Annotated in this window: 31 protein-coding genes (1 of these 31 running past the window's edge); 21 read left to right on the forward strand and 10 right to left on the reverse strand. The window is 72.6% G+C overall.

Translation table 11 applies throughout. The features are described 5' to 3' along the window. On the reverse strand, positions 1–2,423 hold the 5' portion of the coding sequence (gene valS, locus B1H55_RS02890) for a valine--tRNA ligase (protein ID WP_077239927.1). It extends 382 nt beyond the left edge of the window; the window shows 2,423 of its 2,805 coding nt (coding positions 1–2,423); the start codon lies at positions 2,421–2,423; the stop codon falls past the left edge of the window. Positions 2,424–2,688: 265 nt separating this feature from the next. On the opposite strand from valS, the gene arc reads away from it, so the two are divergent. From arc to B1H55_RS02910, 4 genes are read left to right on the forward strand one after another with little or no spacing between them, the layout of a single operon-like run. Continuing rightward, positions 2,689–4,248 carry a proteasome ATPase gene (gene arc, locus B1H55_RS02895; RefSeq protein ID WP_077239928.1) on the forward strand — a complete coding sequence of 520 codons (1,560 nt, stop codon included), beginning with the start codon at positions 2,689–2,691 and terminating at the stop codon, positions 4,246–4,248. Beyond that, positions 4,245–5,972 carry a proteasome accessory factor PafA2 family protein gene (locus B1H55_RS02900; RefSeq protein ID WP_231952577.1) on the forward strand — a complete coding sequence of 576 codons (1,728 nt, stop codon included), beginning with the start codon at positions 4,245–4,247 and terminating at the stop codon, positions 5,970–5,972. Before arc ends, B1H55_RS02900 begins: the two co-directional genes overlap by 4 nt. A gap of 25 nt (positions 5,973–5,997) precedes the next feature. Then, the gene (locus B1H55_RS02905) at positions 5,998–6,186 is read left to right on the forward strand and encodes a ubiquitin-like protein Pup (RefSeq protein WP_073451217.1); all 189 of its coding nucleotides are present in this window, start codon (positions 5,998–6,000) and stop codon (positions 6,184–6,186) included. After that, a complete protein-coding gene (locus tag B1H55_RS02910) occupies positions 6,183–7,685 on the forward strand; it encodes a proteasome accessory factor PafA2 family protein (protein WP_080461562.1) in 1,503 nt (500 codons plus the stop codon). The genes B1H55_RS02905 and B1H55_RS02910 overlap by 4 nt, the downstream gene beginning before the upstream one ends. Positions 7,686–7,726: 41 nt before the next feature. Here the strand turns inward: B1H55_RS02910 and proC are convergent, their stop codons facing one another. Continuing rightward, complete coding sequence (gene proC, locus B1H55_RS02915; RefSeq protein ID WP_077239929.1) at positions 7,727–8,551, reverse strand: pyrroline-5-carboxylate reductase; 825 nt, start codon at positions 8,549–8,551, stop codon at positions 7,727–7,729. Between the two features lie 114 nt (positions 8,552–8,665). On the opposite strand from proC, the gene B1H55_RS02920 reads away from it, so the two are divergent. Further along, a complete protein-coding gene (locus B1H55_RS02920; protein ID WP_077239930.1) occupies positions 8,666–9,478 on the forward strand; it encodes an SDR family NAD(P)-dependent oxidoreductase in 813 nt (270 codons plus the stop codon). A 227-nt stretch (positions 9,479–9,705) separates the two neighbouring features. Here the strand turns inward: B1H55_RS02920 and B1H55_RS02925 are convergent, their stop codons facing one another. From B1H55_RS02925 to B1H55_RS02955, 7 genes are all read right to left on the reverse strand, one after another. After that, entirely contained in the window at positions 9,706–10,431 is a 726-nt protein-coding gene (locus B1H55_RS02925; protein WP_073451220.1) for a sirohydrochlorin chelatase, read from the reverse strand. Continuing rightward, positions 10,428–11,414, reverse strand: coding sequence for a sulfite exporter TauE/SafE family protein (locus B1H55_RS02930; RefSeq protein WP_077239931.1), 987 nt, complete (start codon positions 11,412–11,414; stop codon positions 10,428–10,430). Before B1H55_RS02930 ends, B1H55_RS02925 begins: the two co-directional genes overlap by 4 nt. Before the next feature lie 62 nt (positions 11,415–11,476). Beyond that, on the reverse strand, positions 11,477–12,307 hold the full coding sequence (gene cobA / locus B1H55_RS02935) for a uroporphyrinogen-III C-methyltransferase (protein ID WP_080461566.1): 831 nt from the start codon (positions 12,305–12,307) through the stop codon (positions 11,477–11,479). Next, positions 12,304–13,659: a sulfate adenylyltransferase subunit 1 gene (locus B1H55_RS02940; RefSeq protein ID WP_080461563.1), complete on the reverse strand. Its 1,356-nt coding sequence runs from the start codon at positions 13,657–13,659 to the stop codon at positions 12,304–12,306. Before B1H55_RS02940 ends, cobA begins: the two co-directional genes overlap by 4 nt. A 55-nt stretch (positions 13,660–13,714) precedes the next feature. After that, a complete protein-coding gene (cysD, locus tag B1H55_RS02945; protein ID WP_073451224.1) occupies positions 13,715–14,662 on the reverse strand; it encodes a sulfate adenylyltransferase subunit CysD in 948 nt (315 codons plus the stop codon). Beyond that, the gene (locus tag B1H55_RS02950; protein ID WP_077239935.1) at positions 14,659–15,471 is read right to left on the reverse strand and encodes a phosphoadenylyl-sulfate reductase; all 813 of its coding nucleotides are present in this window, start codon (positions 15,469–15,471) and stop codon (positions 14,659–14,661) included. Before B1H55_RS02950 ends, cysD begins: the two co-directional genes overlap by 4 nt. Beyond that, positions 15,468–17,186, reverse strand: a complete 1,719-nt coding sequence (locus B1H55_RS02955; protein WP_073451225.1) for a nitrite/sulfite reductase — start codon at positions 17,184–17,186, stop codon at positions 15,468–15,470. Before B1H55_RS02955 ends, B1H55_RS02950 begins: the two co-directional genes overlap by 4 nt. Before the next feature lie 749 nt (positions 17,187–17,935). On the opposite strand from B1H55_RS02955, the gene ileS reads away from it, so the two are divergent. From ileS to ndk, 12 genes are all read left to right on the forward strand, one after another. Next, entirely contained in the window at positions 17,936–21,304 is a 3,369-nt protein-coding gene (gene ileS, locus B1H55_RS02965) for an isoleucine--tRNA ligase (RefSeq protein WP_073451226.1), read from the forward strand. A 443-nt stretch (positions 21,305–21,747) separates the two neighbouring features. Then, the gene (locus B1H55_RS02970; protein ID WP_077239936.1) at positions 21,748–22,617 is read left to right on the forward strand and encodes a glycosyltransferase family 2 protein; all 870 of its coding nucleotides are present in this window, start codon (positions 21,748–21,750) and stop codon (positions 22,615–22,617) included. Next, positions 22,617–23,783: a glycosyltransferase family 4 protein gene (locus tag B1H55_RS02975; RefSeq protein ID WP_143221346.1), complete on the forward strand. Its 1,167-nt coding sequence runs from the start codon at positions 22,617–22,619 to the stop codon at positions 23,781–23,783. Before B1H55_RS02970 ends, B1H55_RS02975 begins: the two co-directional genes overlap by 1 nt. A gap of 74 nt (positions 23,784–23,857) precedes the next feature. Next, positions 23,858–25,009, forward strand: coding sequence for a glycosyltransferase (locus B1H55_RS02980; RefSeq protein WP_073451228.1), 1,152 nt, complete (start codon positions 23,858–23,860; stop codon positions 25,007–25,009). After that, a complete protein-coding gene (locus B1H55_RS02985) occupies positions 24,993–26,330 on the forward strand; it encodes an O-antigen ligase family protein (protein ID WP_080461565.1) in 1,338 nt (445 codons plus the stop codon). The genes B1H55_RS02980 and B1H55_RS02985 overlap by 17 nt, the downstream gene beginning before the upstream one ends. Next, complete coding sequence (locus B1H55_RS02990) at positions 26,327–26,926, forward strand: acyltransferase (RefSeq protein WP_231952576.1); 600 nt, start codon at positions 26,327–26,329, stop codon at positions 26,924–26,926. The genes B1H55_RS02985 and B1H55_RS02990 overlap by 4 nt, the downstream gene beginning before the upstream one ends. Further along, entirely contained in the window at positions 26,923–28,401 is a 1,479-nt protein-coding gene (locus B1H55_RS02995) for a lipopolysaccharide biosynthesis protein (protein ID WP_073451230.1), read from the forward strand. Before B1H55_RS02990 ends, B1H55_RS02995 begins: the two co-directional genes overlap by 4 nt. A gap of 196 nt (positions 28,402–28,597) precedes the next feature. Next, the gene (locus tag B1H55_RS03000; RefSeq protein ID WP_073451231.1) at positions 28,598–30,061 is read left to right on the forward strand and encodes a tyrosine-protein kinase domain-containing protein; all 1,464 of its coding nucleotides are present in this window, start codon (positions 28,598–28,600) and stop codon (positions 30,059–30,061) included. After that, positions 30,058–31,527: a sugar transferase gene (locus tag B1H55_RS03005; RefSeq protein WP_073451232.1), complete on the forward strand. Its 1,470-nt coding sequence runs from the start codon at positions 30,058–30,060 to the stop codon at positions 31,525–31,527. Before B1H55_RS03000 ends, B1H55_RS03005 begins: the two co-directional genes overlap by 4 nt. A 181-nt stretch (positions 31,528–31,708) precedes the next feature. Next, on the forward strand, positions 31,709–33,031 hold the full coding sequence (locus B1H55_RS03010; RefSeq protein WP_073451233.1) for a UDP-glucose dehydrogenase family protein: 1,323 nt from the start codon (positions 31,709–31,711) through the stop codon (positions 33,029–33,031). 83 nt (positions 33,032–33,114) lie between these two features. Beyond that, positions 33,115–35,004 (forward strand): bifunctional folylpolyglutamate synthase/dihydrofolate synthase, encoded by a 1,890-nt coding sequence (locus B1H55_RS03015; protein ID WP_231952574.1) that lies wholly within the window; start codon positions 33,115–33,117, stop codon positions 35,002–35,004. A 121-nt stretch (positions 35,005–35,125) separates the two neighbouring features. Then, positions 35,126–35,557: a nucleoside-diphosphate kinase gene (gene ndk / locus B1H55_RS03020; RefSeq protein ID WP_077239940.1), complete on the forward strand. Its 432-nt coding sequence runs from the start codon at positions 35,126–35,128 to the stop codon at positions 35,555–35,557. An 80-nt stretch (positions 35,558–35,637) separates the two neighbouring features. On the opposite strand, the gene B1H55_RS03025 is transcribed toward ndk, so the two are convergent. Then, positions 35,638–37,119, reverse strand: a complete 1,482-nt coding sequence (locus B1H55_RS03025) for a L,D-transpeptidase (RefSeq protein ID WP_073451235.1) — start codon at positions 37,117–37,119, stop codon at positions 35,638–35,640. A gap of 337 nt (positions 37,120–37,456) precedes the next feature. On the opposite strand from B1H55_RS03025, the gene gatC reads away from it, so the two are divergent. The 4 genes from gatC (at position 37,457) to B1H55_RS03045 (ending at position 42,438) form a co-directional block, all read left to right on the forward strand. Then, positions 37,457–37,762 carry an Asp-tRNA(Asn)/Glu-tRNA(Gln) amidotransferase subunit GatC gene (gene gatC / locus B1H55_RS03030; protein WP_073451236.1) on the forward strand — a complete coding sequence of 102 codons (306 nt, stop codon included), beginning with the start codon at positions 37,457–37,459 and terminating at the stop codon, positions 37,760–37,762. Further along, complete coding sequence (gene gatA / locus B1H55_RS03035) at positions 37,759–39,303, forward strand: Asp-tRNA(Asn)/Glu-tRNA(Gln) amidotransferase subunit GatA (protein WP_073451237.1); 1,545 nt, start codon at positions 37,759–37,761, stop codon at positions 39,301–39,303. Before gatC ends, gatA begins: the two co-directional genes overlap by 4 nt. Then, positions 39,300–40,796 carry an Asp-tRNA(Asn)/Glu-tRNA(Gln) amidotransferase subunit GatB gene (gatB, locus tag B1H55_RS03040; RefSeq protein ID WP_073451238.1) on the forward strand — a complete coding sequence of 499 codons (1,497 nt, stop codon included), beginning with the start codon at positions 39,300–39,302 and terminating at the stop codon, positions 40,794–40,796. Before gatA ends, gatB begins: the two co-directional genes overlap by 4 nt. Before the next feature lie 256 nt (positions 40,797–41,052). Next, a complete protein-coding gene (locus tag B1H55_RS03045; protein ID WP_073451239.1) occupies positions 41,053–42,438 on the forward strand; it encodes an NAD-dependent malic enzyme in 1,386 nt (461 codons plus the stop codon). The last annotated feature ends 493 nt before the right edge of the window (positions 42,439–42,931 follow it).

Here is a 42,931-nt window from a genome sequence, read left to right on the forward strand (position 1 = left end):
TCCTCCGCGGCGAAGGGCAGGAAGGGCGCGAAGAGGCGCACGAAGGTGTCCACGGCGATGGCCAGGGCCGTGCGGGCGCTCGTGACGGCGGCCGGGTCGTGGGAGCCGCCCAGGTCGTTGGCGCGATCCTTGACGAGCTCGATGTAGTCGTCGCAGAAGGTCCAGAAGAAGGACTCCGCGGCCTCCAGGGCGCGGGCGTGCTCGAAGCGCTCGAAGGCGGCGGTCGCGGCGTCCACGACATCCGCCAGGGCCGCCAGGACCGCCCGGTCGATCGGCTCGGTGACGGCGGTGGCGTCCAGGCTCGGCGCGGGGGCGGCCGCGAGGGCCTCCTCATCGGCGTCCCAGGGCAGGCCCATGGACAGGGCGAACTTGGAGGCGTTGAGGAGCTTGATGGCCAGGCGGCGGCCGATCTTGATCTGCTGCTCCTCGAAGGCCGCGTCCAGGCCCAGGCGGGCCGAGGCCGCCCAATAGCGCACGGCGTCGGCCCCGAACCTCTCCAGCAGGCCCATGGGGGTCTCGGCGTTGCCCTTGGACTTGCTCATCTTCTTGTGGTCCGAGTCCAGGATCCATCCGGAGATGCCCGCGTGCCTCCAGGGCAGGGCGCCGAACTCCAGGTCCGCGCGTACCACGGAGGAGAACAGCCAGGTGCGGATGATGTCCTGGCCCTGGGGGCGCAGGTCCATGGGGTAGACGCGGTTGAAGAGGTCCTCGTCCGTCAGCCAGCCGGAGACCAGCTGGGGCGACAGGGAGGAGGTCGCCCAGGTGTCCATGATGTCGAGCTCGGCGGTGAAGCCGCCCGGCTGGTCGCGCTGATCCTCCGTGTAGCCGGCCGGGATATCCGAGGAGGGGTCGATCGGCAGCTCGGCCTCGGCGGGGGTCAGGACGCGGGTGTAGTCCACCTCGCCGTCGTCGTCGATCGCGTACCAGACGGGGAAGGGCACGCCGAAGAAGCGCTGGCGGGAGATGAGCCAGTCGTTGTTGAGGCCCTTGACCCAGTTCTCATAGCGCACCCGCATGAAATCGGGGTGGAAGTCCAGCTCGGCGCCGCGGGCGAGCAGGTCTGCGCGCAGGTCGGAGCCCGTGGCCGGGTTCGTCCAATCCTTCCCGCCGTTGCGCAGGTACCACTGGCGGGAGGTGACGATCTCCAGGGGCTTGTCACCCTTCTCGAAGAAGTTCGTCTGACGGGTGGTCGCGGTCGGCTTGCCGCGCATCTCGCCGCTGGCGGCCAGGGCGGCCACGACGGTCTCCCGCGCCGAGTAGGTGGTCTTGCCGGCCATGGCGGCGTAGGCCTCGCGGCCCGCCGGCGCGGTGATCCACTCGGGGGTCTCGGCCTCGATGCGACCGTCCTTGCGCAGGATGGCGCGCAGCGGCAGGCCGAGGTCCCGCCACCACTCGATGTCCGTGGTGTCGCCGAAGGTGCAGCACATGGCGATGCCGGCGCCCTTGTCCCTCTCAGCGGCGGGGTGGGCCAGCACCGGGACCTCGACGCCGAAGACGGGGGAGGCCACGGTCGTGCCCAGCAGCGGCTGGTAGCGCTCGTCGTCGGGGTGGGCGATGAGGGCCACGCAGGCGGCGAGCAGCTCGGGGCGCGTCGTCTCGATGCACACGTCGTGGGTGCCGGCCGGGCCGGTCTCGATGGGGGCACCCGCCGCGGCCGCGCGCTCGGCGGCGTCGGTGTCGACGACGTGGAAGGCCAGGCGGTGGTAGAAGCCCGGGTACTCGCGGGACTCGAGCTCCGCCTGAGCGACGGCCGTCTGGAAGGTGACGTCCCACAGGCCAGGTGCGGCGGCCTGGTAGGCCTCGCCCCGCTCCAGGTTGCGCAGGAAGGCGGCCTGGGCGACCCTGCGGGCGCGCTCGCCGATGGTCTGGTAGGTCTGCCTCCAGTCCACGCTCAGCCCGAGCCGGCGCCACAGGGCCTCGAACTGGGCCTCGTCGATGGTGGTCAGGCGCTCGCAGAGCTCGACGAAGTTGCGCCGCGAGATCGGCTTCTGGTCCCTGGCCTTGATGGACTTGCCCTCACCGCCGGTGCGCGGCGGGGTGAAGTCGGGGTCGTAGGGCAGGGAGGGATCGCAGCGCACCCCGTAGTAGTTCTGCACCCGGCGCTCGGTGGGCAGGCCGTTGTCGTCCCAGCCCATGGGGTAGAAGACGGCCTTGCCGCGCATCCGCTGGTAGCGGGCGAGGGTGTCCGTGTGCGTGTAGGAGAAGACGTGCCCCACGTGCAGCGAGCCCGATGCCGTCGGGGGAGGGGTGTCGATGGAGAAGACCTCGGGGCGCTCGGCGGAGCGGTCGAAGGCGTAGATGCCGTCCTCCTCCCAGCGCTGCCCCCAGGTGGACTCCAGGCCGTCGGCGCTCACCTTGGCCGGCACGCGCGGGCTGCGGAGCTGCGAGGGGATGAAACGGGATGAGTTGCTGGGCTGCGACATGCCGCTGATTCTGTCACGGTGCCGCCTCAGCGCTCCAAGCGGGCGGGGCGGCGCGCCTGTGAGGTGGGCTACCAGGCGGTCGGGGGAGCGGGGCCGGGCTCCGTCGGCCGGCCCCGCCCCCCTCTCCTCGGCCCGCGTACCGGTCTCGGTGGCGTTTTCGACCGGTCTCGACGACGGTATCGACCGGTCTCGCGCGCGGGGGGAGGGGATTGGTACGCTTGTGCCAGAACTGGCCGCGGTGATCCCCAATGACGAGGAGGCGGGCATGACCGAGGAGTCCCCGGGCGCGCGCATCGCGGGGCTGAGCGACGACGTCGCGACCCTGACCCGCAAGAACACCCTGCTCGCCAACGCCCTGCGCGCCGCCCGCACCGAGCTCGCCTCCCTCCACGACGATCTCCAGGCCCTCCAGGCCCCGCCGCTGGCCCACGCCACGGTCATCGCCGCCCACGCCACCGAGCGCACCGCCGACATCGCGCTGGCGGGCCGGCGCCACCGCGTGGGCGTGGGGCCCGACGTCGTCGCCTCCTCCCTCGCCCCCGGCGCCCCGGTGCTCCTCAACGAGCACCTCGTCATCACCGCCATCGCGCCCGGGCCCCGGGGTGGGGAGGTCGTGAGCGTCAAGGAGGCCTACGACGACTCCACCATCCTGGTCACCGCCCGCCACGACGAGGAGATGGTCCTCGCGCTCGCGGACGGGCTCACCCGCCGCGCCCCGCGCGCCGGGGACGTCCTCGTGGCCGACCTCGCGGCGCGCATGGCCCTGCGCCCCCTGTCCCGCGCCGAGGTCGAGGACCTCCTCCTGGAGGAGACCCCGGACGTCTCCTACGAGGACATCGGCGGGCTCGGCCCCCAGATCGAGCTCATCCGCGACGCCGTCGAGCTGCCCTTCCTCCACGCCGACCTCTACCGCGAGCACCGGCTCACCCCGCCGCGCGGCGTCCTCCTCTACGGGCCCCCCGGCTGCGGCAAGACCCTCATCGCCAAGGCGGTGGCCTCCTCACTGGGTGCCAAGGGCAGGGGCGAGGCCTACTTCCTCAACATCAAGGGCCCCCAGCTCCTCGACAAGTACGTCGGCGAGACCGAGCGCCGCATCCGCGTCATCTTCGCCCGAGCCCGGGAGAGGGCCGCCACCGGCATCCCCGTCGTCGTCTTCTTCGACGAGATGGACTCCCTCTTCCGCACCCGCGGCTCCGGGCGCTCCTCCGACGTCGAGACCACCGTGGTGCCGCAGATGCTCGCCGAGCTCGACGGCGTCGACGAGCTCGACAACGTCATCATCATCGGGGCCACCAACCGCGAGGACATGATCGACCCCGCCATCCTGCGACCCGGCCGACTCGACGTCAAGATCCGCATCGACCGGCCCACGGCCGACGGCGCCGCCGAGATCCTGTCCACCTACCTCACCGAGGACCTCCCCCTGCGCGACGACCTCATCGCCTCGGCGGGCGGGCGATCGGCGGCCATCCGGTCCCTCATCGACGGCGTCGTCGCCCGCCTCTACTCCGACGCCCCCGGCAGCGAGATGGTCGAGCTCACCCACGCCGACGGGAGCATCGAGATCCTGCGCACCGCCGATCTCGCCAGCGGAGCCATGCTCGCCAACATCGTCGACCGCGCCAAGAAGGCCGCCATCAAGGACCTGGTGACCACCGGGCGGCGGGGCCTGGCCGACGAGCACCTGCGCGCCGCCCTGGCCGACGAGCTCGACGAGAGCAGGGGACTCGTGGCCGCCACCCGCCCCGAGGACTGGGCCAGGGTCACCGGCAGGCGCGGCGTGCCCGTCACCGCCGCCCGGCCGCTGGGGGGAGGACCGGCATGAGCCGGCCGGGCCCGCTCCCGACCGACCGGGTGATGGGCATCGAGACCGAGTACGGGATCCTCGGGGCCGGCGCCGCGGAGGTCATCGGCGCCTGCCTCGAGGCCGCCCGCCGCGACGGCCGCCCCGAGGGCGTGCGCTGGGACTACACCGCCGAGCAGCCCCTGCGGGATGCCCGGGGCTTCGAGATGCGCCGCGAGGACGCCCACCCCGCCATGCTCACCGACGAGACCGGCGCCCCCGGGCCCGTCCCCGGGGCCCGGGCCCCGCGCACCAGCGCCGCCGCGCGCCTGACCGACCTGGAGGAGTCCTGGCAGCGCGGCACCTCCACATGCCTGCCCGACGGCGGCCGCCTCTACGACGACCACGGCCACCCCGAGTACGCCACCCCCGAGTGCTCCACCCCCGCCCAGGCCGTCCTGCACGACCTGGCCGGGCAGACCCTGCTCGCAGACGGTGCGGCGCTCCTGGCCTCACGGGGGTCGCCCGTGCGCCTGTTCAAGAACAACATCGACGGCAAGGGCGCCTCCTACGGCACCCACGAGAACATCCTCGTCCCCCGGGCCGTGCCCTTCGAGGCACTGGCCCAGGCCCTCATCCCCCTGCTCGTCGCGCGCCCCCTGCTCACCGGGGCGGGGCGCGCCGGCACCGGGGTCGTGACCAGCGGCGCCCGCCTCCAGGCCTCCCAGCGGGCCGACTACATCGAGACGGTCATCGGACTGCCCACCGTCATGAACCGGCCCCTGATCAACACCCGCGACGAGCCCCACGCCGACCCCGCCCGCTGGCGCCGCCTCCACCTCATCCCCGGCGACGCGAGCGCCTTCCCCACCATCACCTGGCTGGCACTGGGCATCGCCGCCCTGGTGTGCCGCTGCGCGGAGGACCCCGCCCCCGGCGCCGCTCCCTGGAGGCGCCTGACCCTGGCCGATCCGATCACCGAGCTGCGCGCCGTCTCGCGCGACACGTCCCTCGCCCACCGCCTGGCCCTGGCCGACGGCGGGAGCGCCGACCCCCTCGACGTGCTGGACGCCTACCTCGACGCCGTCGTCGCCCACCTCGACCGCGCCGGGGCGCCCCACCCGGCCCCCGAGTCCGACCCGCTGGCCCCCGACCTCGCCGCGCTCGCGGACGGCCTGGACGCCGACGGTCGCGAGACCGGGGCGCTCCTGGCCTTCTGGGAGGCCTCGATCAATGAGCTCCGGCGCCTGCGCGCCGGGGAGCCCGGCGCCGCCGGGCACCTGGAATGGGTCGCCAAGGGGGAGCTCCTGCGCGCCACCGCCCAGCGCCACCCGGGACCGGCCGGCGAGCCCGTCCTCCACGCCGTCGACCTGGCCTGGGGCGAGCTCGGCACGGGCCTGGCCCACAGGGTCCCGGCCGCGGCCGCCGCCGCCGGAGGCCTCGATGAGGCGCGCATCCGTGCCGCCCTGGCCACCCCGCCGCCCACCACCCGGGCGTGGCTGCGCGGACGCCTCCTGGCCCGCTTCCCCGGCGCCGTCCGCGCAGCCGGCTGGCAGGCGGTCGTGCTCGACGCCGGGGGCGAGCACGACGAGCGACTGGCCCTCGACGAGCCCACGGCGTACGGCCGGACCCGCACCGAGCCCCTGCTGCGGGCCCCCGGGACCCCGAGGGACTTCCTGGAGGCCCTGGTGGGCACCGGCCGCCTCGGCCCGCCCCAGGCCGCCGCCCTCACCGGGGCCGGCACCCCGACCTGCCCACGACCATGACGCCCCACGATTGAGGAGAGCCACGATGAGCGAGACCGCCCAGCCCCAATCCACCCACCACGACGACCCCGCCCCGGACGACGCCCCCGGGCCCGGCGGCGCGGGCCCGGCGCGCGGCCAGGACCTCGGGAGCGTCCTGGACATGATCGACGACGTGCTCGCCGTCGGCGCCCAGGAGTTCGTCCAGGGCTTCGTCCAGAAGGGCGGGCAGTGAGCCGCGTCGTCGGCCTGGAGACCGAGTTCGGCCTGCTGCGCCAGGGCGCCGACGGCCGCGCGGAGGACCCCGCGCGCACCGCCGACGAGCTCATGCGCCACCGCCCTCCCGGTTACAGGAGCACGAACATGTTCCTGCCCAACGGCGGCCGCCTCTACCTCGACGTCGGCTCGCACCCCGAGTACGCCACCGCCGAGTGCGCCACCGTGCGCCAGCTCGTCGCCCAGGACGAGGCCGGCAGAGCCCTGGTCGCCTCCATGGCCGAGCTCGCCGCCGCAGGCGACGGGGGCGGTGAGGGCGCCGGGGGCCGTGGGGACGGCGGCTCGCGGACGATCCATGTCCTGGCCAACAACAACGACTCCGCCGGCCACACTTACGGCTGCCACGAGAACTACTCCCTGCCCCGCCGCGTGAGCCCGGAGGACATCCTGCCCGTGCTCTTCACGTTCCTGGCCACCCGGCCCGTCCTCGTGGGCTCGGGCGCCCCCGTGGGCGGCAGGGCGGGCACCGACGCGGGCCTCGCGGGCATCGAGGACGATGAGAGCAACGAGGGCGGTGAGGACTCGGCCTGGGCGCTGTCCCCCAGGGCGCCCCACCTGCGCGCACTGGCCTCGGCCGACACCACCGGCGAGCGGGCCCTCGTCAACACCCGGGACGAGCCCCACGCCGACCCGGGGCGCCTGCGGCGCCTGCACATCACCTGCGCCGACACCACGATGTCCTCCACGACGACGGGCCTGCGCACCGCCCTGACCATCCTCCTCCTCGACGCCCTCGAGGCGGGCGCCGACATGGACGCCATCGTCCTGGCCGACCCCCTGGAGGCGCTGGCCTCACTGGGCTCGGGCCCGTGGGGGGACCGGCCCGTGCGGGCCCGAGATGGGCGGACTCTCACCCCCGTGGACGTGCAGGAGGAGATCCTCGCGCACCTGCTCGACCGCCTCGACGCCGTCGGCGCCCCTCCGGCTCTCGAGGACGCGGAGCACCTCGTGCGGGACCTCGCCCCCCGGGTCATCGGCGCCCTGCGGGCGCGGGAGGCCGGGGCCATCGACACGGAGATCGACTGGGCGATCAAGCGGCGCGTCATGCGCGCCCACCGGCAGCGCCACCCCGATCTCCGCGGGCAGGCGCTCGCCGTCCTGCGGCAGCGGGTGGACCTGGCCTACCACGACCTCGATCCGAGCAGCGGCCTGACCCAGCGCCTGCGCGCCCAGGGGCAGATGGCCGAGCTGTGCTCGGCGCAGGAGATCGAGCAGGCGGTCATCCAGGCCCCGCCGACTCGGGCCGCCCTGCGCGGCGCCTTCATCCAGGCCTGCCTCGATCGCGAGGCCGACTTCTCCGTCACCTGGTCCAGCATCCGCCTGGACTCGCCTCCCTCGCCGGCCGTCGACCTGCTCGATCCCGCGGCGTCCAGCGACCCCGCCGCCGAGGCCCTCCTCGACCGGGTCCGCGCCCTGCGCCCCGAGGAGATCCGGCGCATCCGCCCCCAAGGGCTCTGAGCGCCCGGGGCGGAGAGCGCGGCCTGCGCGCCCGCGCGGCCTCAGGCTCCCAACTCGCGGTCCCTGGCGACCGTGGCCTCGAAGGCCCGCACGACGGCGTCGGAGAATCCCGCGCGCTCCATCGCCGTCAGCCCGGCGATCGTCGTGCCGCCCGGCGAGCAGATGGCGTCGATGAGATCCGCCGGGGTGCGGGGCGGCTCGGCGGCGGTCCCCGCCTGGGCGGCCAGCGCCGAACCCAGCACTGCCTGGGTGACGATCTCGACGGCCGTGCTCTTGGGGATCCCGCCCAGCACGCCCGCCCGGGACAGGGCCTCGATGAAGGCCAGGACGAAGGCGGGGGAGGAGCCCGCCAGGCCCACGAAGGCTGAGAAGTCCTTGTCGTCCAGCTCCACGGTGCGCCCGACGGCGCCCATGAGTGCGCGCACCGGCGCCATGGCGGTCTCATCGACACCCTGGCCCGCCGCCAGCGCCGTCATCGAGGCGCCCACCCCGGCGGCCATGTTCGGCATCGCCCGCACCGCCCGGGCGCCGGCGGGCAGGAGGGCGGCCAGACGCTCCAGGGTGAGCCCCGCGGCGATGGACAGCACGAGCGGCGAGCGCTCGGCCAGCACGGGGGCCAACCTCTCCACGACCCCGGGCAGGACCTGCGGCTTGACCGCCAGGACGAGGACGTCGTCGCCTCCCAGGCGGGTCACGAGGTCGGCGGAGTCGGGCACGTGACCCGCGCCCGTCTCCGCGGCCAGTACCCGGGCCGAGTCGTGGGCACTCGTGACGAGGATGGTGGCGGGGGAGATGCCCGCGCGGATCGCCCCTCGAACGATCGCGCCCGCCATGTTCCCCGCGCCGATGAAGCCGTAAGTCGTCATCGCCCCAGGCTACCCGCCTGCCGGCCAGCAGCCGTCCGCACCGGCCTCCGCGCAGCGATTCCGATTCCCGGGGAACCATGGCGCCCGCACGGGGCGGCGGTCCACAATGGCCGCATGAGCACCCAGGACGCAATTACTCCACCACCCGTCGAGTCCGCCCCCGAATCCGCCCAGGCTCCCGATTCCGCGCGTCGCGCGCTCGTCACCGGCGCCTCCACCGGGATCGGGGCCGCCACCGTCCGCCTCCTGCGCGCCCACGGGTGGGAGGTCGTCGCCACCGCACGGCGGGCCGAGCGCCTGGCGGCCCTCGCCGACGAGACCGGCTGCGAGTGGATCGCCGCCGACCTGCAGAAGCCCGAGGACGTTGAGCGCCTGGCCCACGAGGCCCAGGCGGCAGGCCCCATCGACGCCGTCGTCAACAACGCCGGCGGGGCGATCGGCGTCGATCCGGTGGCGCAGGGCAAGCCCGAGGAATGGCTGACCATGTATGAGCGCAACGTGCTCGGGGCGCTGCGCGTGAGCCAGGCCTTCCTGCCCGCGATGCGCGAGCGCGGCGGCGACCTCCTCTTCCTCACCTCCACGGCCGGCCAGGCCGCCTACCCCGGGGGCGCGGGCTACGTGGCCGCCAAGCACGCCGAGCGGATCATCGCCAACACCCTGCGCCTGGAGCTCGTGGGCGAGCCCGTGCGCGTCATCGAGATCGCCCCGGGGCTGGTGGCCACGGAGGAGTTCTCCCTCAACCGCCTCCACGGCGACGCCGCCGCGGCCGCGCGCGTCTACGAGGGCGTCGCGGAGCCGCTCGTGGCAGAGGACATCGCCGAGTGCATCGTGTGGGCCCTGGAGCGCCCCGCCCACGTCAACATCGACTCCCTCACCGTGCGCCCCCGCGCCCAGGCGTCCAACACCGTGGTCGCGCGCGACAGCTGAGCGGCGCAGCCCGGGCTCGCCGGTGCGCCCGGCCCCGACCCCGACGGGTGCGCCCGAGCCGATCGGTGCGCTTTGCCCCGAGAGGTGCGGTTCGCTCCCACAGGTGCGGGCAGGACGCACCGCTCGGGGAATACGGCACCGCTCGGGGCAGGACGCACCGCTCGGGGCGGATGGCGCCGGTCGATGGCACCGGGGGCGTGATCATCGCGCTGAACAGCTCGGAGAGCTCAGGCGGCGCGCAGGTAGCGCTCGACGACGACCTCGGCCAGGGCGGCATGGTGGCCGATCGGCGGGGCCAGGACATCGGCTCCGCTGGAGCGCAGGGCCGCCGAGAAGCGCCCCTCGGCCAGCAGATAGGTGGCCACCGCGATCATGCGCGCGCCCTCGGCGCGCCACGCCTCCACCGCCTCGCTCACGCTCGGCCGCCCGGCGGACAGGTAGGCGGCGCGCACCGGCAGGCCGAGCCTCGACTCCAGCCTGCGGGCGGCCCTCTCCGCCTCCCGCACCGGGCCGGCCCGCCGCGACCCCGCCGCCGCCAGCACGATCCCGTCGAGATCGGACCAGCGTGCGCCCTGCTCGACGAGCCGTCCGCCGAGCCGGTCGACGACGGCGCCGATGAGCGCCGGGTGCGGGCCCAGGTGCCCGGTGAGCCTGGCCGGGCCGTGCTCGCCCACCATGGCCGGCAGGTCCTTCTCCACGTGATACCCCGAGCCGAGGAACACGGGGACCACCACCGGCTCGTCCCCGCCACCGAGCGCCTGGCGGGCAGTCGGTGATTGGAACTCCACGTACCCGTGACTCACCTCCAGCCCGGGCAGCCGCGCCGCGACGTCCTGGGCCACGTGCTCCAGGAGGGGCACCGCCCCGCGCCGACGCGTCCCATGGGCCAGGAGCACGAGGCGGCGGGGCGGCCTGCCAGTGCCCCTGGGCCCGCCGGCCATGCCCTGGCTCATAGAGCGGCCCCCACGCGCGCCTCAGCGCCGGCCCCGGCGCCCACCCGTGCTTCCGCGCCGGCCCCGGCCCCCACGGATTCGCGGCGCAACGCCCCGTGCGGGCGCGATGCCGTGGCGAGCCTGCGCGCGCGCCGTGCCCCGCTCGCACTGATGGCCACCAGCACCGCCAGGACCGGTACGAGCATCACGATGATCCCGATGATGAGGGCCGCCGGGGCGCCGAGCGAGTGGAGGATCGTCGTCAGGTTCGTGCACACGATGAGAGCGCCGACGCCGCTGCCCAGCACCTGCCCGGGCAGGCGGGAGACCACCCAGGCGGCCAGCGGGGCGGCCAGCGCGCCCCCGGCGAGCACCGCCAGGACCACGCCGTTGTCGATCCCCGCCGTCCCCAGTCCCGCCAGGAACCCGGCAGAGGCGGCCAGGCTCACGAGGAACTCCGCGGTGTCCACGCTGCCGACCACCGTGCGCGGGGCGGTTCGCCCCCGGCTGAGCAGCGTCGTCGTCGCCACGGGCCCCCAGCCGCCACCGCCCGTGGCGTCGATGAACCCTCCCAGCAGGCCCAGCGGGGCGAGGAAGAGCGCCGAGTGCGGGCTCTTACGGGCGGTCGAGCCCGCGGGCGGCCGGACGGTGAAGCGTGCCAGCACGTAGATTCCCAGTGCGAGGAGGATCGTGGAGCTGATCGGCGTGGCCGCCTGGCTGGACAGGTGGGACAGGACCGTGGCGCCGAGGAACGCCCCCACCGCGCCGGGGCCCGCCAGGCGGGCGGTCAGCCGCCAGTCCGTGTTGCCGAGCCGGTGGTGGGAGGCCCCCGAGACAACGGTCGTGCCGATCTCCGCCAGGTGCACCGAGGCGCTGGCCAGGGCCGGGCTGAGGCCGGCCAGCAGCAGGAGGGAGGAGCTCGTGACGCCGTAGCCCATGCCGAGGGCGCCGTCGACGAGCTGGGCGACGAGCCCGGCGAGGGCGAGAATGATGAGCTTGCGCATGGTGGCCTCCGTGGCGGCGTGGTCTGCGGTTCGGGATGGGTGGGGTGGTTGGGGTCGATGGGTCAGGCACCGGTGACGATCCGGCGGTCCCAGTCGGGGCCGAGGGTGACGACGTCGCCGAGGACGATGACCGCCGGCGCGGCCACGCCGACCGACGCGGCGACCTCGCTCAGGCATCGCAGGAGAGTCGTCGTCACCCTCTGCTCGGGGCGCAGGCCGTTCTCGACGACGGCCGCCGGGGTGAGGGGATCGGCACCGCGCCCCAGCAGGATCGACACCGAGCGGGCCAGGTGCGTGACGCCCATGAGCAGCACGAGCGTGTGGTCCCTGCGCGCGGGGACCGTGGAGATGAGGTCCTCATGGGCGCTGACCACGGAGAAGCCGCGGGCCAGGCCCCTGTGGGTGACGGGGATGCCCGCCGCCGCCGGCACGGCCACCGCGGAGGTGACGCCCGGGACCACCTCCACCTCGACGCCGGCCGCCCGGCACGCCTGTACCTCCTCGCCGCCCCTCCCCAGGACGAAGGGATCCCCGCCCTTGAGACGGACCACCGCCTGGCCGCTGCGCGCCCGCTCGACGAGTAGCGCGTCGATGCCGTCCTGGGGCACGAGGTGGCGGCCGGGCCGCTTGGCGACGTCGATGACCTCGACCCCCGGTGGGCAGTGATCGAGGAGCTCGCGCGGGGCCAGGCGGTCGACGACGACGACCTCGGCCACCCTCAGCGCCTCCAGGCCCCTCAGTGTGATGAGCGAGGGGTCCCCGGGTCCCGCCCCCACGAGGGTCACCGAGCCGGCCCCCGGCTCCCGGCCTCCCGCTGCGGGGCTCGTCGCTGCGGGGGTCGCCTTCCCGCCGGCCCCAGTGGCCGGGCCGGGGGGCGCGTGGTGCCCGCTCATGCCCACTCCCGGGAGGGCGCCGGCCGAGCCCGATCCGTCCGATCCGCCTCATCGGCGCCGCGCGCCATGCCGGCCGCCAGCGTCCAGCCGTCATGGGCGTCGATGACGAGGAAGGCGCCGTCGGTGCGCGAGCGCTCGTAGGGGGCCACTGGGATGGCCTCGGCCAGGCGCAGGCGCACCCGCCCGATGTCGTTGAGCTCCAGGGAATCGGCCGGCACGAGCGTGAGGTCGTCCAAGTCCAGGCTCCCGGCGATGCTCGCGACCACCGCCTGGATGGTCCTCGTGCCGTGCTTGACCAGGACGCGGTCGCGCTCGCGCAGCGGCCGGTCGGACAGCCACGCCAGGCTGGCCCCGATCTCGCGGGTGGGCTCCGGCGCCCCATCGGGCGCGGCGAGCAGGTCGCCGCGCGAGACATCGATGTCATCGGCCAGCTCGAGCGTGACCGACTGGCCGGTGACGGCGCGCTCCAAGGGGCGATCGCCCAGGTGGATCCCCACGACGGTGGTGGCGCGCCCCGAGGGCAGGACGAGGACCTCGTCCCCGACCGCCACGGCGCCGGCCGCCACCTGCCCGGCGTATCCGCGGAAGTCCTCCAGGCCCCGAGGGGCGGCGCTCTGCGGGCGGATGACGGACTGCACGGGCAGCCGGAAGGGGCGGTCGGCCTCCGGCGGGTCCACCGGGATGGTCTCGAGGAGCTCCAGGAGCGCGGGGCCGGCGTAGAACGGGGTGCGCTCGGAGCGGGTGACGATGTTGTCCCCCTCCAGCGCGCAGGTCGGCAGGACGCGCGTGTCCGCCAGGCCCAGCCCCGCCGCGACGGCCTGGATATCGGCCGCCACGGAGGCGTACACCTCGGCGGAGTAGTCGACCAGGTCGATCTTGTTGACGGCGACGACGACGTGCGGCACCCGCAGCAGCGCCGCCACGGCCAGGTGACGCCGGGTCTGCTCGACGACGCCGTGGCGGGCGTCGACCAGTAGGACGACCAGGTCGGCGGTCGATGCGCCGGTCACGGTGTTGCGGGTGTACTGCACGTGCCCGGGGCAGTCGGCCAGGATGAAGGAGCGCCTGGGGGTGGCGAAGTAGCGGTAGGCGACGTCGATCGTGATGCCCTGCTCGCGCTCGGCGCGCAGCCCATCGGTGAGCAGGGCAAGGTCCGTGCGGGTCATGCCCCGGTCGAGGCTGACCCTCTCGACGGCGGCGAGCTGGTCGCGCAGGACGGACTTGGAGTCGAACAGGAGGCGGCCCACGAGCGTCGACTTGCCGTCGTCGACGCTGCCGGCCGTGGCCAGGCGCAGCAGGCTCGTGGGTCCGCCCACGGGGGCGCGCCCGGGCGCGGGGGTGGTCGTTGTCATCATGTGTCCTCGGGGTCGTCGGTGGGGCGGGGGAGAAGGGGGACGAGAGGCGGGCCTAGAAGTAGCCCTCCTTCTTGCGGTCCTCCATCGCCGCCTCCGTCAGGCGGTCGTCGGCGCGTGTCGCGCCGCGCTCGGTGAGGGTGGAGGCCGCGATCTCCACGGCGATCTCGTGGTTGGTGGCGGCGCTCGACTCGACGGCGCCGGTGCAGGACATGTCGCCCACAGTGCGGTAGCGCACCGTGCGGAGCTCGACCTCCTCGCCCTGGCGGGGCCGGGTCACCGGGGTGACGGCGAGCCACATGCCGTCGCGGCGGAACACCTTGCGCTCGTGGGCGTAGTACAGGCTCGGCAGGGCGATGTCCTCGCGCTCGATGTAGCGCCACACGTCCAGCTCGGTCCAGTTGGACAGGGGGAAGACCCGCACGTGCTCGCCGGGGGCGTGCCGGGGGTTGAACAGGGTCCACAGCTCGGGGCGCTGGTTGCGCGGGTCCCACTGCCCGAACTCGTCGCGCAGGGAGACCACGCGCTCCTTGGCCCGGGCCTTCTCCTCATCGCGGCGGCCGCCGCCGAAGACGCCGTCGAAGCCGCCCTCGGCGATCGCGTCGAGCAGCGGGCGGGTCTGCAGCGGGTTGCGGGTGCCGTCGGGGCGCTCCCTCAGGCGGCCGTCGTCGATGTAGTCCTGGACGGAGGCGACGACGAGCCGGGCGCCGGCCGCCTTCGCCGTGGCGTCCCGGTAGTCCAGGACCTCGGGGAAGTTGTGCCCGGTGTCCACGTGGAGGAGGGGGAAGGGCACGGGTGCCGGCCAGAAGGCCTTGCGCGCCAGGTGGAGCATGACGACCGAGTCCTTCCCGCCGCTGAACAGCAGGACGGGGCGGGCGCACTCGGCGGCCGTCTCGCGGATGATGAGGATCGCCTCGGCCTCCAGCGCGTCGAGCTCGTCGAGCGCGGGGCGGGCGGCGGTGATCGAGGGGGCGGTCGCGTGGGTGATGGGGGTGGTGCTCATAGGTGGATGCCGCATTCGGTCTTGGCGAATCCGGCCCAGCGGCCGGAACGGGGGTCTTGCCCGGGGGCGACGCGCGCCGTGCAGGGCTCGCAGCCGATCGAGGGGTAGCCGTCGGCCAGCAGCGGGTTGACGATGACGCCGTGCTCGGAGGCGTAGGCGAGCAGCTCGTCGAAGCTCCAGGCGGCCAGCGGGTTGATCTTGACGATCCGGTGCGTCTCGTCGAAGCCCACGAGTGGGGTGGAGACGCGGGTGACGGCGTCCTGGCGGCGCACGCCGGTGGCCCAGGCCTCGTAGCCGGATAGGGCCCTGGCCAGCGGCGCCACCTTGCGCAGGGCGCAGCAGCGCGAGGGGTCCCGGGAATAGAGGTCCGGGCCGTAGCGCTCGTCCTGCTCGGCGATCGTCAGCTCGGGCAGGACGTCGATGACGGTGACGTCCATGGACTCGGCCACGGCGTCGCGGGTCCCCTCCGTCTCGGCGAAGTGGTAGCCGGTCTCGAGGAAGAGCACGTCGACGCCGGGGATCTGGGCGGCGATGACATGCGGCAGGACGGCGTCGGCCATCGAGCAGGCGACGGCGAGACTGCCGGGGAAGGCTCTCGCCGCCCAGGCGACGACGGCCTCGGCGGGAGCATCGTCGCCCAGCTCGGCGGCGCCCGCGGCCGCCAGGGCGCGCAGCTCGTCCTCGCCGCGCCTGGGGGAGTGGGGCGAGCGGGTGGCGCCCACACCCCGGGCGGTGAGGTGGCCGAAGCGCCCTACGGGGGCGTCGGCGCTGCCGGCTGAACTGGTTGTGCTGGTCGCTGCGGTGGTCATGCGAGTCTCTCCTCATCCGCGCGCTGCGCCCATTGGGCGAAGCTCTCCTCGGGGCGGCGGTCGTCCAGGTAGGCGCGGACAACCCTCTCGATGTAGTCGGTCAGGCCATCGGCGGCGACCTTGAGGCTGCGCACGGTGCGCCCCAGCTCGGCCTCCTCATGGCCCGGGATGGCCAGGCCACCGCCCAGGTGGACCTGGAAGCCCGGGACCCGCTCGCCGTCGACGGTGATGATCTGGCCCTTGAGGCCGATATCCGCGGTCTGGATGCGCACGCAGGAGTTCGGGCAGCCGTTGATGTGCACCGTCAGGGGGCGCTCGAGGTCGGCATCGGCCAGGCGCTCATCGAGCTCGGCGGACACGCGCGCCGCGAGGCCCTTGGTCTCCACGATCGCGAACTTGCAGAACTCGAGGCCGGTGCAGGCCAGCATCCCGCGGGTGAAGGGGCCGGGATCGGGGTCGATGCCGAGGGCCGCCAGGCCCTCGCGCGCCTCCTCGAGCCGCTCGGCGGGAATATCGAGCAGGAGGATGTTCTGCAGAGGGGTGGTGCGCACGCGATTGGAGCCGACCCGCTCGGCGAGGTCGGCCAGGCCCAGCATGACGTCTCCGGACAAGCGCCCCACGGGGGGCTTGCCGCCGATCCAGTAGCGCCCGTCGGCCTGGAGGTGCGCCCCGAGGTGGTCCCGCGAGCCGCGCGGCGGTCCCGGGGCCGGCCCATCGGCCAGGGCGTAGCCGAGGTAGTCGTCCTCCAGGACCTCCCGGAACCGCTCCGGCCCCCACTCGGCCATGAGGAACTTGAGCCGCGCCTTGTTGCGCAGGCGCCGGTACCCGTAGTCCCGGAAGATGCGGATAACGCCCCACCACACGTCGGGCACCTGATCGGGCCGCACGAACGCGCCCAGGCGCTTGCCCAGGAAGGGGGCGGTGGACAGGGCGCCCGCGATCCACAGGTCGTACCCGGGGCCGAGCTCGGGGTGCTCGACGCCGACGAAGGAGATGTCGTTGATCTCGTGGAGCACGTCGAGGCTCGGCGAGCCGGTGAACGCGGTCTTGAACTTGCGCGGCAGGTTCGCGATCTCGGGATTGCCCAGGTAGGTGTCGTGGAGATGGCGCGCCGCCTCGGAGGGGTCGATGATCTCCTCGGGGTCGATCCCGGCCACCGGCGAGACGAGGAAGCCGCGCGGGGTGTCCCCGCAGGCCTCGATGGTCGTCAGGCCCACATCCTCCAGTCGGCGCCACATCTCGGGGACGTCCTCGATCCGGATCCAGTGGAGCTGGAGGTTCTGGCGGTCGGTGATGTCGAGAGTGCCGCGGGCGAACTCATTCGAGATGGCGCCGATGACGCGCATCTGCTCCACCGACAGCGACGCGCCATCCATGCGGATGCGCTGCATGAAGTAGCGGTCGGAGAGCTCGGAGGCGCTCAACTGGGCGGTCCGGCCGCCGTCGATCCCCTGCTTGCGCTGCGTGTAGAGCGCCCACCAGCGGAAGCGGTTGTGGAGGTCGTCGTCGGGGATCGCGTCGTAACCGGCGGACGCGTAGGTGTCGATGATGCGCCGGCGGGCGCCGAGCGGGTCGCCGTCCTGCTTGAAGGCCTCATTGGGGTTGAGGGGCGTCCGGCCGTCCACCAGCCACTGGCCATTGGACCTGCCCGAGCGGGGAGGTCGCAGGTCGCGGCCCTTCGTGGACGCCGCCGCGCTGCTCGTCGTGGTGCTCATGTCTCCTCCAGGTGGGCGGTGCTGGGCGTCTGGAGGGGGTCTGATCAAGAAGTTCCCCACGGTGCCGTTCCCGCGCGGGCGGTCTGCCGCTGGGGGAGGGTCATGCTCGGCTCCGGACGCCTCGTCGCGCCGGAATCCGATGATCAATCCGATGATCGCGGTGTCAACCGCTGCGGTCAGGCGCTCGTCAAGCCTGACAACACATGACCCAACCGTGGCCACGCAGCGTCAACGAGGGGTGGTCCCCCCGGGTTGTGACGCGGCGTGCTGTGGTCATGTGCCGGACTATAGGGCCCGGCCTGCGGTGATGCGATGGGGTGCTTGCATGGTGAGACCGGCCCCCGGCATCGGCGCGATGCCGGGGCCGGACCGGGGGATGTGTCGAGGACGACGCCGCCCTCACCCCGCCCCGGCTGGCCGCTCCCAGCGCCGCTGGCTACACTCCTGCGCTATCAGGCAGTGACCCGGCCGATCCGCCCACGGGGCGATCGGGCATCACCGGCGAGCCTCCGGCAGAACAGCGCCGGGCCCCTTGGCCCGCCCGCCCAGTAGACCCGGACGGGACAGCCCGTCACAGCTGGTGATGAAGCGGTCGTACCGCGCCGGGCCCCGGGTCGGCGCGGCGCGGCAAGCGAGGTGGTACCGCGGTGCGGGCCCCACCGGCCCGGGATCCCCCGGGCGGTGAGCGTCGGCGTCGTCCTCGTGAGTCCAGTCCACCCGGATGTTCACGAGCGAAAGACGCGAGGCACATGGCTGAGCAGACCCAGAACAGCGCCGCCGCCCATACCGGCGCCGCCTTCTACCCCCTGCACCGAGACGGCGAGCGGGTCGACCCCTCCCCGTCCTTCCCCGCCCTGGAGCAGGAGACCCTGGCCTACTGGAAGGCTGACGGCACCTTCGCCGCCTCGGTCGAGGCCCGCCCGGCCCATGACACGGGTGGCCACTCCAACGAGTTCGTCTTCTACGACGGCCCGCCCTTCGCTAACGGCCTTCCCCACTACGGGCACCTGCTGACCGGCTACGTCAAGGACGCCGTCGGCCGCTTCCAGACCCAGATGGGCCGCCGCGTCGAGCGCCGCTTCGGCTGGGACACCCACGGCCTGCCCGCCGAGCTCGAGGCCCAGCGCCTGCTCGGCATCGACGACATCTCCGAGATCACCCGCCCCGGGGGTCTCGGCATCGAGGCCTTCAACGCCGAGTGCCGCTCCTCCGTGCTGCGCTACACCCAGGAGTGGGAGGACTACGTCACCCGCCAGGCGCGCTGGGTCGACTTCGACAATGACTACAAGACCCTCGACCCCACCTACATGGAGAGCGTCCTGTGGGCCTTCAAGACCCTCTACGACAAGGGCCTGGCCTACCAGGGATACCGCGTCCTGCCCTACTGCTGGCACGACCGCACGCCCCTGAGCAACCACGAGCTGCGCATGGACGACGACGTCTACCAGGACCGCCAGGACAACACGGTGACCGTCGGCATGCCCCTGACCGAGGCGATCCTCGACGGCGTCCCCGAGCTCATCCTCATCTGGACGACGACCCCCTGGACTCTGCCCTCCAACCTCGCCGTCGCCGTGGGGCCGGACGTCGACTACGCCGTCGTCGAGGTGCCCGCGGGGCTCGATTCCCCCCTGGCCGGCCGCCGCGTGGTCCTGGCCGAGGCCCTCGTGGGCTCCTACGCCAGGGAGCTGGCCGCCGAGGGCTCCGAGCCCGTCGTCCTGGCCCGCCTGAAGGGCTCGGAGCTGGTGGGGCGCCGCTACCACCCGATCTTCGACTACTTCGACGACGTCGCCCACCGCGCTGAGGGAGCCGCCCCCGGCCCGAACGGCTGGACGATCATCGCCGGCGACTACGTCACCACCGAGGACGGCACCGGACTGGTCCACATCGCCCCGGCCTTCGGTGAGGACGACATGCTCGTGTGCCAGGAGGCCGGGATCGGCGCCGTCATCCCCGTCGACGACGGCGGCGTGTTCACCTCCGAGGTCCCGGACTACGCCGGGCTTCAGGTCTTCGACGCCAACAAGCCGATCACCGTCGACCTGCGCGACTCCTCGGGCCCCCTGGCCGGCCGCGACGAGGCCGCCCGGCCCGTCCTCGTGCGCCAGGCCTCCTACGTGCACAGCTACCCGCACTGCTGGCGCTGCCGCAAGCCGCTGATCTACAAGGCTGTCTCCTCCTGGTTCGTGCGGGTCACGGCCATCCGGGACCGCATGGTGGAGCTCAACCAGGAGATCACCTGGACGCCCGGTCACATCAAGGACGGCATCTTCGGCAACTGGCTCGCCGGGGCCCGCGACTGGTCGATCTCGCGCAACCGCTACTGGGGGGCCCCGATCCCCGTATGGGTCTCGGACGACCCCGCCTACCCGCGCACCGACGTCTACGGCTCCTTCGCCGAGCTGGAGGCCGATTTCGGCGTCGAGGTCGCCGACCTGCACCGCCCCTTCATCGACACCCTGACGCGCCCCAATCCGGACGACCCCACGGGCAAGTCGATGATGCGCCGCATCCCCGACGTCCTGGACTGCTGGTTCGAGTCCGGCTCCATGCCCTTCGCCCAGGTGCACTACCCCTTCGAGAACGTCGACTGGTTCGAGTCGCACAATCCCGGTGACTTCATCGTGGAGTACATCGGGCAGACCCGCGGCTGGTTCTACACCCTCCACGTGCTGGCCACCGCGCTGTTCGACCGCCCGGCCTTCACCTCCTGCGTCTCCCACGGGATCCTGCTGGGCGACGATGGCGCGAAGATGAGCAAGTCCCTGCGCAACTACCCCGACGTCTCCATGGTCTTCGACCGCGACGGAGCCGACGCCATGCGCTGGTTCCTGCTGTCCAGCCCCGTCGTGCGAGGAGGCAACCTCGCGGTGACCGACAAGGCGATCCGCGACACCGTGCGCCAGGTCCTCCTGCCCCTGTGGAACACCTGGCACTTCTTCGCCCTGTACGCCGGGCAGATGAACGACGGCGCCGGCTACGTCAGCCCCGGCGTGGACCTGGACGACGCCGGCCTGTTCGGCCGCAAGGGCTCCCTGCACGTCATGGACCGCTACATCCTGGCCCGGACGCGCGACCTGGCCGAGACCGTGGGCGCCCAGATGGGCTCCTACGAGATCACCGGCGCCACGGTGACCATCCGCGAGTTCCTCGACGTGCTCACCAACTGGTACCTGCGCACCTCGCGCTCGCGCTTCGCCGACGCCGACCCGGCCGTCGCCCGGCCCGCCTTCGACACCCTGGCCACGGTGCTGCGCGTCCTGACGGAGGTCATGGCGCCGCTCGCCCCGCTGGTGAGCGAGGAGATCTGGCGGGGGCTGACCGGTGGGCGCTCCGTGCACCTGACCGACTGGCCGGTGCTGCCCGTCCACGTGTCCGACCCGGCCCTGGTGACCGCCATGGACGAGGCCCGCGACGCCGTCTCCGCCGCCCTGGGCCTGCGCAAGGCCGAGAAGCTGCGCGTGCGCCAGCCGCTGCGCTCCCTGCTCATCGCCACCGCGCAGCCGGGCGGCCTGGCCCCCTTCGCCGATCTCATCGCCGAGGAGGTCAACGTCAAGGAGGTCCGCGTCCTCGACGCCGCCAACGCCGGCTACGAGCTGCGCGAGGAGCTCTCCCTCAACCCGAGGGCCTTCGCCCCCGAGGTCCGTAAGCTGACCTCCAAGCTCTTCGCCGCCGTCAAGGCGGGGGAGTGGGCCCTCACCGAGGACGGCGACGCGCGCTTCGACGGCGTGACGATCGACGGCGCGCCCGTGGTCCTGGAGGCGGAGGAGGGCTCCTTCACCCTCACCCAGCGCATCGAGGTCCACGATGACGCCTTGAGCGCCACCGTCCTGGCCTCCGGCGCCTTCGTGGTCCTGGACACCGCTCTCGACGAGGAGCTCGAGGCCGAGGGCTGGGCCCGCGACCTCATCCGCCTCGTCCAGGACGAGCGCAAGGCCGCCGGTCTCCACGTGGGCGACCGGATCCGCCTGACCCTCACGGTCCCCGAGGACCGGGACGCCTGGACCGGGGCCCACCTCGCCCTCATCAAGGCCGAGACCGCCTGCGTGGACGCCTCCGTCGTCACCAGCGCCTCGGGCGGGCAGCCCAGCGCCACTGTGGTCAGGAGCGAGGACTGACCGACTGAGGGCGGGCCCGCTCCCGGAGCCGGGCCGCGCCGCGATGAGCCGCGGGGGCGGCCGACCGCGATCGACCATGATCGCGGTCGGCCGCCCCCGCCGCATTCAGCGCGCACCGGAGCGCGTGATGAATTCTGGGAAAACTCTGGGAATGCGCTCGATGAGAATGTGATGTCGGACATATGTGCGGAGTGACCTATCTCCCGGAGTTCCGTCGAAGGTCGATATTCCATTGACACCTTTGGGTAGTCTCACTAGCCTGACAAGGGTGTTCAATTCAGCCGTGATTGTTTCGTGATTGAAGTGTTCGACTCGACAGGCCTCAGTGAGACGGCGTTCGTCCTGGCCGATTCCCTGCGCTTCGCGCAGCTGATTCGGGAGCCCTCTCAAGCCCTGCTGAGCTGAGTCGGTCGAAATTCCGTCTTCATACTCAAAGGAAATCGATGGCCCAGGAGAACTCCACCGGCGTCCCCACCCCTACCGGCGCAGCGCTGCGCGCGACGAGGCCGGGTGCCCACCCAGAGGGGCGCCCGGCGGACCCACCGAGCGGAGGCGCCCCGCTGGTGTCCGTGATCGTCCCCTCGTTCAACTCCGAGGACCACGTCGCCGAGACGATCCGCAGCGTCCTGGCCCAGACCATGGCGGACCTGGAGATCATCGCCGTCGACGACGCCTCCACGGACTCCACCGTCACCATCCTCACCGGCCTGGCGGCGCAGGACTCGCGGATCACCGTCCTGGCGCAGGAGGAGAATCAGGGGGTCGCCCGGGCGAGGAACCGCGGGCTCGAGACCGCCCGGGGGCGCTACATCGCCTACGTCGACTCCGACGACCTGTGGGCGCCCACCAAGCTGGAGCGGCAGCTCTCCTTCATGGGGCGGACCAGGGCCGGGGTGTGCATCACCTCCTACGAGACCATCGAGGAGGACGGCGAGCACCGGAACTACGTCCACGTGCCCCGGTCCTTCACCTACGAGCAGTTCCTCAAGAACACGATGACCTGCACGCTCTCCGTCGTGTTCGACACCACCATCGTCGATCGCTCCCTCCTGGTCATGCCCGACCTGCGCCGCGGGCAGGACGCCGCCACCTGGCTGCGGGTGATGAAGCGGGGCTACCGCTTCCACGGCCTGGACGAGTGCCTCGCCAAGTACAGGAAGACGGCGGGATCCCTGTCCTCCAACAAGATCAAGGCGGTCAGGCGCACCTGGCACCTCTACAGGGATGTCGAGCGCCTGCCCCGCCCCTACGCCGCCTACTGCTTGGCCTGGCAGCTGTCCCACGCGATGATCCGACGCCGGAGGAGCTCCTGATGAGAAAACGGATGGCTGCGCTGCTCTCCCTCACGGGCGCCGCCACCGCGGTCGCTGGGATCAGCGCCCTTCGAGCCCCCGCCCCCCGCCGAGCGGGCGGGGCGGCGGGGCGCCGCATCGGGATCATGGGCCGGATCGACCTCGGCGAGACGATGGTCGACGGCCAGACCGTCAAGACCCGAGTGGTCTACCGCCACCTCGCCGACCGCTTCGGCGCCGACGCCATCCGCACCGTCGACACCCTCGACTACCGCCACCATCCCCTGCGAGTGGCCAAGGACGCGGCGCGCTGCCTGGCCGTGTGCGACGACGTCGTCGTGCTCCTGTCCGACAATGGCCGCCGCTTCTTCTTCCCCGTGCTCGCCCTGGCCGCCTCGGTGCGGGGCACGCGCGTCTTCCACAACCTCATCGGGGGGCGCCTCGCCGACGACATCGAGCGCGACGCCTCGGGCCGCCTGGTGCGCTGCCTCAACGCCTTCCAGGTCAACTGGGTGGAGAGCCGCGCCCTCGTGGCGCGCCTGGCCGAGCTCGGCGTGCGCAACGCCGTCTACCTGCCCAACTTCAAGGACCTCGACACCGGCGCGGCCCGCCTCGACGCGCCCACGGGGCGCCCCGCCCGCCTGTGCACCTTCTCCAGGGTGGTCCCGGGCAAGGGGATCGAGAACGCCGTGCGCGCCGTGACCAGCCTCAACGAGGAGGCGGGCGCCGCCGGGCCCGTGGCCGTGCTCGACATCTACGGGCCCGTCGATGAGGACTACGAGGAGGAGTTCCGCGCCCTCATCGAGAGCGCCCCCCACGCGCGCTACTTGGGCAGCGTCAAGCCCGAGCAGGGCGTCGAGACCATCCGGGACTACTGGGCCCTGCTCTTCCCCACCGAGTTCTGGGGCGAGGGGATCCCCGGCACCATCGTCGATGCCATGGGCGCGGGACTGCCCGTCATCGCCAGCCACTGGGCCTACTACTCCGAGATGCTCACCGACGGCGTGACAGGGCTCGGTTACGACTTCGAGCGTCCCGAGGAGCTCCGCCCGACCATCGAGTCCTTCCTCGCCCTGCCCCGCGAGGAGGTCGAGGCCATGCGCCGCGCCATCCACGAGCGCGCCGCGGCCTACACCGCCGATGCCGTCTTCGATCGGATCGCCCAGGCCCTCACCGCCCGCCCATGAGGCGCGCCCCGCTCCGTCCCCAACGCACATCCCACCGGCCCCGAACCACCCACGGATCACAAGGACGCCCATCGATGACACGCACGCAGCCCGACGGCTCGCAGACGGCCGCGCGATCGCAGCCCGCCATGCGCATCATGCTCGTGACCCACGGGCTGGGAACCGGGGGCGCCGAGATGATGGTCCTCAACCTCGCCCGTGAGCTGCGGCGCGGCGGATGCCCCGTGCTCGTGGTCTGCCTGGGCTCGGGCGACACCGACATCGCCGACGCCCTGCGCGATGCGGACGTGCGCGTGGAGGCGCTGGGCAAGAGGAAGGGCCCGGATCCCCGCGTCACCGCCGGGCTGCGGCGCCTCATCCACGACTTCCGGCCCACCGCCATCCACACCCACCAGCCGGTCCTCGCCTACGTCCTGCCCGCCGTGCGCCTGAGCGGGGCCCACCCCCGCCTCATCCACACCGTCCACTCCGTGGCCACCCATGAGACCCGCCTGCCCGTCCTCCGGCGCTTCAACCGCTACGCCTTCAGCCACGGCGTCGTGCCCGTCGCGCTGGGCGAGGAGGTCCGCGACTCGATCTGCCGCGAGTACCGGCTCGCCCCCGAGGGCGTCCCCGTGGTCCGCAACGGCGTGGACGTGGGCGCCTTCGCCTGCGAGCGCGATCTCGAGCCGACGGGCGAGGGGGCCGGGCGGCGCGCTCCGCGCCTGCTGTGCGTGGCCCGGCTCGCGCGGGTGAAGAACCACGTCCTCCTCCTCGACGCCGTCGCCGCCCTGGCCCACGCCGGCCGCGACGCTAGCCTCACCCTCGTCGGCGATGGCCCCCTCGCCGCCGATCTCGAGCAGCGCGCGAGGGCGCTGGGCATCGCCGACCGCGTTCGCTTCGCGGGCCCCCAGCGCGACACCGCCCCCTTCTACGCCGAGGCCGACCTCTTCGCGCTCGCCTCCGAGCACGAGGGACTGCCCATGAGCATCATCGAAGCCATGGCCGCCGGCCTGCCCGTCGTGGCCACGGCGGTCGGAGGAGTGCCCAGCATCGTCGCCGATGGCGCCAACGGAGCCCTCGTCAACCCCCGCGGCCCCCAGGCCGCCCAGGAGATCGCCGCTGCCGTGGTCAGGATCTGGGAGGACCCCGAGCGCTACGGCCGACTCAGCCGCGCGGCGCTCGCCACGGCGCAGGACTACTCCGCACGAGCCATGATGGAGGCCTACTGTGACCTCTACCGCTGAGACGATCACCGGAACCGGCTCCCGGGCGCGCCTGCGGCCCCGATGGGGCCGGGGCGGCACGACCGGTACGGCCAACGCCCTCAGGGAGGCCCTCGTCGGCTTCGCCCGGCGCTGCTACCCCCTGCGCTACCTCGGCCTGATGATGATCTGCGGGATCCTCATGAAGCCGAGCCTGGTCGATGAGAGCCCATCCCTGGCCCCCCTGGTCAAGGCCCTCACCGCCGTCATCTTCCTCGGGCTCGTCCTGGCCTTCCTCGCCCGCTCGGTGGCGCTGTCGGCCACGCTCACCCTCTTCATCCTCTACCGCCTCGCCTACCTGCCGCCCACTCTGCTGGGCGATGGCGACCTGCTCAACTGGGGGTACGCCTCCATCGCCCAGGTGAGCGTGCTCATGGTCATCGAGCTGCACGTCGGCGGCGATGAGGACTCGCGCAGGCGGCTCCTGAGGGTCCTGACCGACCTCCTCCTCCTCTACCTCATGGTCAATGCCGCGATGATCCTGCTGGGGATCTCCAAGGACGCGGCCGCGGGCGCCCAGTTCTCCCAGCCCTCCTACCTCCTGGGCATCCGCACCAGGGTCACCGACACGATCTTCCCGGCCACGATGCTGGCCTTCCTCTACGACTCCACCTCGGCCAGGCGCTGGGGCTGGCGCTCGGTCATCGCCGTGGGCACCGGCCTGCTCCAGATCGCCTCCCTCCATGTGGCCACGGCCCTCGTGGGCACCGCCATCGCGGCCATCACCTACGTCGTGGTCGCCCTGCGGCCCCATGGGCGGGGCCTGCTGTCCATGAGGGCCGTCACCGTGGGCGGGCTCGTCATCACACTGCTCGTCGTGGTGGCCCGGATCCACCTCCTGTTCACCTCCCTCATCGAGGGCACCCTGGGCAAGTCGCTCACGCTGACAGGGCGCACGGACATCTGGGACTCGGCCCTGCCGATCCTCGCGGACTCGCCGCTGCTGGGCTACGGCATCAACCACGAGTTCGGCAGGTTCGCCCCCGGCACCGACGGCGGCCTGTGGCAGGCCCACAACCAGTACCTGCAGATCATGCACGACGGCGGGCTCATCGCCGTGGGCCTCTTCCTCGCCCTGCTGTGGGTGGCCGGCGCCCGGATGGACCGCTCGAACTGCGACCCGCGCGCCCGGGCCGCCCTGACCTCCGTCTACGCGGCGATGTCGGTGATGGCCGTGAGCGAGATCTACATCTACAACATGGCCCTGTTCATCCTCATCCCCTTCCTCGCCAGCCGGGTCGCCGAGCTGACGGGCGGCCCCCGCGCCGCGACCGGACCCATCGACAGGAGCGCCGACCGATGAGCCTGCCCTCACGAGTGATCCATGGCGCTCGCCGCTCCCTGTCCGCCGCCCAGTTCCGCCGCGCCTCCTCCTCCGGGGCCCTGCGCGCCGGCGAGGACCTGCGCCTGGGCTCCTTCGCCCGCTGCTCCGCCGGCTCCACGCGAGCCCCCTCCGTGACCATCGGCGACCACGTCTTCCTCGACGCCACCCTCATGACGCGAGGCGCGGGAGCCATCGCCATCGGCTCCCACTGCTGGATCGGCGGGGCGGGGGCCACCCTCATCGGCGCCGTCGAGTCGGTCAGCATCGGCTCCGACGTCATCATCTCCACGCACGCCCACATCTTCGACCACAACAGCCATCCCACCGATCCCGAGGCCCGCCTGCGCATGACGCGGGGCGAGCACGGCGGGCCCCTGTGGGACTGGACCGAGGCCGACGCCGCCCCCGTGGTCATCGAGGACAACGTGTGGATCGGGGAGTACACGATGGTGCTCAAGGGGGTGACCATCGGGCGCGGCTCGGTGGTGGCCGCGCACGCCGTCGTCACCAAGGACGTGCCGCCCTACTCGATCGTCGCGGGCAACCCCGCACGAGTCGTCAAGAGGCTGCGGTGAGAAGGATCCCGTCTCGCCGCCCCACCGGCAGCGCCGTCGACTCCCTGCTCCTGGCCAGCGTCAAGATCGTGACGCTGGGCTCGACCATGGCCAACACGATGATCCTATCGCACAGCCTGTCGCTGACCGACTACGGCACCTACGCGCAGGGCGTGCTCCTGGTGACCATCTGCTCCGACTCCACCATCCTGGGGATGGCCGACGCCGTCAACTACTTCTTCAACCGCGGCGGGCAGCGGCGCCTCTCCCGCGCCTATGTGCGCGCCATCGTCATGATCCAGGCGGTCGTGGGCGTGGTGACCGCCCTGGCGATGCTCATCGCCCAGGGCGCCATCGGCGACTACTTCAACAATCCCCTGCTCCCCCCGCTCATCGTCCTGCTCATGGCGCGGCCCATGCTCACGAACATGACCAGCGTCTTCCAGGTCCTCATCGTCTCGATCGGGCAGGCGCGGGTCATCGCGATCCGCAACCTCGTGCTGGCAGCGCTGAAGTTCATCGCGGTCCTCATCACCGCCACCATCACCTCCGACCTGGCGATCCTCTTCGCGATGCTCCTCGCCCTCGACGCGGTGTCCCTGCTGTGGTTCTGGGACAGCTTCCGGCGATGGCAGTACCCCGTGTGGCCCTCCCTGCCCAGTCGGCGCCGCATCCGCCAGATCCTCGGCCTGGCCCTGCCCATGGGCGTCTACGTCCTGACGGCCACCTTCATGAGGCAGATCGGCGCGCTGGTCATCGGCATGAACGAGCCCACCGAGCGCTACGCCGTCTACTCCAACGCCTCCATGGTCCTGCCCCTCGACCTCATCTCCGCCTCCTTCCTCACCGTCATCGTCCCGATCGTCACCCGCTACATCGGCGCCGACCAGAAGGAGCGCATCCGCGACCTCTTCCGGCACTACCTGGCCGTCGGCTACCTGACCACCGGCACCTTCGCCGTGGCCTGCCTCGTGGTCGCCCCCGAGGTCGTGCAGGTCCTCTACGGCGCCCGCTACCTCGACGGCCTGGCCGTCTTCTGCCTCTACCTGGTCACAGCCATGGTGCGCTTCGCCAGCCTCTCGCTCATCCTGTCCGCGGCCGGGAGGACCCGCGCCCTCATGGTGGTCTCGCTGGCGGCCGTCGCCGCCAACGCGGTGCTGTGCCCCCTGCTCTACGCCCTCATCGGCTTCATCGGGCCCGCCGTGGCCTCCGTCGTCGTCAACGCGGCGATGACCTGGGCCCTCCTACGGCTCAGCCTGAAGGAGATCGGCGGAAGCCTGCGCTCGGCCTTCGACCCCCACGACCTGGGCATCTACGCCCTGAGCGCGCTGGCCGCCGCGGCCGCGGGCGCCGGGGCGCGCTGGGCGCTGGTCTCGGTCGGCGCACCCGCGCCCGTGACCGCGGTGATCGTCTTCACCGCCGTGACCGCCGCGGTCCTCGCCCTCAACCGCAGATCCCTCATCGGCTCGCTGCGGGCGATCAACGCGATGAAGTGAGGGCCCCGCCGACATGACCGAGAACGACCGACACGACTGATGTGACCGACATGACCGAGAACGACCGAAGTGATTACCTAGCAGGAAGGCTCCACATGTGTGACGCAACAGGACGGCCCGGCGTGGCCTCCCCCCACGGCATGGCACCGGCCTGGACCGGCGCACCCGGCCGCCCCGGCGAGGAGGTGGCCCGCTGATGACGCTCGAAGACCTCCTCCTGCTCGCCAGGCGCAGCTGGCGCATCCTCTGCGCCGGAATCATCGTGGGCGCCCTCCTCGCCGCCGGCGCGGCGCTGCTCGGCCCCAGGTCGTACACCGCCACATCCATCGCCTACGTCAAGGTGGACGCCTCCATCGCCGCCGCCCAGGACAACCCGACGAGCTACCAGCTCGTCGCCTCCCAGCTGGCCGAGCGCAAGGCCAAGTCCCTCCTGCCCGTCATCACCTCCGAGACCGTGGCCCAGGGGGTCATCGACTCCCTCGGCCTGACGGGCACCACGCCCACAGCCCTGGCCGGCTCCATCAAGGCCGAGCACGTCACCGGGGCCGACACCGTGGTCGTCGAGGCCACCGCCGACTCCCCCGAACGGGCCCGCAGGATCGCCGACGAGACCGTCCGGCAGTCCAACACGGAGTTCGCCGCGCTCAACGGCGATGACATCCCCGTCGGGGTCGAGCTCATGACCTCCGCCGAACTGCGCGCCGCCCCCCGCTCACCGTCGATCATGATGCTCCTGGGGGCCGGCCTCCTCGGGGGGCTCGTCGTCGCCTACCTGGGTGTCCTCGTGGTCGAAGTGCTCAACAAGCGGGTGCGCGGCGCCGGCGAGGCCCTGGCCGTCCTCGACTCGCCGGTCCTGGGCGCCCTGCCCCACTCCGACCTCATCAGGAATGGGGCGGACGCCTCCGACCCGGCCATCGAGGAGGAGCTGCGCAAGCTGCGCACCAACTTCATCCGCGCCACGGCGACCGCCGGCCGCAGCGCCGTCATCTCATCGGCCGCGCGCGGCGAGGGCCGCAGCACCATCACGGTGGGCCTCGCCCGGGTCCTGGCCATGTCCGGTCACCGCGTCGTCCTCGTCGAGGGGGACCTGCGGGCCCCGTCCCTGGCCTCCGTCCTGGGGGTCGATGGCCGCCGGGCGGGCCTGGCCCAGGTGCTCGCCGGCGCCGCCGCCGTCGAGGACGCGCTCGTGCGCACCTCCATGCCGGGCCTGTCGGTCATCCCCGCCGGGGCCCTGCCCGGCAATCCCTCCGAGCTCCTGGGCTCGTCCCGGATGACCGAGCTCCTGGAGAGCCTGTCCGCCGAGGCCATCGTCCTCATCGACTCGCCGCCGAGCTCGCAGGCCACCGACGCCGCAGTACTGGCGGCCCAGGCCGACGGCGCACTGCTCGTGGTCTCCACCGGCACCACCACCAGTGCCCAACTGCGCCAGGCCGCCCAGGCCCTCGAGCAGGGCGGCGGCAGGATCCTCGGCGTCGTCCTCAACGCCGTCAACAAGCGGGGCTTCCTCGACGGCGGCCCGGTCGACGCCCTGATGCCCGGTGGGGCGAGTCGAGCCGATGACGCTCGCCGGGCGATCGGCGCCGGCGCCCCCGCGCCCGCGATCCCGTCCCGCGGCAGCGCCCCCGCCGGGCTCCTGGCCGACCGATCGGGAGAATCATGATCCAGTCATCCTCCTTCAGCGCCTTCCCGACGGCCTCCGAGGCATGGAGGAGGAGAACCTTCTTCCGCCGGGGCCTTCGCGCCGGGGACCTCGCGATCATCCTCCTCGTCGTCGTGTGCGTGGAGAGGCTCTGCCACGTCACCGGTCGCGAGCACATCGGCAGCGGCGTCATGCCCGCCCTCGTGACTCGGGCCCTGCTCATCGCGGCGGTCGCCGTGACCTGGGGGCTGCTGCTGACCAAGGCCGACGTGTACCGCGACCGGGTCCTGGGCCACGGCGCCACCGAGTACAAGCGCGTGGTGTGGGCCACCGTCCTGGAGTTCGCCGGGTTCTCGATCCTGGGGTACATGGTGGGGGTGAGGCTGTCCACCGCCTACCTCGTGGCCGCCCTGGCGATCTCGATCGTGGCCCTCCTGGCATGGCACTGGGCGGCCCGGCGCCGCCTCATCCGCCTCGCCGCCGCGGGGAGCCTCGCGCAGCCCGCCTACGTCGTCGGATCGGTCGGCGCCGTGGCCTCGGCCATCGCCGAGCTCGCCCGGCAGCCGGGGCTCGGCCTGCAGATCCGGGGGGCCTTCGTCTCCGACGAGGACGTCCTCGATGAGCACCCCGACCTCCCCGTGCCCGTCATCGGGGGGGTGGGCAGCCTGCAGGAGACCGTGGAGAGCTCCGAGGGGATCGCCGTCGTGGTCGCGGAGGACTCCGGGCTCACCTCCGCCATGATCCGCAGGCTGAGCCAGTCCCTCGGCGCCGAGGGGCGCCTCATCATGCTGCCCCCGCTCCTGCAGATCGCCAGCTCGCGGCTGTGGATGCGCTCGGCCAGGGGGCTGTCCGCCATCGAGATCCAGCAGCCCCGCGCCGACGTGGCGCACTCACTGCTCAAGCGCACCTCGGACATCATCGCCTCCTCACTGATCATCGTCCTGCTGGTGCCCGTGTGGCTCATCGTCCCGCCCCTGATCTGGATGCAGGACCGCGGCCCGATCCTCTTCCGCCAGACCCGCATCGGCCTGAACGGCAAGCCCTTCAAGATCTGGAAGTTCCGCTCCATGCGGATCAACGCCGACGCCGAGCTCGCCGGGCTCCTGCGGGAGCAGAACCGCACGGACAGCCCCCTGTTCAAGGTCGACAACGACCCGCGCATCACGCGCGTGGGCGCCTTCCTGCGGCGCACCTCCATCGACGAGCTGCCCCAGCTCTTCAACGTCCTGGCTGGCTCGATGAGCCTGGTGGGCCCGCGCCCGCAGGTGGCCAAGGAGGTCGAGCTCTACGACGAGGAGGCCGCCCGGCGCCTGCTCGCCAAACCGGGTATCACCGGGCTGTGGCAGGTCAGCGGCCGCTCCTCCCTCACCTGGGAGGAGGCCATCCGCCTCGACCTGTTCTACGTGGACAACTGGACCCCCGGGCTGGACCTGTGGATCCTGCTGCGCACCGTCAAGGCCGTCCTCCTCCTGGACGGCTCGGCCTGACCGGCCCGGCCGGGCCCGAGCCCCGCGCCCGCGCCCGGCCAACTCACCGTCCGCGTCGATCGCGGAGCCTCCCCTCATCCCGATGCCTCACCGCCACCGGCGCGCTGTCCCAGGCGCGCGGGGCACCACCGAATGATCCTGATGATCCGGCCCCGCGAGGGCCGGGAGGAGAGGAGCACACATGCGCATCTCGATGATCGGATGCGGCTACCTCGGCGCCGTTCACGCGGCGTCGATGGCCGAGATCGGGCACGACGTCGTGGGCATCGACGTCGATGAGACCCGGATCAGCGCCCTCGCGGCCGGGACCGCGCCGTTCTTCGAGCCGGGCTTCGAGGAGGTGCTCTCGCGCAACGTCGCCTCCGGCCGCCTCCGCTTCACCACCGACATCTCCGTCGCCGAGGGCTGTCAGGTCCACTTCATCGGCGTCGGGACGCCCCAGACGCCCTCAGGCGCCGCCGACATGGCCTACGTGGACAGCGCCGTCGACGCCCTGGCGCCCCACCTGGGCGGGTTCCGCGGGGGCGAGGAGATCGTCGTCGGCAAGTCGACCGTCCCGGTGGGCACGGCGACGCGCCTGGCCGAGCGCTTCGAGGCCGCGGGCGCCACCCTGGTGTGGAATCCCGAGTTCCTGCGCGAGGGCTTCGCGGTCAAGGACACCCTCGAGCCCGACCGCATGGTCTACGGCCTGCCGGCCGATCCCTCACGGGCCGAGGCGGCCGCCGCCGTGCTCGACGAGGTCTACGGCCCCATCCTCGCCACCGGCGTCAAGCGCCTGACCATGGACTACGCGACGGCGGAGCTGGTCAAGGTCAGCGCCAACTCCTTCCTCGCCATCAAGATCTCCTTCATCAACGCCGTCGCCCAGGTCTGCGACGCCGCCGGCGCCGACGTCACCGCCCTGGCCGAGGCCATCGGCCTGGACGCGCGCATCGGCCACCGCTTCCTGCGCGCCGGCATCGGCTTCGGCGGGGGATGCCTGCCCAAGGACATCCGTGCCTTCCGGGCGCGCGCGGCCGAGCTGGGCGCGGGCGAGGCCCTCGAGATCCTCGCCGAGGCGGACCGCGTGAATCTGAGGGCCCGCGCCCTCGTGCTCGACAAGGCCCGCCAGATGCTCGGCGACGGCCTGCCCGGTGCCCGTGTGGCGATCCTGGGCGCCGCCTTCAAGCCCGACAGCGATGACATGCGCGACTCGCCCGCCCTCGAGATCGCCGGCCGGCTCGCCGCCGTCGGCGCGCGCGTGGCGATCACCGATCCTCAGGCCGGCGCCATCCTCGCCGAGCAGGACCGCGAGGGGCTGGAGGTCTGCGGCACCGCCGATGAGGCGCTGCGCGGCGCCGACCTGGCGGTCCTGGCCACCGAGTGGCGCCAGTTCACGTCCATCGACCCCGCGCGCGCGGCCTCCCTCATGCGCCGCGCCAACATCATCGACGGCCGCAACTCCCTTGACGCGGGGGCCTGGAAGGAGGCGGGCTTCTCCTACGCGGGGATGGGCCGGCGCTGAGTCCGCCCCGGGGCCAGTACAGTTGCCTCTCGCGGGCCGGCGCGGGCATGGCGCGGGCGCGCGGGCGATGAGGAGGACGAGTGATGACCCACCACCACCAGGGATCCGGCTCCGCGGCGAGCGCTGGGGGCGGGCCCGGCAGCGGGGGCGGGGCCCCCTCCCACCCGGGCGCGGCCTTCGGCATCCCCGCCCATGCCACCGCCGAGGAGGTCGTCGACGCCGTCTTCGGCGCCGGGGACGGGGGAGAGGGGATCGACCCGGCGCTCCTGCCCTACCTCGAGGCCGCCGACGCCCCGGCGGCCGGAGCGCCGGGCTCGGCGGCCGCGGGCCTCAGCCTCGCCGAGGTCGGCCAGGCCCGCAGGGCACGGGCCGAGGCGCGCTCGGCGGCCGAGGCCGAGGATCTGGCGGCCCTGCGCGAGCTCGTCGCCCACAACATGCTGGCCTCGGGGGACCCCGATGAGCTCGACGCGCTCCTGGCCGAGGTCGACGCCGACGAGTCCGATGACTGGGAGTCCTGGGAGCCCGTCCTGCCCGACACCGGGGGCGATCCCGGCGAACACGACGCCCACCGCCGGGCCCTGCTGGCGGCGGCCCGCGGCGTCGAGGTGAGCGAGCGCATGCGGCAGGTCGAGGCCGAGATCCTCTCCCGCGCCCCCGAGCACCGCGTCCAGCCCTCCCTGGAGCGCATCGAGGCGGTCATGGACATCCTGGGGCACCCCGAGCGCGCCTACAGGGTCATCCACATCACCGGCACCAACGGCAAGACCTCGACCGCCCGCATGGTCGAGCGCCTGGTGGCCGCCGCGGGCCTGCGCACCGGCCGCTTCACCAGCCCGCACCTGGCCACGATCCGCGAGCGCATCAGCCTGGACGGCGAGCCCATCGGCGAGGCGGGCTTCATCGCCGCCTGGGAGGACGTGGCCCCCTACATCGCGATGGTCGACGAGCGCTCCCAGGCCGATGGCGGCCCGAGGATGAGCTTCTTCGAGGTCCTCACCGTCATGGCGCTGGCGGCCTTCGCCGATCACCCCGTTGACGCCGCCATCATCGAGGTCGGCATGGGCGGCACCTGGGACTGCACGAATGTCGTGGACTCCGATGTCGAGGTCATCACCCCCATCGGCCTGGACCACGCCTCCTGGCTCGGGAGCACGATCCGCGAGGTCGCCCGGAACAAGGCGGGCATCATCAAGGACGGCGCCACCCTCATCACATCGGTCCAGGTGCCCGAGGCGCAGGAGGTCATCGCCGATGCGGCGGCCGCCCGCCGCGTCGTGTGGCGCAGGGAGCTCGACCCCGATGAGGATCCCGGCGAGCCGGGCGCCGGTGAGCTGAGTGTGCGCTCGCGCGAGCTGGCCGTGGGCGGCCAGCTCGTCACGCTGGCCACGGCGGCCGCCGTCTACGAGGACGTCTTCGTGCCCCTCCACGGCGAGTACCAGGCGCATAACGCGCTGCTGGCGCTCGCGGCGGCCGAGGCCTTCTTCGGGGGGCGCGCCCTTCCACCGGCCCTCGTGGAGGAGGGCTTCGCCTCGACGACCTCCCCGGGACGCCTGGAGGTCCTGCGCTCGTCCCCGACCGTCATCGTCGACGCCGGGCACAACCCGCACGGCGTGGCCGCCCTCATGCCCGCCATCGAGGAGGCATTCGGCTTCAGTCACCTCGTCGCCGTCATGGGCGCGATGGCGGACAAGGACGTCGAGGGCATCCTGTCGCTCCTCGAGCCCGCCTGCGACGCAGTGGTCTGCGTGCCGATCGACTCCCCCCGCGCCATGGACGCGGAGGACCTGGGGGCCGTCGCCCGGGAGGTCTTCGGGGAGGACCGCGTCCAGGTGGCGCAGGCCCTCGCCGACGGGGTCGACCGCGCCGTCGCCCTCTCCGAGGGCGGTGACGGGCCGCTGACCGCCTCAGGCGTGCTGATCGTGGGCTCGGTGGTTCTGGCCGCCGAGGCGCGGGCCCTGTTCCGCCGCCCCTGAGCCCGCCGACGCGGTATCGTCGCCCCACCGCGGCGGCCCTTGCGACGGGACCCGATCACCGGTCCCGCCCATGATCCCGCCGAGAGGCGCCCGCCCGCCACCGACTCCCGAAGGACACCTCATGACCGCCTCACCCAGCCGCATCCTCATCCTCATCAAGCCCGACGGCGTGCGCCGCCGCCTCACCGGCGAGATCCTGCGCCGCATCGAGGCCAAGGGCTACGCCCTCACCGCCCTCAAGCTCATCACCCCCACCGAGGAGGTCCTCGCCGCCCACTACGCCGAGCACGTGGAGCGCCCCTTCTACCCCGGGCTCGTGGAGTACATGACCTCCGGGCCGGTGGTCGCCGCCGTGGTGGAGGGCCACCGGGTCGTGGAGGGCTGCCGATCCCTCATGGGCGCCACCGATCCGACGGCGGCGGCGCCCGGCACCATCCGCGGCGACCTGGCCCGCGACTGGGGCACGAGCGCCATTGAGAACCTCATCCACGGTTCGGACTCCGAGGCCTCCGCCGTCCGCGAGATCTCCATCTGGTTCCCCGAGCTCGGCTGAGTCCCTCGCCTGGCGAACGACGGCGGCCCGCCCCTAGAAGGGGCGGGCCGCCGTCGTCAAAGCGGGATCGGGGGAGGGGATCAGTAGTGGCTGACCACCGTGGTTCCGTTGTCCGCCCAGGTGTACATCCACTGAGCCTCGTCGACGGGCATGTTGAGGCAGCCGTGCGAGCCCGAGTAGCCGAAGGAGGAGCGCCACGGGGCGCCGTGGAAGGCGTACCCGCTGTGGAAGTAGCTCACCCAGGGCACGTCCTCGGTGACGTAGTCGGAGCCATCGGCGTTCTGACCGCGCATCGTCTGCGTCTCGTACTTGAGGTAGACGTGGTACGTGCCGGTGACCGTCGGCGTCTCCGCGGCGCCATCGACGATCGAGACGGGCCCGCGCACGACGGTCGCCCCCTCGTAGGAGGTCACCGTCTTGGCCGAGAGGTCGACATCCACCCACTTCTCGCCGGGGGCGGCCTGGTAGTTGAGGTTCTCGGCGCCGTCGGCGATGGTCCGCTGCGTCCACTTCTCCTCGCCGACCTGCATCTCGAAGGCCCCGGAGTAGCCGGTGCCCTTGCCCAGGGCCTCGGAGATCGAGGTGGACAGGGCATCCGCGTTCTTGACCGTCTGGCTCTTGACCGCCTCGACGGGGGTCGCCACGACATCGCCCTTGGAATTGACGTTCCTCGTGCCCTGGACCTCGTCGATGTTCTCCTCACTGGCCTGGTCGGCCACCCAGGAGGAGACCTTGGCGGAGTCGATCGACAGCGTCGGGGCGGCGTCGTTGCTCGTGGACACGCTGATCCAGGAGGCCTTGGTGGACTCGTCGGGGCTGTAGGAGTCCTTGCCGGAGGCGTCGGAGATCGTCACGTCCTGGCTGATCCAGCTGTTCGCGGTGTCGGCCACGGCCTGGGCGTCCGCATCCGAGACCGCGGGCGCCTGGGTGCTCATCGACACGGAGGCGCTGGCTGGGGCCAGGGCCGAGGCGGCCTCGGCGCCGGCCCGGGCCAGGGGGGCGGGGTCGATGCTCGTCCCCGACACCGCCGGCGTCACCGTGAAGGAGGTGCCCTCCGCGTCGAGCCCGATCTCCGCGTTGCGCGCGCGGACCTTGTCGGCGGGGATGAGCGAGGAGGCGTAGGCGTCGGTGACGGCGGCATCGGTGGTCGTGACCACGGGCAGGTCCTCGGATGAGAACAGTGTGGTCAGGCGGTCCCCGGCGGTGGCGCCGCGCGCCAGGGCGGCGTCGGCCGTCGCACCCGCGTCCACGGTGATGCCGAGGTCCGCCAGTGTCGCGGTGGCGGTCGCGTCCCCGGAGACGGCGACCGTGGCCGATTCCGATCTCGATGCGATCATCGAGGCGATCTCGTCGCGCGTCATGCCCGACACATCGGTCCCCGCGATCGCGGTGCCGGGAACGGCCCGGTCCGCGTAGTGGCTCGTGTAGGCGTAAGCGCCCGTGCCCGCGCCGGCCACGAGCAGCAGCAGTCCCAGCCCCGCCCACAGGGGCCAGCGGCGATGGCGCGCGGGCGCCGCCCCTGCCGCCTCCGTGCTGTTGTCCAGTAGAGTCTCTCCGGTCATCACATGCCTTCGATCATGCCCGCCCCGTGAGCCCCCTCCTCGGGGAGGGGAGGGGCGCGCTGTCCCAGTCCGGCCCCGCGAGCGTGCAGAACCGGCCACGAAACCATCACACGTCACTGCGCCCTCGGAGTCAACGCCCTTGGCTGCGAGTTCCCTGTGAGATCTCTTAACGCCCGCGAGAATCCGCGGGTCATGGGGCACTCGTGGGGAGTCCTTCCCACCCCCGGTACCAATGGGTGGACAGGGTCGGCGGCGCGGCGCGCCCGGGAGGCGGGCACGGGCGGGCGAGGGCTCCCATGGGCGCGCGGCCGGCAGCGGCACGACTAGACTCCTGCCCATGTCTGCCATCTCCTCCGCCGAGGTCGCGCGGGTCGCGGCGCTCGCGCGCGTGGCCCTGACCGATGAGGAGGTGACGCGCCTGGCCGGTGAGCTGGACGCCGTCGCCTCCTCCTTCGCCCGGGTCACCTCCGTTGTCACCCCCGATCTGCCGGCGACCTCCCACCCCGTGCCACTGACCAATGTCCTGCGCGAGGACGTCCCCGGCCCGACCCTCGACGTCGACGAGCTCCTCGCCGGCGCCCCCGCGGCCGAGGACTCCATGTTCCTCGTGCCCCAGATCCTCGGAGAGGAGTCCGGCTCATGAGCGAGGCCCGCTCCCTGCCCGCCCTCATCCGGGCCACCGCCGCCGAGCAGGCCGAGGCCCTTGCCCGCGGTGAGGTGAGCTCCCGAGAGCTCACCGGCGCCCACCTGGAGCGCATCAGCGCCGTCGATGGCGCCGTCGGGGCCTTCCTCGACGTCGATGCCGACAAGGCCCTGGCCGATGCCGACGCCGCCGACGCCGCCCGCGCCGCCGGGCGGGCCGGCGAGCCCCCGCACGAGCTCACCGGCGTGCCCGTGGCCGTCAAGGACCTCTTCGCCACCCGTGGGCAGGTCACCACGGCCGCCTCCAGGATCCTTCAGGGATGGGTCCCGCCCTACGACGCCACGGCGGTGACCGCGCTGCGCGAGGCGCACTTGCCGATCCTGGGCAAGACCAACCTCGACGAGTTCGCCATGGGCGGCTCCACCGAGCACTCCGCCTTCAAGCGCACCGCCAACCCGTGGGACCTCGGGCGCATCCCCGGAGGATCCTCCGGCGGCTCGGCCGCCGCCGTCGGCGCTTACGAGGCCCCTCTGGCCCTGGGCACCGACACCGGCGGCTCCATCCGCCAGCCCGCCGCCGTCACCGGCACCGTCGGCGTCAAGCCGACCTACGGCACCGTCTCGCGCTTCGGCGTCATCGCCATGGCCTCCTCCCTGGACACGCCCGGCCCCATGGCCCGCACCGTCCTGGACACGGCCCTCCTGCACGACGTCATCGGCGCGCACGACCCGCTGGACTCCACCTCGCTGGCCGACGCCCCCCGCGGCATGGCCGCCATCGTCCGCGCGGCCCGGGCCGGGCGGGATCTGACGGGCCTGCGCGTGGGCGTCATCTCCGAGCTCGACGGCGGCGAGGGCTACGACCCCGGCGTCCTCGACTCCTTCCACGCCGCCCTGGCCCTGCTCGAGGCCGCCGGCGCGAGTGTCGAGACGGTCGGCCTGCCCCACCTGGAGTACGCGCTCGACGCCTACTACCTCATCATGCCCGCCGAGGCCTCCTCCAACCTCGCCCGCTACGACGGCATGCGCTACGGCCTGCGCGTCGAGCCCGCCAACGGGCCCGTCACCGCCGAGACCGTCATGGCCGCCACGCGCGGCGCGGGCTTCGGCGACGAGGCCAAGCGGCGCATCATCCTGGGCACCCACGTCCTGTCCGCGGGCTACTACGACGCCTACTACGGGTCCGCCCAGAAGGTCCGCACCCTCGTGCAGCGCGACTTCGCCGCCGCCTGGGAGCGCGCCGACGTGCTCGTCTCCCCGACGACGCCGGTCACCGCCTACCGCTTCGGGGAGAAGGACGACCCGTTGGCCATGTACAAGCTGGACGTCACGACGATCCCGGCCAACCTCGCCGGCATCCCGGGCATGAGCCTGCCCTCGGGGCTGAGCGGGGGCCTGCCCGTCGGCTTCCAGATCCTGGCGCCCCAGCGCGCCGACGACCGCCTCTACCGCGTCGGCGGGGTGCTGGAGGCGGCCCTGGAGGAGACCTGGGGCGGGCACCTGCTGGCCCGGGCCCCCGAGCTGGAGGAGGAGCAGCGATGAGCGACACCCTGATGGACTACGACGAGGCCGTGCGCCGCTACGACCCGGTCATCGGCCTGGAGGTGCACGTCGAGCTCGGCACCGCCACGAAGATGTTCGACGCCGCCCCCAATGCCTTCGGCGGGGAGCCGAACTCCCGCGTCACCCCCACATCCGTGGGCCTGCCCGGCGCGCTGCCGGTGGTCAACAAGCGGGGCGTGGAGTACGCCATCCGCATCGGCCTGGCCCTGGGCTGCAAGATCGCCGAGTCCTGCCGCTTCGCGCGCAAAAACTACTTCTACCCGGACCTGGCCAAGGACTTCCAGACCTCCCAGTCCGACGAGCCCATCGCCTTCGACGGCGCCCTGGAGGTCGAGCTCGAGGATGGCGCGCTGTTCACAGTGCCGATCGAGCGCGCCCACATGGAGGAGGACGCCGGCAAGAACACGCACATCGGCGGCGCTGACGGCCGCATCGAGGGCGCCAGTCACTCCCTGGTGGACTACAACCGCGCCGGCGTGCCACTGGTGGAGATCGTCTCCCGGCCGATCATCGGCGCCGGGGCCAGAGCGCCGGAGGTGGCCGCCGCCTACGTGCGCTCCCTGCGCGACATCTTCCGCGCACTGGGGGTCAGCGAGGCCCGCATGGAGCGCGGCAATGTCCGCGCCGACGTCAACGTCTCCCTGCGCGAGGGCCCGGACGCGCCGCTGGGCACCCGCACCGAGACCAAGAACGTCAACACCTTCCGCGGGATCGACGCCGTCATCCGCTACGAGATCTCCCGCCAGGCCGCCATCCTGGCCAGTGGAGGGCAGGTCCTCCAGGAGACCCGCCACGGCCAGGCCGACGGCACCACGCGCGCCGGGCGCGTGAAGTCCGACGCCGACGACTACCGCTACTTCCCCGAACCCGATCTCGTGCCGGTGGCCCCCAGTCGGGAATGGGTCGAGGAGATCCGCGCGGCCCTGCCCGAGCTTCCCGCTGCTAAGCGCCGCCGTCTCAAGGCCGAGTGGGACCTCAGCGACACCGAGATGCGCGACGTCGTCAACGCCGGTGCCCTGGAGCTCATCGAGGCCACCGCTCTGGCCGGGACCACCGGGCAGGCCGCCCGCAAGTGGTGGATGGGCGAGCTCGCCCGCGCCGCCAAGGAGCAGGAGATCGCGCTGGAGGAGCTGGCGGTCACCCCCGCCCAGGTGGCCGAGCTCCAGGGACTCGTGGACTCGGGGCGCCTCACCGACAAACTCGCCCGGCAGGTCCTGACCGGCGTGCTCGCGGGCGAGGGAGATCCCGAGGCCGTCGCCTCCGCACGCGGCCTGGAGGTCGTCTCCGACGAGTCCGCGCTCGCGGCCGCCATCGATGAGGCGCTGGCCGCGCAGCCCGACGTCGCCGACAAGATCCGGGGCGGCAAGGTCCAGGCCGCCGGTGCGATCGTGGGCGCCGTCATGAGGGCCACCAAGGGCCAGGCCGATGCCAGGCGCGTGCGCGAGCTCATCATGGAGCGCGTCCAGGGCTGAGGCGCGGCGCCGTCCTTCGGCGCCCTGCTTCCGGTGCTCCGGCGCGCCCGCCACGAGGGGCGGGCGCGCCGGAGCACCTCTCGTGCAGGGACGGCCCGTGGGGGAGGGCTGGGGAATCAGACAAGCGCGGGTCGTCTTGCCTGACGGTCGCGCCGGATCCGATGGGCGGGGCAAGGGGGATAGTCTTCGGCCGAATCATTCCCAGCCCAGGCGGTCGGCGAGTGGCGCCGACGGACACCGCCTCGAAGGAGCCAGCATGGTCCAGCCCAGTCCCAGTTACACCGTGGCCCTGCACATGGAGGTCCCCGCGTCCCAGCGGGTCGTCGCGAAGCTGGTGGACACCGCCACCGCGACCGGCGCCGTCGTCACCGGTGTCGACGTCTCGGACTCCGATGGCGACAGCCTCGTCGTCGACCTGACCGCCGACACCCGCGACTCCGTGCACCGCGGCGAGCTCGTCAAGGCGCTGCGCGCCATCGACGGCGTCATCGTGGAGAACGTCGGGGACTCCACCTTCCTGGCCCACGTGGGCGGCAAGATCGAGATCTCCTCGAAGTACCCGGTGCGCAACCGCCGCGACCTCGCCCGCGTCTACACCCCCGGCGTCGCCCGCGTCTGCAAGGCCATTCACGACCACCCCGAGCGGGCCCGCAAGCTGACCATCAAGAAGAACACCGTTGCCGTGGTCACCGACGGCACGGCGGTGCTCGGCCTGGGGGACATCGGCCCGGCCGCGGCGATGCCCGTCATGGAGGGCAAGGCCATCCTCTTCAAGCAGTTCGGCGGCGTCGATGCCTGGCCCGTCGCCCTGGACACGAAGGACCCCGAGGAGATCATCGCGATCTGCAAGGCCATCGCCCCGGCCTACGGCGGCATCAACCTCGAGGACATCGCCGCTCCCAAGTGCTTCGACATCGAGGCCCGCCTGCGCGAGGAGCTCGACATCCCCGTCTTCCACGACGACCAGCACGGCACCGCCGTCGTCACGCTCGCCGCGCTCATCAACGCCCTCAAGGTGGTCGGCAAGCGCATCGAGGACGTGCGCATCGTCCTGTCCGGCGTGGGCGCGGCGGGCAGCGCCATCGCCAAGCTGCTCATGGCCCACGGCGCCACGGACATCGTGGGCTACGGGCGCACCGGCGCCCTGCACAGCGGGGACACCACGGGCATGAACGAGCACCGCAAGTGGCTCGCCGAGAACACCAACCCCCGAGGGGTCACCGGGACTCTCAAGGAGGGACTGGCGGGGGCCGATGTCCTCATCGGCGTCTCCAGCGGCAATCTGCTGACCCCCGAGGACCTGGACGTCATGGCCGACGGCGCCATCGTCTTCGCCATGGCGAACCCGACACCCGAGGTCGATCCGATCGGAGCCGCCGACCACGTCAGCGTGGTCGCCACCGGGCGCTCCGACTTCCCCAACCAGATCAACAACGTCCTGGCCTTCCCCGGCCTCTTCCGGGGCCTTCTCGACACGGGGATCACCAACATCTCCACCGAGCTGCTCCGCGCCGCCGCCACCGGCATCGCCTCGGTGATCAGCGACGACGAGATCAGCCCCGTCTACATCATCCCCAACGCCTTCGACACGCGCGTGGCTGACGCCGTGGCCGCCGCCGTGCGCCGCTTCGCCGAGGACTGAGGCACGGAGCGCGCATCGACGTCCATCGCGGGTGGGGCGCCGGGCCTGGTGGCCCGGCGCCCCACCCATATGCGATCGGGCCGGCGCCCGCCTGGCGGCGACGGGGCGCCGATGGGTGAAGGCGGGCGCGGGCAGGGCGGCAACGGATGCCGGAGGGAGCAGACGGAGGCGGATCACGGGCCGGATGTGTTCCGCCTCATGCCCGGAGGATTTGACCTTTCGGGGAGGTCGCGGGCTAAAGTTCTCTGCGTCGCCGCGAGGGCCTGAGAGTCCGAAGCGCGACACCGGAGATCACATTCGGAACGATACGGGAGATGAGGGTCACGAACCCTCGATTTGACCGAGGAATATCGATCCGTTAATCTTCTCCTTGTGCCTCTTCGTGGTGGTGGCCCTTTTGTGGGGTTGTTGTTGTGGGGTGGGTGTGTTGTTTGAGAACTCGATAGCGTGTCATGCTTGTTTATGTCTTGTTTTTTGTTTGGCCTGTGCTGCT

It is taken from the genome of Actinomyces denticolens (genome assembly GCF_002072185.1).
GTDB lineage: Bacteria > Actinomycetota > Actinomycetes > Actinomycetales > Actinomycetaceae > Actinomyces > Actinomyces denticolens.

Excerpts from the sequence above, each read along its gene's own strand:
- B1H55_RS02925 (WP_073451220.1), bottom strand. The coding sequence starts at position 10,431 with ATGAGCCAGGGCATGGCCGGCGGGCCCAGGGGCACTGGCAGGCCGCCC.
- B1H55_RS02955 (WP_073451225.1), bottom strand. The coding sequence starts at position 17,186 with ATGAGCACCACGACGAGCAGCGCGGCGGCGTCCACGAAGGGCCGCGAC.
- cobA (WP_080461566.1), bottom strand. The coding sequence starts at position 12,307 with ATGAGCGGGCACCACGCGCCCCCCGGCCCGGCCACTGGGGCCGGCGGG.
- B1H55_RS02940 (WP_080461563.1), bottom strand. The coding sequence starts at position 13,659 with ATGACAACGACCACCCCCGCGCCCGGGCGCGCCCCCGTGGGCGGACCC.
- gatB (WP_073451238.1), top strand. The coding sequence starts at position 39,300 with ATGAGCGACACCCTGATGGACTACGACGAGGCCGTGCGCCGCTACGAC.
- B1H55_RS02970 (WP_077239936.1), top strand. The coding sequence starts at position 21,748 with ATGGCCCAGGAGAACTCCACCGGCGTCCCCACCCCTACCGGCGCAGCG.
- B1H55_RS03025 (WP_073451235.1), bottom strand. The coding sequence starts at position 37,119 with ATGACCGGAGAGACTCTACTGGACAACAGCACGGAGGCGGCAGGGGCG.
- proC (WP_077239929.1), bottom strand. The coding sequence starts at position 8,551 with ATGACGACTTACGGCTTCATCGGCGCGGGGAACATGGCGGGCGCGATC.
- B1H55_RS03015 (WP_231952574.1), top strand. The coding sequence starts at position 33,115 with ATGACCCACCACCACCAGGGATCCGGCTCCGCGGCGAGCGCTGGGGGC.
- B1H55_RS02980 (WP_073451228.1), top strand. The coding sequence starts at position 23,858 with ATGACACGCACGCAGCCCGACGGCTCGCAGACGGCCGCGCGATCGCAG.
- B1H55_RS02990 (WP_231952576.1), top strand. The coding sequence starts at position 26,327 with ATGAGCCTGCCCTCACGAGTGATCCATGGCGCTCGCCGCTCCCTGTCC.
- B1H55_RS02900 (WP_231952577.1), top strand. The coding sequence starts at position 4,245 with ATGAGCCGGCCGGGCCCGCTCCCGACCGACCGGGTGATGGGCATCGAG.
- B1H55_RS02930 (WP_077239931.1), bottom strand. The coding sequence starts at position 11,414 with ATGCGCAAGCTCATCATTCTCGCCCTCGCCGGGCTCGTCGCCCAGCTC.
- B1H55_RS02905 (WP_073451217.1), top strand. The coding sequence starts at position 5,998 with ATGAGCGAGACCGCCCAGCCCCAATCCACCCACCACGACGACCCCGCC.
- ileS (WP_073451226.1), top strand. The coding sequence starts at position 17,936 with ATGGCTGAGCAGACCCAGAACAGCGCCGCCGCCCATACCGGCGCCGCC.
- B1H55_RS02950 (WP_077239935.1), bottom strand. The coding sequence starts at position 15,471 with ATGACCACCGCAGCGACCAGCACAACCAGTTCAGCCGGCAGCGCCGAC.
- B1H55_RS02920 (WP_077239930.1), top strand. The coding sequence starts at position 8,666 with ATGAGCACCCAGGACGCAATTACTCCACCACCCGTCGAGTCCGCCCCC.
- B1H55_RS03000 (WP_073451231.1), top strand. The coding sequence starts at position 28,598 with ATGACGCTCGAAGACCTCCTCCTGCTCGCCAGGCGCAGCTGGCGCATC.
- arc (WP_077239928.1), top strand. The coding sequence starts at position 2,689 with ATGACCGAGGAGTCCCCGGGCGCGCGCATCGCGGGGCTGAGCGACGAC.
- B1H55_RS02975 (WP_143221346.1), top strand. The coding sequence starts at position 22,617 with ATGAGAAAACGGATGGCTGCGCTGCTCTCCCTCACGGGCGCCGCCACC.
- B1H55_RS03010 (WP_073451233.1), top strand. The coding sequence starts at position 31,709 with ATGCGCATCTCGATGATCGGATGCGGCTACCTCGGCGCCGTTCACGCG.
- cysD (WP_073451224.1), bottom strand. The coding sequence starts at position 14,662 with ATGAGCACCACCCCCATCACCCACGCGACCGCCCCCTCGATCACCGCC.
- B1H55_RS03005 (WP_073451232.1), top strand. The coding sequence starts at position 30,058 with ATGATCCAGTCATCCTCCTTCAGCGCCTTCCCGACGGCCTCCGAGGCA.
- ndk (WP_077239940.1), top strand. The coding sequence starts at position 35,126 with ATGACCGCCTCACCCAGCCGCATCCTCATCCTCATCAAGCCCGACGGC.
- gatC (WP_073451236.1), top strand. The coding sequence starts at position 37,457 with ATGTCTGCCATCTCCTCCGCCGAGGTCGCGCGGGTCGCGGCGCTCGCG.
- gatA (WP_073451237.1), top strand. The coding sequence starts at position 37,759 with ATGAGCGAGGCCCGCTCCCTGCCCGCCCTCATCCGGGCCACCGCCGCC.
- B1H55_RS03045 (WP_073451239.1), top strand. The coding sequence starts at position 41,053 with ATGGTCCAGCCCAGTCCCAGTTACACCGTGGCCCTGCACATGGAGGTC.